51 protein-coding genes, 1 pseudogene and 1 riboswitch (2 of these 53 cut by a window edge) are annotated in these 56634 nt (G+C 71.6%); of the genes and pseudogenes, 24 read left to right on the forward strand and 28 right to left on the reverse strand.

What is annotated here, in order from left to right; translation table 11 throughout:
- On the reverse strand, positions 1-716 hold the 5' portion of the coding sequence (locus Pen02_RS32915; RefSeq protein WP_203870144.1) for a DegT/DnrJ/EryC1/StrS family aminotransferase. The gene continues 406 nt to the left of window position 1, outside the view; 716 of the gene's 1122 nt are visible here — the first part of the coding sequence; the start codon lies at positions 714-716; the stop codon falls past the left edge of the window.
- 345 nt (positions 717-1061) lie between these two features.
- Here Pen02_RS32915 and Pen02_RS32920 point away from each other — a divergent pair, with 345 nt between their 5' ends.
- The 4 genes from Pen02_RS32920 to wecB are packed head-to-tail and all read left to right on the forward strand — an operon-like array spanning position 1062 to position 5659.
- Entirely contained in the window at positions 1062-2102 is a 1041-nt protein-coding gene (locus Pen02_RS32920) for a polysaccharide biosynthesis protein (RefSeq protein ID WP_275413635.1), read from the forward strand.
- On the forward strand, positions 2099-3247 hold the full coding sequence (locus tag Pen02_RS32925; protein WP_203870040.1) for a polysaccharide biosynthesis C-terminal domain-containing protein: 1149 nt from the start codon (positions 2099-2101) through the stop codon (positions 3245-3247). Before Pen02_RS32920 ends, Pen02_RS32925 begins: the two co-directional genes overlap by 4 nt.
- Complete coding sequence (locus Pen02_RS32930; protein ID WP_203870041.1) at positions 3244-4500, forward strand: glycosyltransferase family 4 protein; 1257 nt, start codon at positions 3244-3246, stop codon at positions 4498-4500. The genes Pen02_RS32925 and Pen02_RS32930 overlap by 4 nt, the downstream gene beginning before the upstream one ends.
- A 34-nt stretch (positions 4501-4534) precedes the next feature.
- Positions 4535-5659: a non-hydrolyzing UDP-N-acetylglucosamine 2-epimerase gene (gene wecB / locus Pen02_RS32935; protein WP_203870042.1), complete on the forward strand. Its 1125-nt coding sequence runs from the start codon at positions 4535-4537 to the stop codon at positions 5657-5659.
- 30 nt (positions 5660-5689) lie between these two features.
- Here wecB and Pen02_RS32940 read toward each other — a convergent pair whose 3' ends face one another.
- The gene (locus tag Pen02_RS32940) at positions 5690-7342 is read right to left on the reverse strand and encodes a sensor histidine kinase (RefSeq protein WP_239141686.1); all 1653 of its coding nucleotides are present in this window, start codon (positions 7340-7342) and stop codon (positions 5690-5692) included.
- Positions 7339-8079: a response regulator transcription factor gene (locus Pen02_RS32945; protein WP_203870043.1), complete on the reverse strand. Its 741-nt coding sequence runs from the start codon at positions 8077-8079 to the stop codon at positions 7339-7341. The genes Pen02_RS32940 and Pen02_RS32945 overlap by 4 nt, the downstream gene beginning before the upstream one ends.
- A 599-nt stretch (positions 8080-8678) precedes the next feature.
- Here Pen02_RS32945 and Pen02_RS32950 point away from each other — a divergent pair.
- The 3 genes and pseudogenes from Pen02_RS32950 (at position 8679) to Pen02_RS32960 (ending at position 10694) form a co-directional block, all read left to right on the forward strand.
- On the forward strand, positions 8679-9755 hold the full coding sequence (locus tag Pen02_RS32950) for a DUF389 domain-containing protein (protein ID WP_239141688.1): 1077 nt from the start codon (positions 8679-8681) through the stop codon (positions 9753-9755).
- A gap of 371 nt (positions 9756-10126) precedes the next feature.
- Positions 10127-10498 (forward strand): annotated as a pseudogene (locus Pen02_RS32955) (DUF5753 domain-containing protein); the annotation flags it as partial.
- Complete coding sequence (locus tag Pen02_RS32960; RefSeq protein WP_203870044.1) at positions 10491-10694, forward strand: DUF397 domain-containing protein; 204 nt, start codon at positions 10491-10493, stop codon at positions 10692-10694. The pseudogene Pen02_RS32955 and the gene Pen02_RS32960, both read left to right, overlap by 8 nt.
- Positions 10695-10738: 44 nt before the next feature.
- On the opposite strand, the gene Pen02_RS32965 is transcribed toward Pen02_RS32960, so the two are convergent.
- The 4 genes from Pen02_RS32965 to Pen02_RS32980 form a co-directional block, all read right to left on the reverse strand.
- Positions 10739-11185, reverse strand: a complete 447-nt coding sequence (locus Pen02_RS32965) for an SRPBCC domain-containing protein (protein ID WP_203870045.1) — start codon at positions 11183-11185, stop codon at positions 10739-10741.
- Positions 11182-11592, reverse strand: a complete 411-nt coding sequence (locus Pen02_RS32970) for an ArsR/SmtB family transcription factor (protein WP_203870046.1) — start codon at positions 11590-11592, stop codon at positions 11182-11184. Before Pen02_RS32970 ends, Pen02_RS32965 begins: the two co-directional genes overlap by 4 nt.
- Complete coding sequence (locus tag Pen02_RS32975; RefSeq protein ID WP_203870047.1) at positions 11589-12017, reverse strand: SRPBCC domain-containing protein; 429 nt, start codon at positions 12015-12017, stop codon at positions 11589-11591. Before Pen02_RS32975 ends, Pen02_RS32970 begins: the two co-directional genes overlap by 4 nt.
- A gap of 148 nt (positions 12018-12165) precedes the next feature.
- The gene (locus Pen02_RS32980; RefSeq protein WP_275413636.1) at positions 12166-14577 is read right to left on the reverse strand and encodes a Tex family protein; all 2412 of its coding nucleotides are present in this window, start codon (positions 14575-14577) and stop codon (positions 12166-12168) included.
- Between the two features lie 226 nt (positions 14578-14803).
- Between Pen02_RS32980 and Pen02_RS32985 the strand changes: the two genes are divergently transcribed.
- The gene (locus tag Pen02_RS32985; RefSeq protein WP_203870049.1) at positions 14804-16783 is read left to right on the forward strand and encodes a primary-amine oxidase; all 1980 of its coding nucleotides are present in this window, start codon (positions 14804-14806) and stop codon (positions 16781-16783) included.
- Positions 16784-16982: 199 nt separating this feature from the next.
- On the opposite strand, the gene Pen02_RS32990 is transcribed toward Pen02_RS32985, so the two are convergent.
- Positions 16983-17642 (reverse strand): GOLPH3/VPS74 family protein, encoded by a 660-nt coding sequence (locus Pen02_RS32990; protein WP_203870050.1) that lies wholly within the window; start codon positions 17640-17642, stop codon positions 16983-16985.
- A gap of 222 nt (positions 17643-17864) precedes the next feature.
- Here Pen02_RS32990 and Pen02_RS32995 point away from each other — a divergent pair, with 222 nt between their 5' ends.
- Positions 17865-19352, forward strand: coding sequence for an APC family permease (locus Pen02_RS32995; RefSeq protein ID WP_203870051.1), 1488 nt, complete (start codon positions 17865-17867; stop codon positions 19350-19352).
- A 102-nt stretch (positions 19353-19454) separates the two neighbouring features.
- Here the strand turns inward: Pen02_RS32995 and Pen02_RS33000 are convergent, their stop codons facing one another.
- From Pen02_RS33000 to Pen02_RS33020, 5 genes are all read right to left on the reverse strand, one after another.
- On the reverse strand, positions 19455-20600 hold the full coding sequence (locus tag Pen02_RS33000) for an MBL fold metallo-hydrolase (RefSeq protein ID WP_203870052.1): 1146 nt from the start codon (positions 20598-20600) through the stop codon (positions 19455-19457).
- A gap of 101 nt (positions 20601-20701) precedes the next feature.
- A complete protein-coding gene (locus Pen02_RS33005) occupies positions 20702-21709 on the reverse strand; it encodes a serine hydrolase (protein WP_239141692.1) in 1008 nt (335 codons plus the stop codon).
- Between the two features lie 194 nt (positions 21710-21903).
- Positions 21904-22665: a succinate dehydrogenase/fumarate reductase iron-sulfur subunit gene (locus tag Pen02_RS33010; protein WP_203870053.1), complete on the reverse strand. Its 762-nt coding sequence runs from the start codon at positions 22663-22665 to the stop codon at positions 21904-21906.
- Positions 22662-24599 (reverse strand): fumarate reductase/succinate dehydrogenase flavoprotein subunit, encoded by a 1938-nt coding sequence (locus Pen02_RS33015; RefSeq protein WP_203870149.1) that lies wholly within the window; start codon positions 24597-24599, stop codon positions 22662-22664. The genes Pen02_RS33010 and Pen02_RS33015 overlap by 4 nt, the downstream gene beginning before the upstream one ends.
- A gap of 110 nt (positions 24600-24709) precedes the next feature.
- Complete coding sequence (locus Pen02_RS33020) at positions 24710-25399, reverse strand: succinate dehydrogenase cytochrome b subunit (RefSeq protein ID WP_275413637.1); 690 nt, start codon at positions 25397-25399, stop codon at positions 24710-24712.
- Positions 25400-25470: 71 nt separating this feature from the next.
- Here Pen02_RS33020 and Pen02_RS33025 point away from each other — a divergent pair, with 71 nt between their 5' ends.
- Entirely contained in the window at positions 25471-26406 is a 936-nt protein-coding gene (locus tag Pen02_RS33025; protein ID WP_203870055.1) for a LysR family transcriptional regulator, read from the forward strand.
- A 6-nt stretch (positions 26407-26412) separates the two neighbouring features.
- Here the strand turns inward: Pen02_RS33025 and Pen02_RS33030 are convergent, their stop codons facing one another.
- From Pen02_RS33030 to Pen02_RS33060, 7 genes are all read right to left on the reverse strand, one after another.
- Positions 26413-26937 (reverse strand): tetratricopeptide repeat protein, encoded by a 525-nt coding sequence (locus tag Pen02_RS33030; RefSeq protein WP_203870056.1) that lies wholly within the window; start codon positions 26935-26937, stop codon positions 26413-26415.
- 174 nt (positions 26938-27111) lie between these two features.
- Positions 27112-27909 (reverse strand): hypothetical protein, encoded by a 798-nt coding sequence (locus Pen02_RS33035; protein ID WP_203870057.1) that lies wholly within the window; start codon positions 27907-27909, stop codon positions 27112-27114.
- Entirely contained in the window at positions 27906-28418 is a 513-nt protein-coding gene (locus Pen02_RS33040) for a SigE family RNA polymerase sigma factor (protein WP_203870058.1), read from the reverse strand. Before Pen02_RS33040 ends, Pen02_RS33035 begins: the two co-directional genes overlap by 4 nt.
- 230 nt (positions 28419-28648) lie before the next feature.
- Positions 28649-29233 carry a DUF1707 SHOCT-like domain-containing protein gene (locus tag Pen02_RS33045; RefSeq protein ID WP_203870059.1) on the reverse strand — a complete coding sequence of 195 codons (585 nt, stop codon included), beginning with the start codon at positions 29231-29233 and terminating at the stop codon, positions 28649-28651.
- Positions 29234-29314: 81 nt separating this feature from the next.
- Positions 29315-29866, reverse strand: a complete 552-nt coding sequence (locus tag Pen02_RS33050) for a DUF6585 family protein (protein ID WP_203870060.1) — start codon at positions 29864-29866, stop codon at positions 29315-29317.
- A gap of 75 nt (positions 29867-29941) precedes the next feature.
- Positions 29942-30127 (reverse strand): hypothetical protein, encoded by a 186-nt coding sequence (locus Pen02_RS33055; protein ID WP_203870061.1) that lies wholly within the window; start codon positions 30125-30127, stop codon positions 29942-29944.
- A gap of 52 nt (positions 30128-30179) precedes the next feature.
- Positions 30180-30323: a hypothetical protein gene (locus Pen02_RS33060; RefSeq protein ID WP_203870062.1), complete on the reverse strand. Its 144-nt coding sequence runs from the start codon at positions 30321-30323 to the stop codon at positions 30180-30182.
- Between the two features lie 307 nt (positions 30324-30630).
- Here Pen02_RS33060 and Pen02_RS33065 point away from each other — a divergent pair, with 307 nt between their 5' ends.
- The 3 genes from Pen02_RS33065 to Pen02_RS33075 all read left to right on the forward strand — a co-directional run bounded on the left by Pen02_RS33065 (position 30631) and on the right by Pen02_RS33075 (position 32005).
- On the forward strand, positions 30631-31497 hold the full coding sequence (locus tag Pen02_RS33065; protein WP_203870063.1) for a helix-turn-helix domain-containing protein: 867 nt from the start codon (positions 30631-30633) through the stop codon (positions 31495-31497).
- A gap of 19 nt (positions 31498-31516) precedes the next feature.
- Entirely contained in the window at positions 31517-31723 is a 207-nt protein-coding gene (locus tag Pen02_RS33070) for a DUF397 domain-containing protein (RefSeq protein ID WP_203870064.1), read from the forward strand.
- 75 nt (positions 31724-31798) lie between these two features.
- Positions 31799-32005 carry a DUF397 domain-containing protein gene (locus Pen02_RS33075; protein WP_203870065.1) on the forward strand — a complete coding sequence of 69 codons (207 nt, stop codon included), beginning with the start codon at positions 31799-31801 and terminating at the stop codon, positions 32003-32005.
- A 190-nt stretch (positions 32006-32195) separates the two neighbouring features.
- On the opposite strand, the gene Pen02_RS33080 is transcribed toward Pen02_RS33075, so the two are convergent.
- Positions 32196-32549, reverse strand: a complete 354-nt coding sequence (locus Pen02_RS33080) for a winged helix-turn-helix transcriptional regulator (protein ID WP_203870066.1) — start codon at positions 32547-32549, stop codon at positions 32196-32198.
- Between the two features lie 47 nt (positions 32550-32596).
- Between Pen02_RS33080 and Pen02_RS33085 the strand changes: the two genes are divergently transcribed.
- From Pen02_RS33085 to Pen02_RS33110, 6 genes are all read left to right on the forward strand, one after another.
- Positions 32597-33484: an NAD(P)-dependent oxidoreductase gene (locus Pen02_RS33085; protein ID WP_203870067.1), complete on the forward strand. Its 888-nt coding sequence runs from the start codon at positions 32597-32599 to the stop codon at positions 33482-33484.
- 102 nt (positions 33485-33586) lie between these two features.
- Positions 33587-34000 carry a nuclear transport factor 2 family protein gene (locus Pen02_RS33090; protein ID WP_203870068.1) on the forward strand — a complete coding sequence of 138 codons (414 nt, stop codon included), beginning with the start codon at positions 33587-33589 and terminating at the stop codon, positions 33998-34000.
- A complete protein-coding gene (locus Pen02_RS33095) occupies positions 33997-34542 on the forward strand; it encodes an SRPBCC family protein (RefSeq protein ID WP_203870069.1) in 546 nt (181 codons plus the stop codon). The genes Pen02_RS33090 and Pen02_RS33095 overlap by 4 nt, the downstream gene beginning before the upstream one ends.
- A 152-nt stretch (positions 34543-34694) precedes the next feature.
- Entirely contained in the window at positions 34695-38060 is a 3366-nt protein-coding gene (locus tag Pen02_RS33100) for a M48 family metalloprotease (protein ID WP_203870070.1), read from the forward strand.
- A gap of 4 nt (positions 38061-38064) precedes the next feature.
- The gene (locus Pen02_RS33105; RefSeq protein ID WP_203870071.1) at positions 38065-38703 is read left to right on the forward strand and encodes a hypothetical protein; all 639 of its coding nucleotides are present in this window, start codon (positions 38065-38067) and stop codon (positions 38701-38703) included.
- Complete coding sequence (locus tag Pen02_RS33110) at positions 38700-39608, forward strand: hypothetical protein (protein WP_203870072.1); 909 nt, start codon at positions 38700-38702, stop codon at positions 39606-39608. The genes Pen02_RS33105 and Pen02_RS33110 overlap by 4 nt, the downstream gene beginning before the upstream one ends.
- Positions 39609-39627: 19 nt before the next feature.
- Here Pen02_RS33110 and Pen02_RS33115 read toward each other — a convergent pair whose 3' ends face one another.
- On the reverse strand, positions 39628-40278 hold the full coding sequence (locus Pen02_RS33115) for a CG0192-related protein (protein ID WP_203870073.1): 651 nt from the start codon (positions 40276-40278) through the stop codon (positions 39628-39630).
- A 140-nt stretch (positions 40279-40418) separates the two neighbouring features.
- Between Pen02_RS33115 and Pen02_RS33120 the strand changes: the two genes are divergently transcribed.
- Entirely contained in the window at positions 40419-41612 is a 1194-nt protein-coding gene (locus tag Pen02_RS33120; RefSeq protein WP_203870074.1) for a cytochrome P450 family protein, read from the forward strand.
- A 141-nt stretch (positions 41613-41753) separates the two neighbouring features.
- On the opposite strand, the gene Pen02_RS33125 is transcribed toward Pen02_RS33120, so the two are convergent.
- The 6 genes from Pen02_RS33125 to Pen02_RS33150 form a co-directional block, all read right to left on the reverse strand.
- Positions 41754-42539: an amino acid ABC transporter ATP-binding protein gene (locus tag Pen02_RS33125; RefSeq protein WP_203870075.1), complete on the reverse strand. Its 786-nt coding sequence runs from the start codon at positions 42537-42539 to the stop codon at positions 41754-41756.
- Positions 42532-43329: an amino acid ABC transporter permease gene (locus Pen02_RS33130; RefSeq protein ID WP_203870076.1), complete on the reverse strand. Its 798-nt coding sequence runs from the start codon at positions 43327-43329 to the stop codon at positions 42532-42534. The genes Pen02_RS33125 and Pen02_RS33130 overlap by 8 nt, the downstream gene beginning before the upstream one ends.
- Positions 43330-43410: 81 nt before the next feature.
- On the reverse strand, positions 43411-44292 hold the full coding sequence (locus Pen02_RS33135) for an ABC transporter substrate-binding protein (protein ID WP_203870077.1): 882 nt from the start codon (positions 44290-44292) through the stop codon (positions 43411-43413).
- Positions 44293-44619: 327 nt separating this feature from the next.
- A riboswitch (SAM riboswitch) is annotated at positions 44620-44710 on the reverse strand.
- A 166-nt stretch (positions 44711-44876) separates the two neighbouring features.
- The gene (locus Pen02_RS33140; protein ID WP_203870078.1) at positions 44877-48323 is read right to left on the reverse strand and encodes a ThuA domain-containing protein; all 3447 of its coding nucleotides are present in this window, start codon (positions 48321-48323) and stop codon (positions 44877-44879) included.
- A 149-nt stretch (positions 48324-48472) separates the two neighbouring features.
- On the reverse strand, positions 48473-52552 hold the full coding sequence (gene hrpA, locus Pen02_RS33145; protein ID WP_203870079.1) for an ATP-dependent RNA helicase HrpA: 4080 nt from the start codon (positions 52550-52552) through the stop codon (positions 48473-48475).
- 45 nt (positions 52553-52597) lie between these two features.
- A complete protein-coding gene (locus Pen02_RS33150) occupies positions 52598-53203 on the reverse strand; it encodes a histidine phosphatase family protein (RefSeq protein WP_203870080.1) in 606 nt (201 codons plus the stop codon).
- Between the two features lie 256 nt (positions 53204-53459).
- Between Pen02_RS33150 and Pen02_RS33155 the strand changes: the two genes are divergently transcribed.
- The 4 genes in view from Pen02_RS33155 to Pen02_RS33170 are tightly spaced (at most 60 nt apart) and all read left to right on the forward strand, a layout consistent with a single transcriptional unit that may run on beyond the window.
- Positions 53460-53726 (forward strand): acyl carrier protein, encoded by a 267-nt coding sequence (locus Pen02_RS33155; protein WP_203870081.1) that lies wholly within the window; start codon positions 53460-53462, stop codon positions 53724-53726.
- A 60-nt stretch (positions 53727-53786) separates the two neighbouring features.
- Positions 53787-55034, forward strand: a complete 1248-nt coding sequence (locus Pen02_RS33160; protein ID WP_203870082.1) for a beta-ketoacyl-[acyl-carrier-protein] synthase family protein — start codon at positions 53787-53789, stop codon at positions 55032-55034.
- Positions 55031-56173, forward strand: a complete 1143-nt coding sequence (locus Pen02_RS33165; RefSeq protein WP_203870083.1) for a beta-ketoacyl synthase N-terminal-like domain-containing protein — start codon at positions 55031-55033, stop codon at positions 56171-56173. The genes Pen02_RS33160 and Pen02_RS33165 overlap by 4 nt, the downstream gene beginning before the upstream one ends.
- Positions 56173-56634, forward strand: the beginning of a protein-coding gene (locus tag Pen02_RS33170) for a beta-ketoacyl synthase N-terminal-like domain-containing protein (RefSeq protein WP_203870084.1). The gene runs 531 nt beyond the window's last position; 462 of the gene's 993 nt are visible here — the first part of the coding sequence; its start codon is at positions 56173-56175; its stop codon lies beyond the right edge, outside the window. The genes Pen02_RS33165 and Pen02_RS33170 overlap by 1 nt, the downstream gene beginning before the upstream one ends.

A 56634-nucleotide genomic window follows, 5' to 3' on the forward strand; every position in this document is an offset into this window, starting at 1 on the left:
ACGGCCGCCAGCAGGTTGCTGAGCCGGTAGTTGTAGCCGACCTCGGTGTGCTCGTAGTGCGGCACCGGCTGCCGCGCCTGGGTGGACAGGTAGCGGCACCGGTCGGCGAGGTCGCCGTCGTCGGTGACCAGCATCCCGCCGCCGGAGGTGGTAATGATCTTGTTTCCGTTGAACGAGAAGACGCCGGCCCGGCCGAACGAGCCGGCCGGCCGGCCGTCGTGGGTCGCCCCGAGCGCCTCGGCGGCGTCCTCCAGCACCGGCACCCCGGCGCCCGCGCAGACCGGCGCCAGCCGGGTGTAGTCGACGCAGGCGCCGAACATGTCCACCGGAACCACCGCCGCGACGTCGCGGCCGGCGGCGCGCAACTCGTCCAGCAGCGCGGCCAGCAGCGGCACGTCGACGTTCCCGGTGCCCGGCTCACAGTCGACGAAGACCGGCTCGGCCCCGGTGTAGACGACCGCGTTCACCGTGGCCACGAAGGTCAGCGTGGGTACCACCACCGTCCGGCCGGGACCGGCGCCCAGGCCGAGCAGCCCGAGGTGCAGCGCGGCGGTCCCCGAACTCAGCGCCACCGCGTGCGCGGTGCCGGCCCGGGTGGCGACCTCGCGTTCGAAGGCGTCGACCTCCGGCCCGAGCGGCGCGACCCAGCCCGAGCGCAGGGCCCGGATCAGGTACGACTCCTCCAGCGGCCCGACGTCCGGCGGGGAGAGCAGCACGGGCTCCGGGCGGGACGGCGCGGACGGGTTCGCGGATCCCGGCGACGGCACGCGTTCAGAAAGATCCACAGGTGGGGGCCTCCAGAGCCGGAACAGCAAGCTGACCGGAAGTGTTCTATCAGACTGATAGGACAGAAGTGCCCATCAACTGATATATGAATAAAAATTCAGCGATAGCGTAACCAGAGAACCCTTGTACTTCATGCGTGACTTGCCGGCCATCCTGTCGTTGACGCAGGTGGCACACCAGACAGAACGGTCCGGACCGGCGGAAGGGCACGGTCGACCAGCGGATCTCGGCGAGGCGCCGGGCCGGCCGAGCCGCATGCGCGAACGGGAGTACGAGTGTCTTCTCTGCCTGCTGGCCGCCGGGTACTCATCACCGGCGGCACGGGTTCCTTCGGCCAGACGATGGTGCGCCGGCTGCTCGACCAGGACGTCGGCGAGGTGCGGGTACTCAGCCGTGACGAGGCCAAACAGGACCTGATGCGGCACCGGCTCGGCGACGACCGGGTCCGCTACCACGTCGGCGACGTGCGGGACTTCGACAGCATGTTGCGGGCCACCCGGGGCGTCGACTTCGTCTTCCACGCCGCCGCCCTCAAACAGGTGCCGTCCTGCGAGTTCTTCCCGCTGGAGGCGGTCCGCACCAACGTGCTGGGCAGCGCCAACGTCGTCGAGACGGCCGAACGCAACGGCGTGGCCTCGGTGGTGGTGCTCAGCACCGACAAGGCGGTCTACCCGGTCAACGCGATGGGCATGAGCAAGGCGTTGATGGAGAAGGTCGTCCAGTCGCACGCCCGGCACAACCCGGGCAGCCGGACCACGGTCTCCTGCGTCCGCTACGGCAACGTGATGTACTCCCGGGGCTCGGTCATCCCGCTCTTCGTCGAGCAGATCAGGGCCGGCCGGGCGCCGACGGTGACCAACCCGGTGATGACCCGGTTCCTGATGTCGCTTGCCGAGTCGGTCGAGCTGGTCGAGCACGCGTTCGTGCACGCCCGGGCCGGGGACGTCTTCGTGCGCAAGGCCAGCGCCTGCACCATCGGCGACCTGGCGATCGCGCTCTGCCAGCTCTTCGACGTACCGGCCAAACTCGACCTGATCGGGGTCCGGCACGGCGAGAAGCTGGACGAGACGCTGGCCACCCGGGAGGAGGTGGCCCAGGCCGAGGACTTCGGCGAGTTCTTCCGGGTACCGCTCGACGCCCGTGACCTGAACTACGCGCTCTACGTCTCCGAGGGCGACCCGACCGGCGCCGACGGCCAGGACTTCAACTCGGCCAACGCGCCCCGGCTAGGCGTACCCGAGATCGTGGAGATGTTGCGGGAGCTGCCGGAGATCCGGGCCGAGTTGGCCGCCCGAGACCTGGTGACGGCACCGTGAGACTGGTCCTGACCGGTGCCGACGGATTCCTCGGCTGGCACGTACGGGTGCTGGCCCGGGCTCTCGGCTGGCCCGACCCGGCCGGGCTGACCCGGGCCGACCTGGCCGATCCGGTCCGCGTCGCGGCCGTCGTCGGCGGGGCCGACCGGCTGCTGCACCTGGCCGGCGTCAACCGGGGCGACCCGGCCGACGTGGCGGCCGGCAACGTCGAGGTCGCCGCCGCACTGGCTCGGGGACTCCGACAGTGCCCGGTCCCGCCCGCGACGGTCGTCTTCGCCAACTCTACCCAGGCCGGCAACGGCACCCCGTACGGGGACTCGAAGCGGGCCGCCGCCGCCACCCTGGCCGGCGCGGTGCACGGCCGGTGCCGTTTCGAGGACGTACTCCTGCCGAACCTGTACGGCGAGCACGGCCGCCCGCACTACAACTCGGTGGTCGCCACCTTCTGCCGCCAGTTGGCCGACGGCGACCCACCCGGGGTACGCGACGACCGCGAACTGACCCTGGTGCACGCGCTCGACGCCGCCGCCGGGCTGCTCGGCCTCCCCGCCGATCCGGGTGCACCGTGGGACGCCGCGATGCCGGCACTGCAGATCGGGGTGCACGCCCTGGCCGACCGGCTGACCGGGTTCGCCCGCACCTACCGCGACGGGGAGTTTCCGGCGCTGGCCGACCGGCACGACGTACGGCTGTTCAACACGTACCGGTCGCACCGCTTCCCGGCCGACCAGCCCCGTCCGCTGGTCCGGCACGCCGACCGGCGGGGCGCACTGGTCGAGGTGGTCAAGGCGCACGGCGGTGCCGGCCAGACGTTCGCCTCGACCAGCGCGCCGGGCGTCACCCGGGGCGAGCACTTCCACCTGGCCAAGATCGAGCGGTTCGCGGTGCTGCGCGGCACCGCCGAGATCGCGTTGCGCCGGATCGGCCACCGCGAGGTGCTGCGGTTCCGGGTCGACGGCGACGAGCCGGTGGTGGTCGACATGCCGACGATGTGGGCGCACCGGATCACCAACCTCGGCGACGGCGAGCTGCTCACCCTCTTCTGGGCGAACGAACTCTTCGACCCGGACCGCCCGGACACCTATCCGGAGCCGGTCGGGGAGCCGGCCGTCGAGCCTGCGGCGTCGGCGGCGGTGGCCGGGTGAGGATCGGCCTGGTCACCCAGTGGTACCCGCCGGAGCCGGTCTTCGTCGCCGGCGAACTCGCCCGGGAGCTGGGCCAGCGCGGGCACCAGGTGCGGGTGCTGACCGGCTATCCGAACTATCCCGAGGGCCGGATCCATCCCGGTTACCGGCAGCGCTGGCGGTCGTCGGCCAGCGGCACCGACGCGGGCGTCCCGAACGTCACCGTACGCCGGGTGCCGGTCTATCCGAGCCACGACGCCTCCGCGCTCGGCCGGATCGCCAACTTCCTCAGCTTCGCCGCGACCAGCGCGCTGGCCGCCCCCGGCTACCTCGCCGGCGTCGACGCCCTGTACGTCTACCACCCACCGGCGACCGCGTTCACGGCGGCGGCGGTGGCCCGGCTGGCCGGACGGGTTCCGATCGTGCTGCACGTCCAGGACATGTGGCCGGAGTCGGTCACCGCGTCCTCGATGACGCCGACCGGCGGCGTCGGACGGCTGATCGAGCGCACCCTGGCCGGCACGATGCGCCGGCTCTACCGCTCCGCCACCGCGATCGCGGTCATCTCGCCGTCCATGGCCGAGCTGGTCGTCGCGCGGGGCGCCGATCCGGGCAAGGTCCGGGTGGTGCTGAACTGGACCGACGAGGAGCTGTTCCGGCCAGTGCCGGCGACCGCGGCGGCCCGGGCCACACTCGGGCACCGGGGCCGCTGCACCGTCATGTTCGCCGGCAACATGGGTCCGTTCCAGCGGATCGAGACCGCGATCCGGGCGGCGCACCTGGCGGCGGACCGGGTCGACCTGGTCCTGGTCGGCTCGGGTACGGGAGCGGAGAGTGCCCGCCGGCTCGCCGCCGACCTGGGTGCCACCAACGTACGCTTCCTCGGCCGGCGCCGGCCGGAGGAGATGACCGACCTCTACGCGGCGGCCGACTACCAGCTCGTCTGCCTGCGGGACCTGCCCGGGCTGCGCGGCACCGTGCCGTCCAAGCTCCAGGCCGCACTCGCCTGCGGTGCTCCGGTGATCGTCTCCGCCGCCGGGGACGCGGCCCGGCTGGTGGAGTCGACCGGGGTGGGCCTGGTCTGCCCGCCCGAGGACCCGACCGCGCTGGCCGTCCGGTTCGCCGAGGCGGCGACGCTGTCTCCGGCGACCCGTACCGCGCTGGGCCGGCGGGCCCGGGAGGTCTACCAGGAGCGGATGTCGCTGCGGGTCGGCGCCGACCAGATCGAGGACCTGTTGACCAAGACCGCCGCCGGGCCGGGGACACCCGGATGAGGCGGTACGGCGGACGACGAGGAGTGCTGCCGCGATGACCCGGGTGATGACGGTGGTGGGTACCCGGCCGGAGATCATCCGGCTGTCCCGGGTGCTGGACCGGCTGGACCGTACGGTGGAGCACCTGCTGGTGCACACCGGACAGAACTGGGACCGGAACCTCTCCGAGGTCTTCTTCACCGAGCTGCGGCTGCGCGAACCGGACCGCTTCCTGCGGGTGGACACCAGCTCGCTGGGCCGGGTGCTCGGCGGAGTGCTGACCGGCGTCGAGCAGGCGATCACCGAACTCCGCCCGGACGCGCTGCTGGTGCTCGGCGACACCAACAGTTGCATCGCCGCGCTGATGGCCCGACGGATGCGGGTGCCGGTCTACCACATGGAGGCCGGCAACCGGTGCTTCGACCTCAACGTGCCGGAGGAGACCAACCGGCGGCTGGTCGACCACGTGGCCGACTTCAACCTCGTCTACACCGAGCACGCCCGGCGCAACCTGCTGGCCGAGGGACTGCACCCACGCCGCATCCTGCACACCGGCTCACCCATGCGGGAGGTACTGGAGCACTACCGGCCGGACGTCGCCGCCTCGACGATCCTGCGCCAGCTCGAACTGGAACCGGGCGGCTACTTCGTGGTCAGCGCGCACCGCGAGGAGAACGTCGACGACCCCGCCCGGCTGGGCCGGCTGCTCGACTGCCTGCGTACCGTCCGGGACACCTGGCGGCTGCCGGTGCTGGTCTCCACCCACCCGCGTACCCGCAAGCGGCTGGAGGCGCTCGCCGTCGACGCGTCCACACTGGACGGGATCGCCTTCCACGAGCCGTTCGGGCTCTTCGACTACGTACGCCTCCAGTCGCAGGCCCGGTGCACGCTCTCGGACAGCGGGACGATCAGCGAGGAGGCGGCGATCCTCGGCTTCCCGGCGGTGACGTTGCGGGAGTCGATCGAGCGGCCCGAGGCGCTGGACGCGGGCGGAATCGTGATGACCGGGCTCGACCCGGCCGGGGTACGGGAGGCGGTCGCGGTCACCGTCGACCAGGTCGGCACCGCTGGCGTACCCTGCCCGGCCGACTACCAGGTCACCGACACCTCGCGCCGGGTGGTCGACTTCATCCTCTCCACCGTCCGCCGGCACCACGACTGGGCCGGTATCCGCCGGTAGCCGCACCGTCCGCAGCCCGCCCGACGGCCGCTAGCGTTCCGGCTGGTCGGGCCGGACCGGCAGGGTGATGGTGAAGGTGGTGCCGACCCGCAGTTCGCTGGCGACCCGGATGCTGCCGCCGTGGTCGGTGAGGATCTGCCGGACGATGGCCAGACCCAGCCCGCTGCCGCCGGTCTCCCGGCCGCGCGCCGAGTCGGAGCGCCAGAACCGGTCGAAGACGTACGGCAGCGCGTCGGCCGCGATCCCCGAACCGGTGTCGGCGACCCGGACCACGGCCGAGTCGCCCTCCCGGCGGAGCGTGATCGTCACCTGGCCGCCCTGCCCGGTGGCCCGGAGCGCGTTGGTGATCAGGTTGCCGACCACCTGGCGCAGCCGGTCCGGGTCGGCGTACACCGGGACCGGTTCGGCGCTGACCGTCAGCGCCACCCCGGCCGCGTCGGCGCTGGCCCGGTGCGCGGTACGGCAGGTCTCCAGCAGTTCGGCCAGGTCCACGGTGGCCCGGTGGTACGCCAGGCTGCCGGCCTCGGCCAGCGCGAGGTCCTGGAGGTCGTCGACGATCCGCTGTTGCAGTACCGCCTCCTCGTGCAGCGAGGCGAACAGTTCCGGGTCGGGCTCGATCACGCCGTCGGAGAGCGCCTCCAGATAGCCGCGCAGGTTCGCCAGCGGCGTACGCAGCTCGTGCGCCACGTCGGCGACCAACCGGCGCTGCCGTTCCTCGCCGCGCTGCAACGAGTCGGCCATCCGGTTGAACGACCGGGCCAGTACGGCGATCTCGTCGTTGCCCCTCACCGGCACCCGGCTGGTCAGGTCGCCCCGGCCGAGCCGCTGGGAGGCGGCGGTCAGGATGCCGATCGGGCGGAGCACCCGGTGGCTGAGCAGCGCGGTCGCGATGAACGCCACCGCCGCCACCCCGGCCGCGGCGGCCAGCAACGGGCCGATCACCAGAGACCGGCCGCCCGGCTCACCGACGCCCAGGACCACCCGGGCCGGCTGGGGCGCCACCTCGTCGATCCGGGCGCTGAACGCCGCCGCGAGGCACTGGTTGCTCGGCTCGCCGGGGCCGGTCTGGGCGCAGGCGGTGGAGATGTCGTCCAGGTCGGCCCGGGTCGCCTGCTCGGACTCGCGCGCCTGGTCTGTGCAGTTCCGGACCACCATCGGTGCCCGCGGCACGGCCGGCGCCTCGTACTCCGGCACGCCGTACTGGCCCGGCTTCAGGATCGGCTCGATGCCGTGGCGGGTCAGGCAGGCGGCGAGCCGGACACCGGCGCGGTAGCCGTACAGCTCCTTAGCCGTGATGCCCGCCAGGTCGTCGCCGCCCCTGGGGAGGTCGAGCACGGGGCGGGGGTTGATGTAGCCATACACCGTGCCGAGTTCGCGTACCGCCTGGGCCGGGTCGTGCTCGCGGTCGGTGTCGACGAGTACCCAGCCGGACTCGGCGACGAGGTGGATGCGTTGACCGGTCTGCGCGTTGAGCCGCATCACCAGGTCGCGTACCCCCTCCCAGGTGCCGTGCCGGTGACCGTAGTCGGTGAGCGCGGTGGTGACCTGGTCGAGCGAGGCGGCGGCGGCGTCGGACTCGTCGATCTGTCGGGACGCCTGCCGGAACACCAGCCAGAGGGTCGCGGCGGTCGCGCTGACCGCGACGAGCATCACCAGGGCGAGTACCCGGAACCGGAAGCTCACGCCGACGGGTCCACGCCTGCGGCGGCCTCCTCCGGCGCCCGCCCGGCACCGGACGGCTCGGCCAGCCGGTAGCCCCGGCCGAAGACGGTCTGCACGTAGCGCGGCTCGGCCGGATCGGTTTCGATCTTGCGACGCAGGTTCATCACGTGTGCGTCCACGGTGCGTTCCAGCACGTAGTGGTCGAAGCCGAAGGCCCGGTCGATGATCTGGGCCCGGGTGAACGCCCGGCCCGGTTCGGCGGCCAGCACCTCCAGGATGCCGAACTCCTTGGCGGTGAGGGTGACCAGCCGCCCGCCGATCCGCACCTCGAACCGCCCCGGGTCGACCTCCAGATCACCGACCCGGAGCACCGCCTGGTTGCCCGCGCTGAGCACCCCGGAGCGGCGCAGCAGGGCGCGCACCCGCGCAACCAGCTCCCGTGGGCTGTACGGCTTGGTGAGGTAGTCGTCGGCGCCGATGTCCAGCCCGAGCAGTACGTCGTCCTCGGTGGTCCGGGCGGTCAGCAGCAGGATCGGCAGGTTGGACTCGGCCCGCAGGATCCGGCACACGTCGAGCCCGTCCACCACCGGCATCATCACGTCCAGCACCACCAGGTCGGGGCGGCGGGCCCGGACCTGGTCGAGCGCGGCCCGCCCGTCGCCGACGACCAGCACGCTGTGGCCCTCCCGTTCGAGGTAGACCCGGACCAGGTTGGCCTGCTTCGGGTCGTCCTCGGCGACCAGTATCCGCGCGCTCATGTTTCCCCATTCTGCCTGCTCCCGGCGGGATCGATTAGAGCGCCGGAGCGGTGAAGAAATGATGAAGCCGGGGTGCGGAAACGGTCAGACGGCGGTCCGCACCCGGTCGGCACACGTTCTTGACAGCTTCCGCACATCCACGCTCCTACCGTGCGGGCATGTCCAGACAGAGCACACTCCGGCGGTCGGCGGTCCGGCGCCGGATTCGGGAGACCCTGGCGCTGCGCCGGGCCGACGCGGCGGCCGGCCTGCGAACGGCGCGGTCGTCGTCCACGGGCGAGGAGATCCGTCCCGGAGCAGCCGCGCTCCCGGACCGGCACTGTCGGTTTGGTGGTGATGCCACAGCGGCATGAACATGCCTCTGTGGCATCACGGCGGCCGGACATATGGCAGCGAACGTCCGGATCGCCCGGCTCAGCGCGCCAGACCGAATCGACTGCCCGGCTCGGCTCGGCGTGCCAGACCGAATCGACTGCCCGGCCCCGCCCGGCGTACCGGACCGGATTGACCGGCCCGGCGCACCAGACCGGGTCGACCGGTCCGGCGCACTAGAGTCGTCGCCGACCGGCGCCCACTCGGGCCCGAAGCCGGAGTGGAGGATGACTGGTGTGCTGCACCTGAGGATCATCGTGCCGACCGACCGGTCCGCCGCCGTACTCGACCTGCTCTCCGCCGATCCCGCCGTGACGCACGTCATCGTGTTGCCCGGCGCCGCCCGGATGCCGGCCGGCGACGTGGTGCTCTGCGACGTCGTCCGGGAGGGCGCCGACGAGGTGCTGGACGCGTTGCGGACGCTCGGGGTGCACCGGTCCGGCGGCGTGGTCGGGGACGGGGTCGACGTCACCCTCTCCGCCGCCGCCGACCGGGCCGCCCGGGCGGCGCCGGGGCTGGGTACCGACGCGGTGGTCTGGGACGAGATCGCTCAGAAGACCGGCGAGGAGACCCGGCTCTCGGTGACGTACCTGCTGCTGATCACGCTGGCCACCGTGATCGCCGGCATAGCGGTGCTGCTCGACCAGCCGATCCTGATCATCGGGGCGATGGTGGTCGGCCCGGAGTTCGGGCCGCTGGCGGCGTTGAGCGTGGCGCTGCTGCGCTGGCGGGCTGCGGTGATCCGGCGTTCGCTGCTGGCACTGGGCGTCGGCTTCCTCACCGCGATGGCGGTGACCGTACTCAGCACCTGGGCGTTGACCGCCGCCGGCCTGATCGACCGGTCGATGCTGCTCGCCGAGCGGCCGATGACCGACTTCATCTGGCGGCCGGACGCGCTCTCCTGGGTGGTCGGCTTCCTGGCCGGGGCGGCCGGAATGCTCTCGGTCACCTCGAACCGGTCCGGCTCGCTGGTCGGGGTGCTGATCTCGGTCACCACGGTGCCGGCGGCGGCGAACGTCGCGGTCGCGCTCGGCTACGGCGTCGCCGACGAGGCGCTCGGCTCGCTCGTCCAGTTGCTGATCAACCTCTGCGCGATCGTCGTGGCCGGGGTGCTGACCCTGCTGGTCCAGCGGCTCTGGTGGCAGCGGGTGACGTCCCGCCGTCCCGCCGTATCGTCCCGTCGGCTGCCGGCCGTACTCGCGCCGGCTCCCCGGAGCGCCCGGCCCGGCCCGGTCTCGGCCGGGCCGCCGACGGAGACGCCCCGGGGTGAGCCGACGGGAACGGCGCGACCCGCCGACGAGTAGCACGCTGGAGATCGGGCAGATTCCGGAGTACGTCGAGATCGTCGTCCGATTCGCCCCGGCGTTTCTGCTCGGGTCGAAAGCATCCGCTGCGCCTCCCGGCCTTCATCGCCGAGTCCGATCCTGGCGCCACCGCCAGTCGTTGCGTCGACGCTCAGGCATGCGGCCGTTCCGCCCGCGTCGACGCAGCCAGGCGCAGAACCGGATCACCATCATGGGCCGACCCGCCCGTCGCGAGGACTCGGCGCGGATGTCACCGGCGGAATCCCGAAAGGCCGGCGGCTGCGGCAGTCCGGACAGTCGAGTCGGGCGCCGCATGACCGGCACCACCGGGATTTGACCTTGAAAGAGAAGAGACCGGCGGCGAAGGCGACATAATGAACGAGGCGGTGTTGCGCCGGCCGGTGGGTAGCATTTCGATCATGGCCGAGCAGCTTCGCCAGATCATCAAGGCAATGGAACTACCGAACGTAACCATCCAGCTGCTGCCTTTTTCTGCCGGGCTGCACGCCGGGGCGATGGCGGGTGACTTCTCGATCCTGGATTTCGATCAGGAGGGGAGAGGGAAGGAGGTCGAACCACCGGTGACCTACCTGGAGTCCGCCACCGGAGCCATCTATCTGGACAAGGCATACGAGACCAGCGCCTACAACACCATCTGGGCCGACCTCAGCAAGCGTGCCCGCACCGAACCCCAGTCGAAGACGATGATCGAAGAGATCGCAGAGGAGTACTCCCGTGCCTAGCCTGGCTGGCGCCACCTGGCGTAAGTCCACTCGCAGCAACAACGGCGGCGACTGTGTCGAGGTCGCCGACAACCTGGCAGGCCTCGTCGGGCTGCGTGACAGCAAGGACCCGAGCGGCCCGGTGCTGATCTTCGAGTCCTGTGACTGGTCCGCCTTCGTCGCCACCGTCAAGCGGGGCGTCCGTCCCGGCGCCTGAACAGCGGCGCTTGAACAGCGATCACGCTGGCGGGCTCGCGCCCTTCACGCCGTGGATCGGTTGACGGCTTCGACGAAGTGCGGGAGCAGACTGCTCCAGCCGGCCATGTTCGCGTCGCGCCAGTCGGGTCCGGCGGCGCCGAGGCGTTCCCAACCGCGATGCTCGATGTCGACCCTGGTCCTGCCATCGTCGTCGTGGAAGGTGATCTCCACGTCCGTGGCGTCGGCGCGGTCGCGGCGCAGGTGCCACCGGTAGCCGAGGCGGTGCGGCGGCTCCCAGCGGGTGATCTCGCCCCACTCGTGGGTCGTCCCGGTCGGGGTCTGTTCGTAGATCCGGCCGCCCAGGTGCGGTTCGAGGACGACCTCGACGTCCCTGTCGCCGGTGACCGTGTGGCTCTTTGGCCACCACTGGGAGAAGTTGGCTGTCCAGACCCGGAAGACATGCTCGGCGGGCCGGTCGACCACGAAGCTGGTACGGAGCGGTTCGATCATCCGGCACTGTCCCCGGCGGGCTCGTCCGTCGTGCCCTGGCGCGGGATCGACGCGTCCTGCTCCGTCGCACCAGTCGTCTCCGCGCTCTTCCCGGTGTCGTCCGAGGTGTTCTCCGCGAAGAGGCGCAGCCGGGCGGCCACGTCACCCCAGACCTGCTCCAGGTACGCCTGCACGGCCGCCACGCCGTCGTCGTGCAGCCGGTAGATGCGCTGCGTACCGCGAGGCTCCTCGATGACGAGGCCGGCCTCCTTCAACAGGCGCAGGTGGCGCGAGACGGCCGGGCGACTGATCGGGAGGGCGTCGGCGATGTCCTGGACCGCCTGCTCGCCGTTGCCGAGCAACTCGACGATCCGCCGTCGGTGCGGGTCGCCGAGCGCGTTGAACGGGTCGCCGTGCGGTGCGGTCACGAGGCCCGTTCCTCGGCGCGGTGCTTGAGACCGTCGGCGAAGGTACGGAACGACGGGTTCAGGTCGGGGACCGACTTGAAGATCAGACCGGCCAGCGGACCGGTGTACTCCTCCCGCATGTCGAAGCGGACCGTGCCGTCGGACTGTGGCGTGAGCTTGTAGCTGCGGGTACCGGTGAACAGGCCCAGCGGCATGCCGCCGCGCCAGGTCATCTCCCTGGCCGGCTGGAAGTCGACGACCTTGACCGGGAAGCCCCGGTTGGGGTTCACCTCGGGATAGACGGTGACCTTCCGCCCGGGTGCGATGGTGCCCTCGAAGCGGGCCACGGCGGAGTCCCAGGTCGGCCAGGCGGCGCCGTCGGTCAGCACCGACCAGATGGTGTCCGGGTCGGCCTTGATCAGGGTTGATGCTTCGAAGCCACGCACGGGATGCCTCCTTGGTAACAGGAGTTTTACCGTAACGGAAAGGTTACCGATGAGCAAGGACGTTTTCCCTGCTCCGGGCGTTGCCGAGCCGGAGAAACGACCCGGGTGCCGCCGGATCCGGCGGCACCCGTCAACCTCTCCGTGGTGATCAGGCGAGGCCGGCCCGACGCAGGGCGTCGGCCATCGCACCGCTCGCGGCCGAGCCGCCGGACCCACCCGAGCCGCCCCGGCCGCCCGATCGGGACTGCTGCTGGCCACCACGTCCCTGCCGTTGCTGCCCGCCGCCGCGTGGCGCACCCCGGTCGGGCCCGCCCCGGTCCGACCCGCCGGCACCGGGCGCCGGCCGTGACCCGGCGCCGACCTCGTCCTCCAGGCGCAGGGTGAGCGAGATCCGCTTCCGGGGTACGTCCACGTCCAGCACCTTCACCCGGACCACGTCACCGGACTTGACCACGTCGCGCGGGTCCTTGACGAAGGTCCGGGACATCGCCGAGACGTGTACCAGACCGTCCTGGTGCACCCCGACGTCCACGAACGCGCCGAACGCGGCCACGTTGGTCACCACGCCCTCCAGCAGCATCCCCGGGGTCAGGTCGCTGATCTTCTCCACCCCGTCGGCGAAGGTCGCGGTCCGGAACGCCGGCCGGGGGTCGCGCCCCGGCTTCTCCAACTCCTTGAGGATGTCGGTGACGGTCGGCAGCCCGAACGTGTCGTCGACGTACTCGGCGGGCCGCAGCTTGTGCAGCACGGCGGTCTTGCCGATCAGCGTGGAGAGGTCGCCGCCGGTGCTGGCCAGGATCCGCCGGACCACCGGGTACGCCTCCGGGTGCACGCTGGAGGCGTCCAGCGGGTCGTCGCCGCCGGGGATGCGCAGGAAGCCGGCGCACTGCTCGAACGCCTTCGGGCCGAGCCGGGCCACCTGCTTGAGCGCCTGCCGGGTCCGGAACGGCCCGTTGGCGTCCCGGTGCAGCACGATGTTCTCGGCCAGCCCGGCACCGATCCCGGAGACCCGGGTCAGCAGCGGCGCGGAGGCGGTGTTGACGTCGACGCCGACACCGTTCACGCAGTCCTCCACCACCGCGTCCAGCGAGCGGGAGAGCTTCACCTCGGAGAGGTCGTGCTGGTACTGCCCGACGCCGATCGACCGTGGATCGATCTTAACCAGCTCGGCCAGCGGGTCCTGGAGGCGGCGGGCGATCGACACCGCGCCGCGCAGCGAGACGTCCATCCCGGGCAGTTCCTGGGAGGCGTACTCGGAGGCGGAGTAGACCGAGGCGCCGGCCTCGGAGACGACGATCTTGGTCAGGTTCAGGTCGGCGTACCGCTTGATCAGGTCACCGGCCAGCTTGTCGGTCTCCCGGGAGGCGGTGCCGTTGCCGATCGCCACCAGCTCGACCCCATGCACCCGGGCCAGCTTCGCCAGCGTCTCGATCGAGGCGTCCCACTGCCGGCGCGGCTCGTGCGGATAGATCGTGTCGGTCGCCACCACCTTGCCGGTCGCGTCCACCACCGCCACCTTGACCCCGGTACGCAGCCCCGGGTCCAGCCCCATCGTCGGGCGGGTACCGGCCGGCGCGGCCAGCAGCAGGTCGCGCAGGTTGGTGGCGAAGACCCGGACCGCCTCGTCCTCGGCCGCCTGCCAGAGCCGCATCCGCAGGTCGGCCCCGAGGTGGATGAGGATCCGGGTACGCCACGCCCAGCGCACCGTGTCGACCAGCCAGCGGTCCGCCGGGCGCCCCCGGTCGGCGACGTCGAACCGGGCGGCGATCTCCTGCTCGTAGCGGCTCGGCCCGACCGGGGCGTCGTCGGGGGCGGGCGCCTCCTCCGGGTCCATGGTCAGGTCGAGCATGCCCTCCTTCTCGCCCCGGAACATCGCCAGGATCCGGTGCGAGGGCAGCCGGGTGTACGGCTCGGCGAAGTCGAAGTAGTCGGCGAACTTGCTGCCGGCCTCCTGCTGCCCGTCGCGTACCCGGGAAACCAGCCGGCCCCGCGACCACATCCGCTCGCGCAGCCCACCGATCAGGTCGGCGTCCTCGGCGAACCGCTCCACCAGGATCGCCCGGGCGCCGTCCAGTGCGCCGGTCGGGTCGGCCACCCCGGCGTCCGGGTTGACGAAGCCGGTCGCCACCGTGCGCGGGTCCTGGGTCGGGTCGGCCAGCAGCGTGTCGGCCAGCGGCTCCAGCCCGGCCTCGCGGGCGATCTGCGCCTTGGTCCGCCGCTTCGGCTTGTACGGCAGGTAGATGTCCTCCAGCCGGGCCTTCGAGTCGGCGGCCAGGATCTGCGCCTCCAGCGCGTCGTCCAGCTTGCCCTGGCTCCGGATCGACTCCAGTACCGCGGCCCGGCGCTCCTCCAGCTCCCGCAGGTAGCGCAGCCGTTCCTCCAGGGTGCGGAGCTGGGTGTCGTCGAGCGACTCGGTGGCCTCCTTGCGGTAGCGGGCGATGAACGGCACGGTCGACCCGCCGTCGAGCAGGTCCACCGCGGCCCGTACCTGCCGCTCGTGTACGCCGAGCTCCTCGGCGATCCGCTGGTGCACAGAGCGCGGCTGCGCAGAGGTTGTCACGTCCTGTTCCGCCTTTTCCACTCGGTTCCGCCGGTGCGCCGCCGCCGGGCTCGGCGACGGGCACACCGGGTGCCGGAAAGCATTGTGCCGCACCCGACGGCGGCCCTCATCCGGGCGGCGCCGGTGCCGCGACCGCCCGAACACTCACACGCCGTCGGCTATGGACAACCGAGAGTGATTCGGGTTAGGTCGGCTCGGAATGATCCGCGAATCGACGGGGGACGTTATGACTCTTCTGGCCGACGACCGGCCCGCCGGCTCCGGCGCGGGCGACACCGACGGACATCCACTCGCCCGGCTCACCGCCGACGAGATCCGGGCGGCCCGGGCCCTGCTCGACCGGCACGGGCTGCTCGGCCCGACCGTCCGGTTCGCACTGCTGGCCCTGGAGGAGCCGGCCAAGGACGTGGTGCTGGCGTACGCGCCGGGCGACCCGGTGGACCGCCGGGTCCGGGCGGTACTGCTCGACGTGGCCACCGGGGTCGCCCGGACCGTACTGGCCTCGCTGACCGCCGGCACCGTCGACCCGGTACGCGAGCACCACGCCGCCCGGGACGGCCAGCCGCCGATCATGCTGGAGGAGTTCGTCGCGGTCGACGAGATCGTCAAGGCCGACCCGGGCTGGCGGGCGGCGATGGCCCGCCGGGGCGTCACCGACTTCGACCTGGTCCGGTCCTGCCCGCTGTCGGCCGGCGACTTCGACCTGCCGGGGGAGCGGGGCCGGCGACTGCTCCGGGTGCTCTCCTTCCTGGCCCACCGGCCGGAGGACCACTGCTGGGCGCACCCGATCGACGGCGTGGTGGCGTACGTCGACCTGATCGAGCGCCGGGTCACCGAGCTGATCGACCACGAGCTGCTGCCGGTACCGGTCGAGGAGGGCAACTTCGACGACCCGGCGTACACCGGCCCGGCCCGGACCAGCCTGAAGCCGATCGAGATCACCCAGCCGGAGGGACCGAGCTTCTCGGTCGACGGTGACGTGGTGCGCTGGGAGAACTGGAGTTTCCGGGTCGGCTTCGATCCCCGGGAGGGGCTGGTACTGCACCAGCTCGGCATCACCGACGGCGACCGGGAACGGCCCGTGCTCCACCGCGCCTCGGTCGCCGAGATGGTGGTCCCGTACGCCGACCCGGGCCCGGTGCGGTTCTGGCAGAACTACTTCGACGCCGGGGAATACCTGCTCGGCCAGCAGGTGAACTCGCTGGTGCTGGGCTGCGACTGCCTCGGCGAGATCTACTACTTCGACGTGGTACTCGCCGACGGGGCGGGCGAGCCGCGCGAGGTGCCCAACGCGATCTGCCTGCACGAGGAGGACCACGGGGTGCTGTGGAAGCACTCCGACCTGTTCACCGACTCCGCCGAGACGCGCCGGCAGCGCCGCCTGGTCATCTCCTACTTCGCCACGGTCGGCAACTACGACTACGGCTTCTACTGGTACCTCTACCTCGACGGCACCGTCCAGTTGGAGGTGAAGGCGACCGGTGTGCTGTTCACCTCCGCCTACCAGGACGGCAGCGCGTACGCGACCGAGGTGGCGCCGGGGCTCGGTGCGCCGTACCACCAGCACCTGTTCAGCGCCCGGCTGGACATGACGGTGGACGGGGTTCGCAACGCCGTCGACGAGGTCGACGTACGGGCCCTGCCGGTCGGCCCGGACAACCCGTACGGCAACGCGTTCACCCGGGTCGCGACCCGGCTGTCGACGGAGTCGGACGGCGCCCGCAACGCCGACGCCTCGGTCGGCCGGACCTGGCGGATCTCCAACCCGGAGCGGCTGGGCCGGCTCGGTCGCCCGGTCGGCTACCAGCTCCGCCCGGAGGGGCAGACGGTGTTGCTGGCCGCGCCCACCTCCTCGGTAGCCCGCCGGGCCGCCTTCGCCACCCGGTCGCTCTGGGTCACCCGGTACGACCCGGAGCAGCGCTATCCCGCCGGTGAACTGGTCAACCAGCACCCGGGTCACGCCGGCCTGCCGGAGTACGTCGCGGCCGGCCGGCCGATCGACGGCGAGGACATCGTGCTCTGGCACACCTTCGGCACCACCCACTTCCCCCGCACCGAGGAGTGGCCGGTGATGCCGGTGGACCGGTGCGGCTTCACGCTGCGGCCGGACGGCTTCTTCGACCGCAACCCGACCCTGGACGTTCCGGCGAGCACGTCGACGCACTGCGCCGCACCCGCCGCCGACGGCCCCGCCGCCTGCCACTGAACCGACCGGCCGGCCGCCACAGCTCCGGACCTGACGGGCGGCGGGTGCTGCCGGTGGACCGGTCGGGCGACGGGCCACCGATCCGACCTGACACCGGGTGGCGCCGGCTGGGTCGGCGAATTGACCGCAGGCTCCCGGAACAGGGGCCACCGATCCGACCTGACACCGGGGCGCCGGCCGCACCGGACGGACGGAGGATTCAGCGACGCACGGTGAGCGCGGTGGCGGCGACCGTGGCGTCGACCGCGTTGAGCAGGTCGCCCAGTTCGGTCGGGAGCAGCCGTCGGCCGGCGGCTATCCGGTCCGCCACGATCGTCCGGTTGCTCGGGATCAACGCCCGGACCAGGCCGCCGGCCCGGACCAGCCCGGCCAGGGTCGCGGTCCGGGCGTCGAGCGGCTGGTCGGAGCGCTCCAGGATGGCGTTGAGCCGGACCCGGGGCCGGGCCACCCGGTTCGGGTCCAGCCCGGGAAACCGGACGGTCGTGCGCAGGTTCAGCCCCCGGGCGGTCATCCGGCGTACCGCGCCCGCGCTGACCAGCCGGTCGCCGACGTGGTCCCGGACCCGGGGAGCGAGGAACTCCAGCCAGGACCGGGCCGGATGGCCGTCGCCGCGCCGCACCATCTCGGCGAGTACCCGATCGGTGACCGGCTCGCGCCAGGCCCGGTCGTCGGCGACGTACACGGCGGACCGGATCAGGGTGATCCGCCCGTCGAAGAGCAGTTCGGCCAGGAGCGCTCCGCCGAGGGCGGCATCGACCAGGATCGCGGCGGCGAGGGCCTTGCCGCTGTAGTCGTCGTGCGCGATGAGGAACAGCTCGTCGGCCAGCCGCTCGGTGGGTGGGTCCGGGTAATTGGTCATCGGTCATCCTCGGCCGGCCGAACTGGCGTGTCGGGTCGGTCACTCTCCAATGTCGATGGAGGACGGTACGGCATGTGCACTGTCCGTTCAACCCGCCCTGGCCCTGCGTGTTCGATAATGTGACGTGTCGATCTCTTGTCGCAGCGCGTGATCACCCATACCCTCTCCGGTGTCGTTCGAGAGCCCCTTTCTCGTCACCCCCACACCGAGAGAGACCGACATATGTCATCCAGTTCCGCCCTGGAGACCGGCCTGCGCCGGGGACGTCTGGGCACCGTGCATCTCGTCTTCTTCACCGTCGCCGCATCCGCCCCGCTGACGGTGGTCGGCGGCGGCATCACCACGATGTACGCCGTCAGCGGCAACGTCGGCGCCGCACTGTCCTATGTGGTGCTCGCCGCGATCCTGGCGGTGTTCGCCGTCGGCTACGCCGCAATGAGCCGGTTCGTCAGCAACGCAGGTGCCTTCTATTCCTACATCGCGAACGGGCTGGGCCGGGCCGGCGGCGTTTCTGGCTCATTTCTGGCACTGGCCTCCTACAACGCCATCCAGATCGGACTGTACGGCCTGTTCGGCGCCATTTTCGGCGAGTTCATGGCGACGAAGTTCGGCGTCGACCAGCAGTGGTGGGTCTGGGCACTTGTCGGCCTGGCGGTGGTCGGGTTGCTCGGCGTGCTCCAGGTCGACCTCAACGCCACCGTCCTCGCGGTGCTGCTGATCCTCGAATGTCTCGCCGTGGTCGTCTTCGACGTCGTCTCGGTCGGCAACCCGGCCGGCGGCAGCGTCAGTTTCGCCGGGCTCGATCCCGGCAACCTGTTCGCGGCGGGTCTCGGTGCGGTACTCGCGCTGGGCATCGCGAGCTTCACCGGATTCGAGTCCGGGGCGATCTACAGCGAGGAGGTCCGGGACCCACGCCGGACCGTGGCCCGGGCGACCTACGTCGCGGTGGCCTTCACCGGCGCCTTCTACGCGTTCTCCGCCTGGGCGCTGACCGTGGTCACCGGACCGGAGAACGCCCAGGCCGCCGCGATCGAGGCCGGCCCGGGAGTCGTCTTCGGCACGCTCGCCGAATACTCCGGCAGCACGGTGGCGGACCTCGCGAACGTACTCTTCATCACCTCGGTGCTGGCCGCCCTGCTGTCGTTCCACAACGGTGTCGCCCGGTACCTCTTCGCGTTGGGCCGGGAGCGGGTCCTGCCCGCCTTCCTCAGCCAGACCGGGGTCCGGACCGGGGCGCCGGTCGCCGGCTCGCTGGCCCAGACGGTGCTGGCCCTCGGCGTGGTACTCGCCTTCGTGCTGGCCGACCGGCATCCGGTGCTCGACCTGTTCACCTGGCTCAGCGGTGTCTCGGCGGTCGGGGTGGTGCTGCTGATGACCCTCACCTCCGCCTCGGTGGTGGGATTCTTCCGCCGCAGCCCGGCGGCCGAGGTGAGCACCTGGCAGCGGCTGGTCGCCCCGGCGCTGGCCACCGTGCTGCTCTCCGCCGTGCTGGTGGTGCTGCTGGTCAACTTCGACGCGCTGCTCGCGCCGGGCAATCCGAGCTACCTGGCCTGGCTGCTGCCCTCGGTCACCCTGGTCGCCGCGCTGCTGGGACTCGGCTGGGGGCTGCTGCTCCGGGCCAACCGGCCGGCCGTCTACGAGGCCGTCGGCCGGGGCGCGGCCGATCCGGAGCCGGCGGTCGAGGACACCGAACTCACCCTGACCCGCTGACCCGCTGACCCGCTGACCCGCTGACCCGCTGACCCGCTGACCCGTTCGACCCGCTGACCCGTGAACCTTCGGACCGTTGCCGGTCCGGGTGCGTCGGGGCGATCAGCCGAGGGAGCGCCACCAACCGTCCACCGGGAGCGGGTGGTCGACGACCACCCGCTCGCCGGGGCGCGGCACCGCCAGGCGTACGCCCCGGCGGTCGGCCTCGCGGCAGAGCCGGTCCACCGGTTCGGCCCAGGCGTGCGGGGCGAGGTTGAACGTCCCCCAGTGCACCGGGACGAACAGCCCGCCCCGCAGGTCCAGGTGTGCGGTGACCGCCTCCTCCGGGTACATGTGGATGTTCGGCCAGGCGCTGGCGTACGCACCGATCTGGATGAGGGTGACGTCGAACGGGCCGTACTCGGCACCGATCTCGGCGTAGCCCTCGAAGTAGCCGGAGTCGCCGGAACAGAAGACCCGGCGGCTCCGGCCGGCGATCACCCAGGAGCCCCAGAGGGTCTGGTCCCGGGCGAGCCCGCGCCCGGAGAAGTGCCGGGCCGGGGTGGCGACGACGTCGAGCCCGGCGACCGTCGTCCGCTCGCCCCAGTCCAACTCCACGATCCGCTCCGGCGGCACGCCCCAGCGCTCCAGGTGGGCGCCGACCCCGAGCGGTACGAGGAACGGCGCGGACTGGGTGTCCCGCAGGGCGCGTACGGTCGGCATGTCCAGGTGGTCGTAGTGGTCGTGCGAGATGAGCACGGCGTCCAGCCGGGGCAACCGGTCCAACGGCACCGGCACCGGATGCAGCCGGCGTGGGCCGAGCCGGGCCGACGGGGAGCAGCGGTCGCTCCAGACCGGATCGAGCAACACCCGGCGACCCTCGATCTCGATCAGCGCCGACGCGTGGCCGTACCAGAGCACGTTCAGTTCACCGGGTGGGGCCGAGGCTGGCTCGACGGTCTCCGGTGCCAGTACCGGTACCGGGCCGGACGGGCGTCGGGGCTGGTTGCCGAAGAGGAGTTCGCGGAGGATGCCCCGGCCGGTGCCGGGTAACGCGATCCGGGTAGTGACCGGGTTGCGGAACGCCCCGGCCCGGAACTGCGGGGAGCGGTGTACCCGGTCGGCGCGGGCGCCGTCGGGCAGCCGGCCGAGTGCCGCCGGCACGTCCCGGACCGCCCAGGCGGCTGCCCCGATCGCGGCCACCGCCAGCGACCACCGGAGCCGGCGTCGACGAGCCGCGACCAGGTCCCGTGCTGCTCTTCCCCGCATCTGCCGGTGCCCCCTCGTCCCCACGAGCGAGGGTACGCCGACGCCCCGGCCACCCCGGGGCCGCCCGGAAAACCGGGGACCGGGCGGCCGGGGCGGGCGGGTCAGCCGCCGTTGGTCGGCTGGTACATCCTCGGCCGGCGGGCCGGCACGGAGAGGTTGCTCAGGCCGCTGACCGCGCTGAGGAACGCCGGGCCCATCGCCGCCCGGGCCTGCACGGCCGGGTGCGTCGAGCCGAAGTTGTCCGCCCCGGCCTGACCGTCGGCGAACAGCGCGTACGTCAGCACCGGCGTACCGGCCGGATCGAAGATCAGACCCGCCTCGTGCCGGGCGTCGGCGAACCAGCCCGCCTTGGTGGCGATCCGGGCCCGGTCGGTCGACGACATGGTGCGGCGGATCCCGTCGGTGAACGCGATCGGCGAGCGGAGCTGGTTGAGCAGGAAGGTGGTCGAGTTGGCGGAGAGCAGCGTGCCCCGGACCAGCGCCTGGAGCAGGTCGTGGGTCTCCCGGGGGGTGCTGGTGCCGAGGAAGAACCGGTTCGGGTTGGCGACCGGCTCGACCTGGGTCTTCGGGAAGCCCTTGGCGACCAGGATCTGGTTCAGCTCGGCGGCGGGGCAGACCAGGCCGCAGAGCCGGACGGCGGTGTCGTCTGAGACGGTCAGCAGCGCGGCGAGTACGTGCCCGAGGGTCACCGAGCTGGGGTAGGCGCCGTCCAGGCTGAAGATGCCGTCGCCGCCCGGGACCACGATCGCCGAGGTGACGTCGACCCGCTGGTCCAGGGTGAGCAGTCCCCGGTCGACCTTGTCCAGCACGGCGGTGGCCACCGCGATCTTGTTGACGCTGTACGCCTCGACCACGGTGTCCGGGTTCTCGCGTACCGCCACGAGCGGGGTCGGGCCGGTCCCGCCGGCCACGCTCAGGTACGCGTACCAGTTGCCGCCGGCCTTCGTCTTCTCCCGTCGGTAGATCGCGGCGACCTGGTCCGCCTGTGTCCGGTCGGGGCTCTGGATCCCCTGGCCGCTGTTGGGCGCGGCCATTGCCGGAGTGGCGGTGCCGAGCACGACCCCGGCGGTGGCCGCCGTGCCCATGCCCAGCGCGGTCCTGCGATTCACCTTGCTCACCACGTGGTCTCCCGTTCCGGAGGCGTCGATGTCGTCTACCGGCGGCAGCCCGCTGCCGGCTGGCCGCAGGGCGACTGCCGGATTTGCGGCTTGCCGCCCGGTAACAATAGGCGACTCCGGTCCGCACCGCCCAGCCGCACGAGCGGTGCGGGCTGCGGTGTATCGGCGGTGTATGTGCGTCGGGTTCAGGTGGCCGGGGCGCCGTCCCGGTCGCGGGTGGCCTTCAGGTAGTCGCGGTTCAGTCGGCCGATGCTGGTCAGCGGGATCCCCTTGGGACAGACGGCGGTGCACTCGCCGATGTTGGTGCAGCCGCCGAACCCCTCGGCGTCGTGCGCGTCGATCATCCCGACGACCCGGGTGGAGCGTTCCGGCTGGCCCTGCGGGAGCAGGCTCAGGTGGCTCACCTTGGCGGCGGTGAACAGCATCGCCGAGCCGTTCGGGCAGGCCGCGACGCAGGCGCCGCAGCCGATGCAGGCGGCCGACTCGAAGGCGGCATCGGCGTCGGACTTGCGGACCAGTTGGGCGTGCGCCTCCGGGGCGGCGCCGGTCGGCGCGGTGATGTACCCGCCGGCCGCGACGATCCGGTCGAACGCGCTCCGGTCCACCACCAGGTCCTTGATCACCGGGAACGCCTTGGCCCGCCACGGTTCGATGTCGATGGTCTGGCCGTCCCGGAAGTGTCGCATGTGGAGCTGGCAGGCGGTGGTGGCCCGCTCCGGCCCGTGCGCCACACCGTTGATCACCATGCCGCAGGCGCCGCAGATGCCCTCCCGGCAGTCGTGGTCGAAGGCGACGGGTGCCTCGCCGTCGAGGGTCAGCCGGTCGTTGAGCACGTCCAGCATCTCCAGGAACGACATGTCGGGGGAGACGTCCGGGACCTGGTAGCTGACCATCCGTCCGGGGTCGTCCGGTCCGGTCTGGCGCCAGATCCGCAGGGTCAGGTTCACTTGTAACTCCGCTGGGTGGGGTGGACGTACTCGAAGTGCAGGTCTTCCCTGTGCAGCACCGGCGGCTGGTCGGCACCGGTGAACTCCCAGGCGGCCACGTAGCTGAAGTGGTCGTCGTCGCGCTGCGCCTCGCCCTCCGGGGTCTGGCTCTCGGCCCGGAAGTGCCCGCCGGCCGACTCGGTCCGGTGCAGCGCGTCGACGCACATCAGCTCGGCCAGCTCGAAGAAGTCGGCGACCCGGCCGGCCTTCTCCAGCGCCTGGTTGAGCCCCTCGCCGTCGCCGGGCACCTTCACCCGCTGCCAGAACTGGTCGCGCAGGGCGCGGATCTCGGCGAGCGCCTTGCGCAGCCCGGCGTCGGTCCGCTCCATGCCGCAGTGGTCCCACATGATCTGGCCCAACTCGCGGTGGAACGAGTCGACGGTCCGGTCGCCCTGGCAGGCGAGCAGCCGGGACAGCCGGTCGGTGACGTCGTCCCGGGCCGCCACCACCTCGGGGTGCTCGTCGGTCAGCGCCTCGAACGGTCCGGCCGCCAGGTAGTCGGCGATGGTGCTGGGCAGTACGAAGTAGCCGTCGGCCAGCCCCTGCATCAGCGCCGACGCGCCGAGCCGGTTGGCGCCGTGGTCGGAGAAGTTGGCCTCGCCGATCACGAACAGGCCCGGGATGGTCGCCTGGAGGTCGTAGTCGACCCAGAGCCCGCCCATCGTGTAGTGCACCGCCGGATAGATCCGCATCGGCACCTCGTACGGGTCCTCGCCGGTGATCCGCTGGTACATCTCGAAGAGGTTGCCGTACCGGTCGGCGATGGTGGACCGGCCGAGCCGGTCGATCGCGTCGGCGAAGTCGAGATAGACGCCGAGCCCGGTCTGTCCGACGCCCCGGCCGGAGTCGCAGACGTTCTTGGCCGCCCGGGAGGCGATGTCCCGGGGGACCAGGTTGCCGAAGGACGGGTACATCCGTTCCAGGAAGTAGTCGCGCTCGTCCTCGGGGATCTGCCGGGGCGGGCGGTCGTCTCCGGCCGCCTTCGGCACCCAGACCCGGCCGTCGTTGCGCAGCGACTCGCTCATCAGGGTCAACTTCGACTGGTGGTCGCCGGAGACCGGAATGCAGGTCGGGTGGATCTGCGTGTAGCAGGGGTTGGCGAAGAGCGCGCCCTTGCGGTGCGCCCGCCAGGTGGCGGTGACGTTGCAGCCCTTGGCGTTGGTGGAGAGGTAGAAGACGTTGCCGTACCCGCCGGAGGCGAGCACCACGGCGTCGGCGAAGTCGCATCCGATCTCGCCGGTGACCAGGTCCCGGACCACGATGCCCCGGGCCCGGCCGTCGACCACGATCAGCTCCAGCATCTCGTGCCGGCTGTGCATCTCGACCCGGCCCTGCCCGATCTGCCGCTCCAACGCCTGGTACGCCCCGAGCAGCAACTGCTGACCCGTCTGGCCCCGGGCGTAGAAGGTGCGCTGCACCTGGGCGCCGCCGAACGACCGGGTGTCGAGCAGCCCGCCGTACTCCCGGGCGAACGGGACGCCCTGGGCCACCGCCTGGTCGATGATCTCCACCGACACCTCGGCCAGCCGGCGCACGTTCGACTCCCGGGACCGGAAGTCGCCGCCCTTCACGGTGTCGTAGAAGAGCCGCTGGATGGAGTCGCCGTCGTTGCGGTAGTTCTTCGCGGCGTTGATGCCGCCCTGGGCGGCGATCGAGTGCGCCCGGCGCGGGCTGTCCTGGTAGCAGTAGGACCTGACCCGGTAGCCCTGTTCGCCGAGCGTCGCGGCGGCCGAGCCGCCGGCCAGGCCGGTGCCGACCACGATCACGGTCAGCTTGCGCCGGTTGGCCGGGTTGACCAGCTTGGCGTCGAAGCGGCGGCGCTGCCACCGGGTTTCGATCGGCCCGTCCGGGGCCTTCGTGTCGGCGATCGGCTCGCCGAGGGTGAAGAGGTCCAGACCGCCGCTGGAGTTCGGCGGCGCGGTCTCGACCTCCCCCTGCGGTCCGTGGTGCCCGGAGGTGGACGTCGGGGCGAACTCGCCGCGCTGCCCAGGTCGAGGAGAGTTCATCAGCGCACCAATCCCGCGATGACGGCGAAGGGGACGAGTAGGTAGCCGGCGCAGAGCGCGACGGAGAAGCCGAGCGCGAGCGCCCGGGCCCGGGCCTCGCCCCGGGGAGTCTGCTGACCGAGGCTGCGGAACGCGCTGAACAGCCCGTGCCGCAGGTGGAAGCCGAGGGTCACGATCGCGACGGTGTAGAGCAGGGTCACGTACCAGCGTTCCGGCGCGAAGTCGGCGGCCACGTTCGCGTACGGCCGGCGCGGGTCGCCGACCGGGTTCAGGTCGCCGGTGGTCAGGTCCAGCAGGTGGTAGACCACGAAGAGGGCGATGATCACGCCACCCCAGCGCATCGTCCGGGCCGCGTAGCTGCCCTGCACCTTGGGACGGTGCGCGTACCGGACGGGGCGGGCGGCGCGGGCCCGCCGGGCCAGCACGGTGGCCGACCAGATGTGCGCGACCAGGGCGATCCCGAGCACGGCGCGCTGGATCCAGAGGTACCAGGTGTCCGGCAGTACCGGGGAGCCGATCGTCCGCAGCCAGTGCGCGTAGTGGTCGAACGACGCGGGTCCGACGAAGATCTTGAGGTTGCCGAGCATGTGTGCGAGAAGGAAGAGCACCAGCAGGATGCCCGTCACCGCCATCACGATCTTCAGGCCGATGCTGGACCGGATCGGCGACCGCGTCGAGAGAGCTGTCACCCTCCAAACGCTAGGAGACCTCTCATTAGTCGTCCAATGCATCAAAGCCTCAGCGTCGATAGCTGTAGGCTATGCAGGTGCAGCTCCACCAGTTGAGATACTTCGTGGCAGTGGCGGAAACCCGGCATTTCACTCATGCCGCCGACAATGTCGGCATCACCCAGCCTTCGTTGAGTAAGCAGATTCACGCCCTGGAGTCGGATCTCGGTGCCCCCCTCTTCGAACGGGTACGCGGCAACATCGGCCTGACAGCGGCCGGCGAGGTGCTGCTGCCGCTCGCCGAGCGCATCCTGGCCGACGTCGACACCGCCCGCCGGGAGGTCCAGGAACTCGTCGGAGTCCGGCGCGGCCGGGTACGCCTCGGCGCCACCCCCAGCCTGGCCACCTCCCTCGCCCCGGCGGTGCTGCGCCGGTTCCGGGACGCCCACCCCGGCGTCGACCTTCGGGTCGAGGAGAGCGGCTCGCAGGACCTGGTCCGCGACCTGCTCCGGGGCGAACTCGACCTGGCCCTGATCATCCTGCCGGCGACCGGCGCCGACCCGGCCCTGACCGCCGAGCCGATCCTCCGGGACAACCTGGTGGTCGCCTCGCTCAACCCGCTGCCGATGACCGACTCGGCCGGCACGCTGCACCTCACCGACCTGCGGCATCAGCCGCTGGTGATGTTCCGGCAGGGCTACGACCTGCGGGACGCCACCCTGCGGGCCTGCCGGGAGGCCGGCTTCGAGCCGTCGCTGGCGGTGGACGGCGGCGAGATGGACGCGGTGCTGTCCTTCGTGGAGGCGGGACTCGGCGTCGCGCTGGTGCCGGGCATCGTGGTGGCCCGGCGGCCCAGGCTCTGGGTCACCCGGCTGGCCCCACCCGGGGTGCACCGGACGATCGCGCTGGCCCGGCGGCGGGAGCCGGAACCGACCCACGCGGCGCGGGCGTTCCGGCGGATCCTGCTCGAATACATCGGTACGGCCGCCGCGAACGCGACCCTGCCGGCAGAGGTCACGCCGTACTGAGCGCTGCTAGTGCTGACCGTCGTCGGGGGCGACCAGCAGCCTCGCGTAGTTCGCCATCGAGCGCTGGTAGCGGGGCAGGTGCGGGGCGAGCGCGGCGACCGCGACCGAGACCGCTTCCCGCTCGCGGCCGGCGTCAACCAGGCAGAGCGCCAACACCGCGCTGATTGCGTCACCGAGGCCACGGGTCTGCTCGTCCAGCGTCGCCGGGTCGATGGCGCGCTCGGCCTCCAGCAGCGTGACCGCCAGCTCGGCCTGCCCGACGTTCCGCAGCGAACTCGACAGTTGGATCACCGCCCGGCGGCGCCGGTAACCGGAGAGGCCGTCGTCCAGCGCCCGCCGGTAGAGCGGGACGGCGCGGTCGGAGTGCCCGGTCGAGTCCCAGGCGCAGGCCCGCTCGAACGCGGCGACCGGGTCACCGTCGGGCAGTTCGGCCGCCAAGCCGTCGATCAGGGCTCGGAACTCCTCGTCCCGGCCCTCGTACTCGTCGATCGATGCCCACGCCTCGGCGACCCGCCGCTCCCAGTCCCGCATCCGTGCATGATCGCAAATCCGCCGGTCACGCCTCCGTCAGCCCTCGGGCCGGCGCAACCCGAGCCACCCCGGCAGGTGTCGGAGCCGGGTCGGAGCACGGCGGCCGGTGACGCCCCTCCTCCAGGCGCGTCGCCGGCCGCCGCACCTGGTCGGGGCCGACCCTCGTGCGGGTGGCTACGGTGTGGTCACGGTGGGGTCGAGGGCGATCGCGGTCAACTGTTCGATGGTCAACGGCGGGTCCTCGCCGTCCCCCCGGACGGTCACGATCAGGTACGTCCCGTCCGGACGCTGCACCTGGACCCAGCGGGTGGTGGCGTAGGCAACGGAAGGGTCGGAGGTCGGGACAGGCCGCAGGGTTTCGCCGGGCGGATACGTCTGCCTCGGAACGCGCACGATCGGGCCCCGGACGGATTCGGACCGGATCTGCTCGCCGGCGGGTCCGGTGCTGTCGATGCAGTTGCGGTCCCGGACCGCATCCGGGGTGCACGGCCGGATCGTCTGGGTGCGGTCGATCTGTACGAGCAGACGACCGACCCGGTCACCCGAGCGAACTCCGCCCTGCCCCATGTGGCCGTGCGGGATGTCGCCACGAAGCATCGGACCGGAGAGCCAGATCGGCGGCTCGTCCGGTCCCACGGCCACGTGCGGTGCCCATTCGAGGTCCGGTGCCACCCGTGCCACCACGGCGAAGATCGCCCAGTCCACCGGCTGGAAGGGATTGCCCGCCGACGGAACGGGCGTGCGTACCGGCGCCGCCGTCGGGCCCGGCTGTGCGGGAAGATCGGCCGGCGGCCGTCCTACCACGGCCACCGCGCCGACGGTGACGGTTGCCACGGCGGCCACCGCCGCTGCCGTCGTACCGACCCGCTGGAGCCGCACCCGGCGGCGCTGCCCGGCGATCAGCCGGTCGATGTCGATGGTGGTCGGTGGAATCTCTCCGACCGCCTCTTCGAGGATGGTTCGATGGCTCATGCGCCCTCTCCGTTCACTCCCACACCCGTTGCCGCCAGCCGCAGGTGCTCCAGCCCACGCGCCGCCTGGCTCTTCACCGTGCCGGTGCTGATCCCCAACACCTGAGCGGTCTCCTCCACCGAGAGGTCGCAGTAGAAGCGCAGCACGACCACCGCCCGCCGACGCGGCGGAAGCTGTCTCAGCAGGTCGAGCAGCATCTCCCGGTCGGACAGCGCGTACTCGTGCACCGTCTGGTCCGCCGAGTCCGGCGGATCGTCGGTGGCCTTCTCCCGGCGCCACGGTCGACGGCACTCGTCCAGCCACGCGTTGGTGAGCATCCCGCGCACGTACCCGTCGACGCTCTCCATCGCGCGTACCCGCCGCCAGTGCCGGTACAGCTTGCCGAGGGTGATGGAGACCAGATCGTCGGCGGTGTGCCAGTCCCGACAGAGCAGGTAAGCCGTGACGCGCAGCGGTTCGAGCCGGGTGACGACGAACTGCCGGTACTCGTCCTCGTCGGCCCGTTTCACCGCGCCGCGCCCTTCGTTGACCTCATGCCCGGGGAACGGAACGAGGGGTCGGAAAGGTTGCCCGGGTTCGTGCGGCGGGTCGACGCGGACAAGGCCGGGTCTGCGACTGAGGCCGGGTCTGCGACTGAGGAGGGTTCGACCCGGCGGGCTTCGGTGCCGGCAGTGTCCGTCGGAGCAGGCTCAGGACGGCGGCGACGCGGCAGCCGGCCGGGCGGGGAGGATTGGTCGTGCTACCAGCGCCAGCGCCAGAAGCGGCGCTCGTAGCGCACCACCAGCGTGCCGGCGGCGGTGCTGCCGGTGACGACGACGTGCGGGGCGGTCGAGCCGGGTTCCGGCGTGGACGGCACCTTGGCCTTCGCCGTGCCGGCGCTCGTGTTGACCCCGTCGATGTTGGCGGTCGCGCCGGTCGGCAGCACGATGTACGTCGAGCCGGCCTGGGTGGCGAGGTTGATCTCGACCACCCGGGAACTGATCACGGCGTGCCGCAGGTCGAGCTTGACCGTGCCGGCCTTGCTGCGGATCACCAGTTTCCGGGGTACGGTCCATCGACCGGAGCGCTTGATCTCCCCGGCGAAGCTGTTCAGCTCGACTACCTCGTCGGGTGTGACGGTCGGGGCGACGTCCGGCAGATCGGCGACGTACGGCTGTACCTCGCTGTCGGTCCGGGCCCGCAGCACGCCGTCGACGCGCTCCTCGAACTCGGGCAGCGTCAGCCGGCCCTCCGCGACCGCAGCGCTCAACCGGGCGACGACGCCCTCCCGCTCGGCGTCGGACAACCGCACCTCCCGCCTCGGCGGGACCACGTCACCACTCACCTGAGCAACACTACGGTTCGGTCGACACGTGCAGAAGCCCGGTCGGCTCAACTCGGGTTGCTTAGCGAGCGACGGTGTCCGTCAGCCTGACGAACCGGGTCGGCTGGCGCGCTCGATGTGGGTGCCGAGCACGTCACCGCTCTCGATCTGGGTGTTGAACCGGATCGTACGGCCGCTTCGGCGCTGCACGACGTAACGGCAGTCGATGCCGAGGGTGTGCCGCCAACCGTCCCGCGCCTCACCGAGCCGCCGGACCCTGCTCACCTCCGACCAGGGGACGGGATCGGCGACTCCGCGTCGAGTGTGGACGAAACCGCCCTCGTACTCGTCGAACCGCTCGCCCCGGTTGGCGATGGCGTGCCCGAGCCGCCAACAGGCGAACGCGACCAGCAGCAGGCCGCCGAAGAGCGGAAAGCCGGTGATGGCGTTGGCGAACGGGCTGCCAGGGTTGCCGCCCTGCGACGAGATCTGCTCCTGCCGGGCCTGGAAGATGGGGAGGCCGATCAGGGCGCTCAGCGCGCCGACGATCAGCATCCCGATCGCGGTGCTGAACCTGCGACGGTCGTCTGCACGGTACGTCCGGACGAACTCGCCGAGTTGGGGACTGGCCGCTGGCGTCACCGGGTCGGTCACACCACGCATGCTATCGACGCCATCGCCCACGGTGAATACCGATCTGGCGGCATGTGTCGTCGCGCTGTTCCGAGGCTAGGGCGAGCTGGGCCGCTCCGTTCGGCGTACCGGATCGTCGGTGTCGGGGTTGTTGAGCGGGTCGAGAAGGTCGGTCAACGTCAGCAGGGTCTCGACGGTCATGCCCCGCCGCCAGGCGGTCTCGGCCAGCAGGCGTATCGCGGCGTAGAAGGGCTCCTCGTGGGTCAACTCCTCCAGGCTCATCAACTGTTCCTTCCTGACGCGTCGGGCAGGACGTGGGTCGGCACGATCAGAGCTACGTCCGGTGTTGCCCGCCCAGTTCGGACGTGGTGGTACCGCAGCGGGGACACCAGCGGGACTTGACCCTGAAGGCGAAAAGCCCGGCGAGGAAACCGAGCAGGGTGCAGCCGACGACCGTGAAGAACAGGCGCAGCAGCATGGCGACCTCCTGGTTCGCGGGATGCCGGGCGGCGGCCGGTTGCCGCCAGCGACCTGCCCGGCATCCCGGTTACGGGACGTCCGCCCGAGGGCGGAGTGGCCACGGCGCATTCCGGCGGGGGAAGTGCGCGGCGCGCCGTGGCCGGTACGGGTCAGCCGGAGCGTGACTGAGGCCGTACCGTGGGTCATATTGCTGGGGTTTGATGCGCGAACGCAAGGCTTGCGAGGGGGCGTTCTGCTCATATCGCGCGGCTTTTCCATTGCCTTGCAAACGCAAGCCATCTGAGACTGGAGAGGAGCGAAGGAGCATGAACGTGGCGGCACGAAAGCAACCGCCGACCGTCAGACTGCGCCGACTGGCGGCGGAAATCCGCGCACTGCGGCACGGCGCCGGTTTCACCCGCGAGGACGTCGCCGAGCGCACCCACATGAACCCGGCCACCCTCTGGCGCCTCGAAACCGCGCGGGCCCGTCCGCAGCGCCGGACTCTGCTCGGCCTGCTCGACGTCTACGGCGTCACCGATCCGGAGCGCCGGCTCGAACTGGTCGGCCTGGCCAAGGACGCGGGGCAACTGGGCTGGTTGCAGGCGTACGAGGACCAGTTGCCCGACGAGTACAGCACCTACATCTCGTTCGAGTCGGAAGCCCAGACGGTCCGCAACTACGAGTCACTCTTCGTCCCGGGCCTGCTCCAGACCGAGGCGTACGCCCGAGCCTTGATCGCCGGTGTACTGCCGGAGATCACGGAGGACGAGGTGGAACGTCGGGTGGAGGCGCGACTCAAGCGTCAGGAAGTACTCGCCCGAGCCGAGCCGCTGCGGGTGTGGGCCATCATCGACCAGAGCGTGTTGCACCGGCGCGTGGGCTCGGCGGACGTGATCCGCGATCAGCTACAGCACCTCGCCAAGCTGACGAAGTCGCCCAACCTCACGGTGCAGGTGCTGCCCTACGATGTCGGCGCGCATCCGGGGATGCACGGGGCGTTCGCAATCATGGGCTTTCCGGACGCGGCCGATCCGGAACTGGTGTATCTCGAAAACCGCGTCAATGGCCTCTTCCTGGAGCGCGACACTGACGTCGCCAGCTACACCGATCTCTTCGAGCACCTACGCGCGGCGGCGCTGAATCCGGCGGCCTCGATCCGCATGATCCTCGGCGTCGCCGACCAGCATTGACGGAAGGGAGGTGAAGTAGATGTACGAGATCAACATGGCCGACGCCACTTGGCGTACGAGCAGTCGTTCGGGTGGCAACGGAAACTGCGTCGAGGTTGCCGACAACCTTGGGGCTGTGGTCGCGGTGCGGGACAGCAAGGACCGGTCCGGTGCGGTGCTGGCGTTCCGCCACGCCGCCTGGGCGACCTTCACGGCGTCGCTGAAGAACGGAACGCCCCCGGCGTAGCCGTTTTGCGGCAGTTCGGTGGCCCCCTCCGCAGCCGTGGGCGGGGCCGCCGGCTGTACAAGGGAGGTGAGGAGAATGTACGACTTCGATCCGAGCGATGCCAGGTGGCGCACGAGCAGTCGTTCGGGGGCCAACGGAAACTGCGTCGAGGTTGCCGACAATCTCGGGGCTGTGGTCGCGGTGCGGGACAGCAAGGACCGGTCCGGTGCGGTGCTGGCGTTCCGCCACGCCGCCTGGGCGACCTTCACGGCGTCGCTGAAGAACGGGACGCCTTCGGCGTAACCGTTCTGCGGTGCGGTTCGGCGGCCCCCTCCGCAACCGTGGGCGGGGCCGCCGTCCGTACCCCGGAATGGCCACTTTTTTGTGCGTACTTGTCGGTCCGGGCGGGCTGGACGAACCTGGTTGTGGGCGGTCGGACGGCCGCCGGGATCAGGATCGACGGATTCGGGATCGACGGGAGGTCGACGGTATGTCAGGAGGCCGACGGCTGGGCGGCGGCGAGCTTGTCCAGGCGACGGTGTCCCCAGTCAGAGAGCGGGGCCACCGCCTCGGCGAGGTCGCGCCCGAACGGGGTCAGCGAATAGACCGTCTTCAGCGGCAGTACGTCGTGCACCTCCCGGTGCACCAGCCCGTCGTTCTCCATCTCGCGTAGCGCCTGGGTCAGCACCTTCTCGGTGAGGCCCGGCAGCCGCCGACGCAGTTCGGCGGGGCGGTGCGGGCCGGACTCCAACAGCCAGAGCAGCGACGTCTTCCACTTGCCGTCGATCACGGCGATCGCGGCGGTAACCCCGCAGACGTTCAGGTCCCGGGCTCGGCTGCGCGTCATCTCCGCCCTTTTCATCCCAGTTTCGCACACGTATCAGGAGTTCAAGTATGTCCTCGCACCCCGAACAGTCCGCTGTCACCGTACTCGGTCTGGGACCGATGGGCCGGGCGCTGGCCGGCGCGTTCCTCGACGCCGGCCTGACCGTCACGGTCTGGAACCGCACTCCCGGCCGGGACGCCGCGCTGGTCGACCGGGGCGCGGTCGGCGCCGGCTCGGCGGCGGAGGCGGTCGCCGCCAGCGACCTGACCGTGGTCTGCGTGGTCAACTACGACGCGGTGGACGCCATCCTCCGGACCGACGCCGTCGCCGCCGCGCTCAAGGGACGAACCGTGGTCAACCTCACCGCCGACACCCCGGAGCGGGCCAGGGACCTCGACCGTTGGGCGGCCGAGCACGGGATCGGCTACCTGGACGGTGCGATCATGACGCCGACCACCACCATCGGTACCCCGGACGGTGTCTTTATCCACAGTGGTCCGAGCGACCTGCACCAGCAGTACCGGCCCGTGCTGGAGCGGCTGGGCGGCACCCACACCCACCTCGGGGAGGAGATCGGCCGGGCGGCGGCGTACGACATCGCCCTGCTCGACATCTTCTGGACCTCGATGGCGGGGTGGGCGCACGCGCTGGCAGTAGCGAAGGCGGAGGGGATCGGCGCGCGGGAGTTGGCACCGTTCGCCGTGGGCATCGGCGCGATCCTGCCGCCCCTCTTCGAACAGACGGCGGCCGAGGTGGCGGACGGCAGCTACTCCGGCGAGGGCAACCCGATCACCTCGGCGGCGTCGACCATGGCACACGTCGTACACGCCTCAGAGGCGCACGGGATCGACGCTGGCGTGATGCGGGCGGTCGAGGGCTGGGCCCGGCGGACGATCGGACTCGGCCACGGTACGGACGGATTCCTCCGGGTCGCCGAACTCCTCGGCCGCCGCTGAGCCGGGCCGGCCGGTCCCGGAGCGCCGCGACCGCCGCCCGGCGGCCACGGCCTCGGCGTTCCGGGACGGTCGGCGCGACCTGCGGCCGGTAGGCTGGAGAAAGTGACCCTTACGCACCGGGAAGTCTTCGAGCGGTACGTCCACGCCGGCCCGATCAGCCGGGATCCCGACGCGGTCGCCGCCCTCTTCACCGACGACGGGATCTTCGAGGCACCGCTGGTCCCGGACGGGCATCCGCTACCGCGCCGACTGGTCGGCCGGGAGGCGATCCGGTCCGGGATCGGCGCCTACCAGCAGGCGCCGGCCTACCAGGGCGCGGTCGACGTGGCGGAGTCCGGATACGTGCTGCGCGACACCACCGACCCCGAGGTCTTCGTCGTCGAGATCGACACGGTCCTCGTCCTGCCCTCCGGACACCGGACGACCATGTCCCTGGTGCAGATCTTCCAGGTCAGGGACGGCCGGATCGTGAAACTACGCGACTACTTCCCGGTGCCGCCGCAGGCTGACTCGTGACGGCGATCAGTTCGGTGCTGGACCGGGCGGCGCTGACCCTCACCTTCGTCGCCGAGTACGCCGCCGACGCCGATGCCGTTGACGGCGTTGACGGCGGCGAGGGCGCTGATGCCGTCGACGCGGAGCGGGTGTGGCGAGTGTGGACGGACCCCGCGCAGTTGGCCCGCTGGTGGGCCCCGCCCGGCTGGTCGACCGTGGTCGAGCCGCACGAGGTGCTGGTTGGCGGCAGGTCCGAGTGGCGGGTCACCGGTCCGGAGGGCGAGGAAGGGCTGGGCTGGTGGGCGACGACCGTGGTGGACCCGCCGTACCGGCTGGAGTTCGACGAGACCTTCGCCGGTGAGGATCTCGAACCGATCGAGTACCTCGACCCGACGCACACCGCAGTGACGATCGAGCCGCTCGGGACCGGTACCCGGATGACCGTCACCGTCACGTTTCCCGATCGCGGGCAGCTCGACCAGATGCTCGGGACGGGCATGGAGGAGGGCCTGCGCACCTGCCTGGAACAGATCGACGCCGTGCTCGCCGACCCGGCCCGGTGAACCGCCGGTCGCCCGGAGCCTCCGACCACCAGGCTCCGCCGGCCGGCCGACTCTAGCGCCCGTCGATCGGTCGAATGTGGTCGGTCGAGTGCCGTCCGATCGGCGATCCGACAGTACGACCCCGGTCCGCTGCCTACGATCGGCCTCCTCGGATGAGCCGAAGCGGGAGATGCAGCGTGCTGGAACCGCCGACCCACCACCGACCGCAACAGCCACCACCCGAGGAGCCCGCCGAACCCGTCGAGCCTGTCCGGTCCACCGAGTCCACCGAGCCCACCGAGCCCGCCGAACCCGCCGAGCCTGTCCGGTCCACCGAGTCCACCAGGTCCACCGAGCCTGCCGACCCGGTCGAGTCCGGCGCCGAACCCGTCGATCCTGCCGATCCGCCGGTTGCCGATGCTGCGGCGGAGGCCAGGGGACTGCGCTGGCTCCACCTGCTGGTGCTGCTCGCCCTCGCGGCCGTCGGGGTGGGGGCCGGTGACGCGGTGTTCGTGGTGCACGACCTCGGCCGCTGGGGCGAGGTGCAGGCCTGCGCCGCCCTGCACGACCTGCCGCCGGACGGCGGGCAGATCGCCCGGCTGCTCGGGCGCGGTGACGTCTACGAGACCTGCGAGGCCGGATTCGAGGCCAACCGCTACGCCGCCAGACTCGGCGGTGCGGTGGCGATGCTGCTGCTCGCCGGGCTTTGCGTGATCCTTGGCGGCCTGTGGTTGCGACTGCGGCTGGGCGGTCGGGTCCGGCGCCAGCCGCCGGACGGGGAGGCGACGGCGACGATCACCGGCCGGTTCGAGTACTGGTGCGGGGCGCTGGGACTGACCGGCCGGCGCCGCCCCGGGCTGGTCGTCGCGCCGTGGGGGCGTATCGACGGGGAGGCGTACACCACCTCGGTACCGTTCGGCCGGCCGGTGGTGGTGGTGCCGGTCGCGCACGCGTACGGCCGGGAGGACGTACTCGACCTGGTGCTGCTGCACGAGCTGGCGCACGTACGGGCCCGGGACGTCTCCTGGGCCTCGGCGACGTGGTGGGCCGGGTGGCTAGCCGTACCGGTGCTGCTGCTGGCGATGGCACCGGTACTCGTCGAGCCGGCCGCCGTGACCGGGTCGTACGTCCGCTCGCTGCCGATCGCCGTCGCGCTGGCGGTCGCCGCCCTCGTGCTGCGTGCGGCGGTACTGCGGCGCCGTGAGCACGCCGCCGACCGGTTCGCCGTCGCCCGGGGCGACCTGGGAAACGCGTTGAAGGCCGCCACCGGAGTCGACGACGACACGCCGACCCGTCCTCCGGCGCGGCGCTGGGCGCCCCGGTCGGGCCTGCGCCGGCTGCTCGCCACGCATCCGCCGAAGCCGGAACGGGCTTCGGCGGTGAACCGGTCGGCGGGCTGGGAGGGCGGCTTCGGGGTCGCGGCGGCGATCGGCCTGCTGGCCATGTTCACCTTCCAGACGATCGAACGCCTGCTGCTCGGCGTCGCGGACTCGCTGCCGTCGGCCGGATCCGTCGACGTCGAGCCGGCCGTCCTCGGCGCCGCCCTGGTCTGGGCGGCGGCGGTCCTGCCGATCTGGGCCCGGCATCCCGCACCGAACCGACGCAACTGGTGGGCCCGGGTGGCCGGCTCCACCAGCGGTCTCGTCGCCGGATACCTGCTACCCGGGTACGGCGAGGAAGCTCCGTTGCACGGGGTCTTCATGGTCGGCTTCGTGCCCGGTGTACTCGGCTGGGCGGTGCTGTTGCTGGCCGGGGTCAGCGCGATCGGTGCCGGGCTGGCCGAGGCGCTGGCCGCCGTGCCCCGGGGCGTCCGGCGGGCGGTGGCCGGCACGTGCGCCGTACTCGGCATGACGATGCTGCTGGGCACGGTCCTGGACACCGCGACCCTGGTGCTCTTCGGACACTGGGCCTGGCGCAGCGTACCCATCGACCGGGCACTGTGGAATACCCCGAACGGCCTCTTCCGGACCTGGACGCCCGGGGTGATGCTGCTGGTCACCGCCGTGCTGTTGGCCCTGCGCGGCGGCGCGCCCAGGTCTCCGACGGGAGCCGCCCCCTCGCCGCCGGCCGGCGCCACTTCCCCGGCTCCGGCCGGCCCCACTCCCACCACCCCGGCCGGCCCCACTACCGCAACTCCGGCCGGCCTCGCTCCCACCACCCCGGCCGGCCTCGTTCCTGCGACCCCGGCCGGTGGCACCGGCCTGGCAGCGACCGGGACGAACACGGGAGCGGCCGACCGCGCATGGTCGGTCCGGCGGCTCGTGGTGCTGGTGCTGCTCGCGGTCTGCGTGGGAAGCGTTGCCGCCAGTGTCGCGAGCCCGGTCCTCGCCGACCGGGTCGCGGCGGACGGCGCGTTCTTCCTGCTGTTCAACAGATGGTGGATGTGTGCGGCGACCGGCTGGCTGGTCGTGCTGGTCGTGCTGCTGACCACCGGGGCGCAGGTCCGAACCGGCGGGATCGCCGTGGCCTGGCTGGCCGGCGCGGTCACCACGGCACTGACCGGCGCCGGCCAGTACCTCCGGGACGTGCTCGTCGGGGTGCGCCACGACCTTGATCACCTGACCAGTTTCGTCCAGCGACCGTGGTGGCTGCTGACCGCGCTGATCGTGCTCTCGATGCCGGTGACGGTGCTGCTGTCCGACGTACTCGCGGTGATCCGTGCCCGCGTCAGGTACGCCGACCGGCCGGTACGCCGACGTTTCTGGCCGGTGGCGACCGCCAGCACGGTGGGCGTGGTGGCGGCGGTCTGCGTGATCGTGCTCGGCTCGGCAACCGCGTTGACCGGCGAGGCGGGCGACTGGGACCGGTTACAGGCGGCCCGGATCGAGCCAGGCGCTCCGGACGGCAACCGTGTCCGGCCGATCGGCGCGGACCCCGGGCGGCTGCTCAGCCAGGCGTCCGTGGACGCTCTGCTCGCCGAGGCGCGCCGGGGACTGCCGCCCGAGTGGCAGGTCAGCTCGATTCCCACCGAGACCGGCGCCGAGGAACTCGCCGGAATGCGACCACAGTCCTGCGCCGATCGGCTCGTCGCCCGCCGGCAGGTCCAGCGGGACCTGGGACCGGTCGCCGACGGCACGATCGTGCTCACCGTGCCGCCCGACACGCTGCCGCCGCTCGGGGCCACGCTGGGATTCGCGCTCACGTCGTACCGGTCGAGGGACGCCGGTCGACAGCTCCTGGCCGAGGCCGATGCCGAACTCGCGAACTGTCCACGGTGGTCGGTGCCGGCGCCGCTCTCCGACGATCAGCGGTCGCATCTGTCCGCGGTCGCCATCGCGCCGCCGGACCTGCCGCACCAGAGCCTCCAGACCCGGCTCACCAACTCGTCGTCGGTCGGTGGGCTGCCGGCCGTCGTCGGTGGTGCCCGCGTCGTCCTCGGAGTCGGGCACAACGTGCTGACGGTCGAGATCGCGCGCGGAATCCCGTTCCGCGACCAGCTCGACCCGAAGGAGCAGATTCTGCTGGACGATCTGGCGGTGCGTACCGCCCGGTTGATCGCCCATGCCCTGGACACTGCTCGGGCTCGCACAGACAGGTGAAGTGATGGAGGAGATGGTGGAGTCGATCGCCCAGCCGCAGCCGGAGCCGCAGTTGCGGTCGCAATCGGAGCCGGGGCCGGAGTCGCAGTCGGAGCCGGAGCCGGAGTCGGAGCTGCTGCGGCTGAGTGACCTCGCGCGCGAGGTGGTCGAGGCCGTCGCGCCGAAGGAGTTGCCACTGCTGCCCGAGGTCACCGCCGCCTGGCTGGCCGGCGACCTGGAGCCGGTGCCCGATCCGGCGACCGGTGCACCGGTCCGCTGGCGGGGCGGCGCGATCGGCGCCGGCCTGACCGCGGACCTGCTCGTCCTGGTCGTCTATCCGGTACTGACCGCCACGCTCGTGCACGTGCTCGGCCCGGCTGCCGAGCGGGGCCGGCAGCGGCTGGTCGACCGACTGCGCCGCCGACGGGTACGGCGAACCGACGAGGTGGTCCCGCGCGAGGTCATCGAGCAGGCGGAGACGGTACGCGAGCTGATCCTCGGTGTCGCGCCGGCCGTCGGCGTCTCCCGGCGGCGGGCCACGCTGATCGCCGACGCCGTCTACGCCGCCCTGGTACGCCGCCGGACCGCCGTCGAGCAGGAGCCGACAGGTTCACAGGCCGGTGCCGGACGCGGCCCGACCGGTGCCGAAAGCGGCGCCGAGTGACGACCGGCCGCCTCCCGGAGCGGGCGTTACGCCGTCGCGGCCTGCTGGGTCTGTTCGGGGCGGTGGCCACGGCTGGACTGGCCGGCGGCTGCACCGACGGTGGGGGAGCGGCCCGGGTGGGCGAGGGCGCGACGGTGCCGACCAGCGCGGGATCGGCGCCGGCTGCCGTCGGTGACCTCGTCGACCGGCTCGCCGACTATCCGAGCCGCTTCCGGTTCGTTCCGACCAACAGCCTGCGCTACGACGACGCCCTTGGACGGGCGCGGGCCACCGTCGAGATGCGTACCGAGATGTTGGCCTTCCTCGCCTGGGCCAGGACCCACGGCCACCCGGCGATCCGGCCGGCGCTGCCCGGGGACGTCACCGGCGAGGAGTTCCGGCTGGACCCGTTGATGGGCAACGCGGAGAGTCTGGACAGCCAGCCCCTGCCCGGCGCCGAGCGGCCGTTCGGCCGGCTGATCCCGGACAACGAGACCGTCAAGCACTACCTCGCGCTGCGGCAGTCCGGCTTCCTGCTGATCATGTTGAAGACCATGCTCGCCCCGGCGGAGTACGCCCGCCTGGTCACCGACTCGCCGCTGGTGAAGGCGGCGGCCGGAAAGAACGTCATCCAGATCTATCCGTACTCGACCCAGGAGCTGGATCTCGAGACCGCCCGGTACCTGCTGCTGATGACCGGAATCCGGGTCGCCTTCGTCGGTGATCCGGAGCTGCGGTGGCTGATCGCCAACCCCGGTCAGGCGCTGTCCCCGGAGAACCAGCGTCGACTGGCCGAGGCCGGCGGGACGCTCTACACCTCGGACGGCTACCGGGCGGTGTACCTGGACAGCGAGCGGGCCGGCAACGTCCCCGCCACCCTGGCCCGGACCCTGTACGCCGCGCTCCGCGCCGCCGCGCCCCGCTAGGACCAGCCTCCGGCACGGGTCAGCGGGCGACGGCGTACGCCAGCGGCAGCGGGGTCGGCTGGCCCGGCCAGGTGCCGGTCAGCGTTGCGCCGGTCGGCGTGGCATCGGTCGGCCCGTCGTGCTCCGCACCGGGGCGGCGGACGATGGCGAGTTCCACGGTGTCGGTCACGATGGTCGTCAGGCTGTCCTCGACCACCCGACGGATCACCTGGACCGGTGCGACGGTGCTACCCGGTGCGCCGCTGCCGACCACCGTCATGCTCGGCTCGCGGACCTGGCGTACCCCGTCGACCTCGAAGAACTCCTCCGCCTGGCCGGCGGCGGTGACGATCGCAGCGGCCAGTGCGGCGGCGTAGACCGGGTCGCCGCAGGCGTCGTACACCCAGCGTCGGCCGAGCACCGAGTGCTCGGTGGTGCCGATCAACCAGTCCCCGCCACCGGGCAGCGGTGCGTCGCGGTAGCTGAGCGGCACCTGGTGCACCGGTCCGTCACCGGCCCGGACGAACATCGTCTCGATCCCGACCGCGCCGTGCGGGTCGTCGAACCGGAACGCGGCGACGCGTACCACGTCGGCCGGTGCGGGTCCCTGGTACCAGCGCCGGGTGGGCAGCCAGTCCACCAGGAGTTCGAGCTTGGTGGGGTGCAGTTCGGCGCGGTGCAGCAGGGCCATGCGTCAGATCGTATGGGCAGATGTGTCCGTGTCTGTACCCGGCCTGCCGGCGACCCGGCCGAGCGGGGCGGTGGCAGCATGGGAGGGGAGCCCGGATCCGCTCCGGCGGCCGGGACGTCCACTCGTCGAACGGGGAGACGATGTCGACCGTTGCCGCCAATCCCTTCGGGTCCCCCGCCGACCTGCACCGGGTACTCGCCGACCTGCGCCGGCAGAGCCCGGTCGTCGAGGTCGCACTGCCGACCGGTTCCACCGGCTGGGTCGTGACCCGTTACGAGGACGCCCAGCGGGCACTCGGTGACCCGCGCCTGGCCAAGATGACCTCGGCCGGCGGGTTCAGCTACCGGGACATGATCCCGGAGGACGTGGCCCGCGCGGTGGGCCGGCACATGTTGGCGTTGAACCCGCCCGACCACACCCGGCTGCGGCGGCTGGTCTCCGGCGCGTTCACCGCACGCAGGGTGGCCGCGCTGCGGCCCCGGATCGAGGAACTGGCCGAGGAACTGCTGGACGGCATCGCCGGTGCCGACGAGGTGGACCTGATCGACCGGTTCGCCTTTCCGTTGCCGATCCAGGTGATCTGCGAGCTGCTCGGGGTGCCGGCCGAGGACCAGGCGGACTTCCGCCGCTGGACGGACGCGATCGTCACCGGCCCGATGAACCCGGCCGGACTGCCGCCCGCGCTGATCGCGATCGTCGGCTACATCCGTACGCTGCTGGCCGCCAAGCGCGAGCAGCCGGCCGACGACCTGCTCTCCGCGTTGATCGCGGTGCACGAGCAGGGCGACCGGTTGACCGACGACGAACTCGTCTCGATGGTCTACCTGTTCCTGATCGCCGGGCACGAGACCACCGTCAACCTGATCGGCAACGGGATGCTGCTGCTGTTGGCCGAGCCTGCCCGCTGGGCCCGGGTGGTGGCCCAGCCGGAACTGCTGCCCGGAACGATCGAGGAGGTGCTCCGGTACGAGGGCCCGGTGCAGAACGCCTCGTTCCGGACCGCGACGGAACCGGTCGAGCTGGGGGGCCAGATCATCCCCGAGGGCGCGTTGGTGCTGGTCGCGTTGCTGTCGGCGAACCGCGACGCGGACCGGTTCGCCGAGCCGGACCGGCTGGACCTGGACCGGCCGGCCATCCCGAACCTCGCCTTCGGGCACGGCATCCACTACTGCCTCGGTGCACCGCTGGCCCGACTGGAGGGGCAGATCGCCTTCGGTGCCCTGGCCCGCCGCTTCCCCGACCTGCGGCTGGCCGTACCGCCCGAGGAGATCGGCTGGCGGTCCAGCCTGTTGCTGCGCGGCCTGTCGGCACTTCCGGTCAGGCCGCGCGGCTGACCGCCCCGACCCCGGACGGCCCGGGTCGGGACACCTCCGAAGAGGTAGGGATCAGAACACCACTGGTCACCGAGACCGGCGCGGCGATGGCACCGGCCCTCGGAGCGGAGAGGACTCAGAGCACCTGGGAGAAGCGACGGATCAGAGCACCTGGGAGAGGAACTGCGCGAGCCGAGCGCTCCGGGGGTCCTCGAAGATCTGCGCGGGCGGGCCGGCCTCGACCACCCGGCCCCGGTCGAGGAACACGACCTGGTCCGCGACCTGGCGGGCGAAGCCCATCTCGTGGGTGACGACCAGCATCGTCATGCCCTGACCGGCCAGGTCGGCCATCAGCGACAGCACGCCCTTGACGAGTTCGGGGTCGAGCGCCGAGGTCGCCTCGTCGAAGAGCATCACCCGGGGCGACATCGCCAGCGCCCGGGCGATGGCCACCCGCTGCTGCTGGCCGCCGGAGAGCCGGCCGGGCCGGGCGTCGGCCTTGTGCCGCAGGCCGACCAGGTCGAGTTGGCGCAGCGCCAGTTCGGTGGCCTCGTCCCGGGGAAGCTTCTTGAGCTGCCGCAGCGCCAGCGTGACGTTGCGCAGCACGGTCATGTGCGGGAACAGGTTGAACTGCTGGAAGACCATCCCGATCCGCTGGCGCAGCGCGTCCGGGTCCTGGTCGAGCACGCTGACGCCGTCCAACAGCACGTCGCCGTGGTTCGGTTCGAGCAGCCGGTTGACCACCCGCAGCAGGGTGGACTTCCCGGAGCCGGAAGGGCCGATCACGCAGGCGGTCTCGCCCCGGCCGACGTCCAGGTCGATGCCGCGCAGCACCTGGTGCCGCCCGAAGGCCAGGTGTACGTCCCGGGTCGCCACACTGACCGACTCGTACCCGGGCCCCACCTCGGCGGGTGACACGGCTACCGCCGGACGGACAGTCTCAGGCATGCTGCGTTCCCTTTCCACCCGCCGGCAGCGCGGTTTCGCCGGCCAGCGCCACCGGATCGTCGGAGTCGGACTCCGGTCCGCCGCCGGCCCGGCCCTCCCGTAGTCGCCGGTCGACCCAGTTCACCAGGTGGGTCAGCGGCACCGTGATGACCAGGTAGAACAGCCCGGCGAGCAGTAGTGCGGACTCGTTGCCGGTGTTCGCGGCATAGTCCTGGCCGATCCGGAACAGTTCCCGTTGGCTGGCCACCAGACCGAGGAAGTAGACCAGGCTGGAGTCCTTGATCAGCGCGATGAGCTGGTTTACCCAGGCCGGCAGGACCCGGCGTACGCCCTGCGGGATGATCACCAGGCGCATGGCGGCGCCGTGCGACAGGCCCAGTGCCCGGGTCGCCTCCAGCTGGCTGGCCTCCACGCTCTGGATGCCGGACCGGAAGATCTCCCCGATGTACGCCGCCGCGATCAGCGACAGCGCCAGGATGCCCAGCGGGTACGGGTTCGGGCCCCACCAGGCGAGCCCGAGCGGCGCCAGCCCGACTCCGATCAGCAGGATGGTGACGGCGGCCGGCAGTCCCCGGAACACGTCGGTGTAGATCCGGGCCGGCCAGCGCAGCCACCGGGTCCGGGCCAGCCCGGCCATCGCGAGCAGCATGCCGAGCAGCGTCCCCAGGATGGCGGAGAGCAGCGCCAGCAGCAGCGTATTCGGCAGCCCGACGGTCAGCATCTCGGGCAGCGCCTCGCGCATCGACTGCCAGTCGAAGAACGTCTCCCAGAGCGTCGCCAGGGTCTCCATCGCCTCACCTGTCTCGGGTCGGTCGCCGTCGGCCGGCCGCGCGGGGCGGCCGGCCGACGACTACTTGAGGTGCGCGCCGGCTCAGCTCGCCGGGGTGGCGGCCGGGCTCGTCGGACCGGCCTTGACCGGCGGGTACGTCACCGTGCCGCTGCCCGGCTTGAACGTCTCCGGTACCGGCCGACCCGGGTAGTACTGCTCCTGGAGGCGGGTCCAGGTGCCGTCCTCGATCACCTGGTCGAGTGCGGAGTCCAGCGCTTCGCGCAGCGGGTCGGCACCCTTGGCCACGGCGAACGCGGTCGGCGCCGAGCTGAGCTGCTTCTCGGCGAGTACGATTTTGCCGCCACTGTCCTGTGCGGACTTCTCGCCGATCTCGGCGGGCGAGATCCAGGCGTCCGCCGTCTTCGCCTTGAGCTGGTTGATCGCGCCGTTGTAGTCGGGTACCCGGACCGGGTCGAGGCCCTCCTTGGTGGCGTAGTCGTCCTGCACGGTGCCCTGCACCACGACCACCCGCTTGCCCTTCAGCTCACTGAAACTCCTGATCGGCGATCCGGCCGGTACGTCGAGTCCGAAGTAGCCGAAGTCGTACCCGTTGGTGAAGTCGACGGTCTTCTTCCGCGCCTCGGTGATGGTGATCGACGACGAGCCGGCGTCGAACTTGTGGTTGTTGACCTGGGCGAGCAGCGCGGAGAACTCGGTGCCGACGAACTCGACCTTCAGCCCGAGCTTGCCGGCGACGGCGGTCATCAGGTCGTTGTCGAACCCGGTGAACTTTCCGTCCTTGAGGAAGACGTTCGGCGGCGCGTCGGTCAGGGTGCCGACCCGCAGCGTGCCCGGTTGCAGCAGGTCGTACGGGTTGTCGGCGGCGTCGCCGGACGACGACCCGCCGCAGGCGGCCACCGCGCCGAGCAGCGCGACGGCGGCGACCCCGGAGAGCAGGCGGGTTGCGAGAGAACTGATATGCATTGTGCTGAAACTCCATGAAATATCCGGCGCCGTCGGCGCCGACGGTGGCCCGCGACAGGAACTGCGACGGGTGCCCAGCGACGGTGACCCGGCGGCTGGCCCACGGCCGCGACCGGTCAGCGGTCGTGGCCGTGCCACAGTGCCGAGGTCAGCCGCCTCGAAGGGGATCGATCGGATGGTCGGAACTCCGCCGACCGGCGGTCGGGGTCAGGCGTGACCGCGACAGAGCATTGTGCTGGTCCGGCAGAGGTCGACGTGTCGACGCCACCGGTGCCAGGTGACATGGAGCCGGCTCGGCCGCTCGGCTCGGATGGTGCCCACTGCAAACCTCCATCGGTCCTGGCGGTAGCACCCGCACCCGGATGGGGGGTTGCTGCGACGTCGACGAGCCAGGTCTCTCGGTCGCTCTGGATGGCCAGCGCTCACTCTACTCAACCGGGGCCCCGACGTTCCAACTGGTCAGGCCCGTACGGCTGTGGTGCTCACCACGCACCGTCCGGCTCCGACCCCGCTGCGGCGTGGCAAGGGGCTCCCGTTACCGCTGTCGTCATCGGTAACGGGAGCCCCTTCAGGTACGCCGAGGGTTAACGCACCGTAATGGTCAGGTGACTCGACATCGTGGCTCCGGCGCTGTCGGTCACCGTCAGCCGGGCGGTGTAGGTGCCCGGCCGGGCGTACGCGTGGGTGGCCGACGCGGCGTGTACGACCGCAGTGTTGTCACCGAAGTCCCAGGCCCGGTCGGTGATCGTCCGCCCGGCCGCCGGAGTGACGGTGGCGGTGAACGCCACCGACAGCGGCGCGGTCCCGGTCCGGGGGTTGGCGGTGACCGAGACGGTGCCGCCGGTCTCCCGCTTCACCCCCGCGCCGTTGAACCGCAGCCAGTCCAGCGAGAGCAGGTCGGGCGTGCCGCCGACCTGCGCCGGGTTGACGAAGACCAGGTAGAGGTTGAAGGTCCCGCCCGGGTTGGCCAGGTTGACCGTCGGCGAGACGACGTTGTCCCAGCCGCCGGTGCTGCCGACCGGCATCGTGCCGAGCAGTTGCCCGGTCGGCGAACCGGCCCGGAACTCGATGGTGCCGCCGGTGCTGCCCGAACTGACCCCGGCGGTGACCGTGCTGATCCCGGTCAGGTTCACCGGGCCGAAGCTGATCCACTCACCGTGGTCGACGTCGCCGATCCGTCGGCCGGCCCGGGCGGTCGCCCGGTCCAGCACCTGGATCCCGTTCGAGGCGTCGAAGTGCTCCGCCTCCTTGCTCTTGGTCTGCAACTCGTGCCGGACCGAGCCGACCAGCGCCGGCACGCCGCCGGTGGCGCCGCCGTCGGTGTACTGGGCGGTCAGCACCGTGTAGAGGTTCTGCCCCGGGCCGTGCCCGTCGCCGCCGTTCGCCTCGGTGTCGGCGACGCCGGAGCAGCCGACGTAGTTGTCCATCGGATGGCTGTGACTGTCGTGCCCGAGCTGGGTCTGGGTGACCACCCGGGTGCAGGCCACCGTGCTCTCCTCCGGGTCGGTGACGGTGACGGCGTACGGGATCTGGTCGCCGAAGTCGAAGAACCCGCCGTTCGGCACGGTCAGCGTCACCGTCGGTCGGGTGTTGCCGACCGTGATCTGGGCGGTCGCCACCGAACTGAGCCCCCGGGCGGTGCTCACGGTCAACCGGGCGGTGAACTGTCCCCGGGTCGAGTACGTGTACGTCGGGTTCGCCGCCGTCGAGTCGGTGTCGCCGTCGCCGTCGAAGTCCCAGGCGTACGTGATCGGGGTGCCGTCACCGGAGGCCGAGCCGGCGCTGGAGAACCGGACCGCCAGCGGTCCCGGGCCGCTGTCCCGGTCCACGGTCAGCTTCGCCACCGGCGGCCGGCCGTTGGCCACGTAGTCGATCCGGTAGATCCCGGCGCCCTCGTTGCTGCCGCCCCGGCCGCTGCCGCTGCCCACCCCGAAGTCGATCACATACAGGGAACCGTCCGGGCCGAACTCGGCCTCGAAGGGCTGGATCCAGCTCATGTCGCCGAAGATCCCGTTGATCGACTGGAGGTCGCCGACCCGGGTCGGCCCGAACCTCGGGTCGGTGAAGGTCTGCGCGGTGTCGTGCGTGGAGAGCGTCTTCCACCACTGTCGGGTCAGCTCGTAGACGATCCACTTGCCCTCGTAGTACTCGGGGAACTTGGTCGGCCTCGGGTTGGCCGGGTCGTAGTCGTAGACCGGGCCGCTCATCGGGCCACCGCCGCCGGTGCCCAACTCGGGGAACTGGGTCGACGCCGAGTAGGCGTACCAGACCAGGGCCGAGCGGGCTGCCGGCAGGTTGGTCAGCCCGGTGTTGTTCGGAGAGTTGTTGACCAGGGCACCGCAGTTGAACTTCGGCCCCGGCGTCGAGGTCGCGAAGTTGTAGTCGTTGAACGGCACGTTGTTGCCGGAGCAGTACGGCCAGCCGTAGTTGCCGGCGCTGGTGATCCGGTTGAACTCCACCGTCCCCTCCGGACCCCGGTTCGGGTCGGCGGCCCGGGCGTCCGGCCCGTAGTCGGCGACCAGCAGCGCGTCGGTGACCGGGTCGACGGTGATCCGGAACGGGTTGCGCATCCCCATCGCGAAGATCTCCGACCGGGTCCGGGCGGTACCCGGGGCGAAGAGGTTCCCGCTCGGCACCGCGTACGTGCCGTCGGGGCGGGGCGTGATCCGCAGGATCTTGCCGCGCAGGTCGTTGGTGTTGCCGGCGGTCGCCTGCGCGTCCCAGGCCCGCCGGCCGGAGCGCTCGTCGATCGGGGTGTAGCCGCTGGACTCGAAGGGGTCGGTGTTGTCGCCGATTCCGGCGTAGAGGTTGCCGTGCCGGTCCATGGTCAGCGAGCCGCCCATGTGCGAGTTGGCCCGCCCCTCGCCCCGGTAGGTGGGGATGGTCAGCAGCCGCTTCTCACTGCTCAGCGCGATCGCGTCGTTCGCGACGGTGAACCGGGACAGGTTGAGCTGGTTGGCGGTCTTGTCCGACCAGAGCAGGTAGATCCAGTTGTTGGTGCCGAAGTCGTTGTCCAGGGTCATCCCGAGCAGCCCGTCGGACTGGCTGGTCTGGGCCGGGGTGTAGGCGAAGTCGATAAGCGTCCGGACGTTCAGCGTCTCCTGGTCGATCACCTTCACCGCGCCGGTCCGCTGGATGTAGAAGACCCGCCGGTCCGGCGCCACGGCCAGCTCGAACGGGTCGGCCAGGTCCTCGCTGACCAGCGGTACCCGTTGGAAGTTGCCGGTCCGGGTGGCGCCGCAGTCGCCGGGAGCCGCGCCGGCCGCCCACTCGATGCCGCCGCGCAGGTGGGCCAGGAACGCCGGCTCGGAGAAGGCGGAACCCGCGTGCCCACCGGCGGTGAACCAGGACCGGCCGCCGTCGTAGTTCTGGCACCACGAGTACGCGTGGTCGTGCCCCTCGTCCATCCCCGGAATGCCGTCCCGGACCTTGATCTGGGCCAGCGTGTGCACCTTGCCGGTCGGGTTGGTGCGCCAGTTGTACCACTCCTCGCCGCGCTCCCACAGCTCCGGCAGGCCCTTCGTGGACGGATGCGCCCCGTCCAGCACCTTGATCCGGCCCGGGTACGTGCCGCCGGTGGAGGAGAAGTCGGGATGGAAGTCGAAGATGGTGCCGATTAGGCCCTCGTACCAGGGCCAGTCGCGTTCACTGGCCGAGGCGGCGTGCAGGCCGACCCAGCCGCCGCCGGCCCGGACGAAGTTCTGCAACGCGACCCGCTGGGCGGCGTCGAGCAGGTCCCCGGACTCCGGGGTGGAGTTGGTGTTGTTGAAGACCAGCGCGTCGAAGCGGGCGAGGTTGGCGTCGGTGAACGCCCCGGCGTCGGTGGTCGCCTCGACCTCGAAGTCGTGTTCGGCGCCGAGCCGCTGGATCGCGGCGACCCCGGCCGGGATCGAGTCGTGGTAGTAGTTCGTGGTCTTGGAGAAGACCAGCACCCGGAACCGGGCCGCGGCCGAGGCGGGGATCGGGGCCGTGCCCAGTAACAGGGCCACGATGGCGAGCAGGGCGATGGTGGTCGTGCGGTGGCGTCTCACAGGCGCTCCCGGACTCAGAAAACGGGAAAAATGCCGCCGCCGACCTGGGTCAGCCTACGTGAGCCGATTCGGACGCGTCAATCTAGACATGTTCCTTACTGTTTCCGGTGCAGCCCGCGTCAAGCCGGCTCAGTCCACCTCGACCCGGCTCAGCCCGCCTCGGCCAGGTCCATCGCCCGGTAGATCCGCTGCTCCGAGATCGGGTACGGGGTGCCGAGGGCCTGGGCGAAGACGTTCACCCGAAGCTCCTCGATCATCCAGCGGATCTGCCGTACGGCGTCGTCGGCGCGACGGGCCGGCGGCAGCGCGTCGACCATCTCCCGGTACTCGTTCTGCACCTGGGTGATTCGGGCCTGCTGGTCCCGGTCCCGCTGCGGGTTCTGCGGCAGCCGGTCGAGGCGACGCTCGATCGCGGTCAGATAGCGCGGCAGGTCGGCCAGCCGGGCGTAGCCGGTCTCGGTGACGAAACCCCGGTGCACCAGGGCGGAGAGCTGGGCGCGGATGTCGGCCAGCGCCGCCACCATGGTCAGGTCGTTGGTCCGGGCCAGCCGCTGCTCGACCGCGTAGGCGGTGCCGAGCACCCGGCGTACCCGGTCGACGACCTCGAACGTGGTGTCGACCAGTTCCGCCCGGACCCGGTCCCGCAGCGCGGTGAAGCCGTCGGCGTCCCAGGCCGGCCCGCCGGCATCGGCCATCAACTTGTCCACCGCCGCGTCGGCGGCGTCGTCGAGCAGGTCCTGCACGTTGCGGTGCGGGTTGCGGCTCAACGCCAGCTTCGCCTCGTTGGACAGCCGCCCGGAGACGAACTTCTGCGGCGAGCCGAGGGTCAGCCGGAGCAGCCGTCGGGTGCCGGCCCACATCTGGCGGCGCTGCTCCGCCTCCGTCTCGAAGACGCGTACCCCGACCGTGTCGCCCTCGTCCACCACCGCCGGATAGGCGGTGACCAGGTAGCCGGCCCGGTCCTGCTCGATCGACCTCGGCAGCGTGCCGATGCTCCACTCCCGCAGCCCGGACCGTTCGACGTCGGGAGCGGCGGCGGCCACCATCCGGCGTACCTGGGTGGTGAGCTGGCGTTGCAGCGCCGGCAGGTCCTTGCCCTCGGCGACGGTCTGCCGCTCCTCGCCGACCACCCGGTAGGTGGGGCGCAGGTGCGCCGGCAGCTTCGCCAGGTCCCAGGCGTCCCGGGGCACGGTCACCCCGGTCATTCGGCGCAGCTCCCGGGTCAGCGCGTCCAGCAGCGGCTCCCGGCCCGGCGTGATCGTGGCCAGCACCGCCCGCGCGTAGTCCGGCACCGGGACGAAGTTCCGGCGTACGGCCTTCGGCAGCGACCGGATCAGCGCCACCACCAGCTCCTCGCGCAGTCCCGGTACCTGCCAGTCGAAGCTCTCCGCGTCGACCTGGTTCAGCATCGGCAGCGGGATGTCCACCGTCACGCCGTCCGTCGCCGTCCCCGGCTCGAACCGGTACGTCAACGGCAGCGCCACCCCGTCCGAGTGCCACTCGTCCGGGTAGTCCGCCGCGTCGACGCCGCCCCGGCCCTCGTTTACCAGCATCTGCCGGTCGAAGGTCAGCAGGTCGGGGGAGTCCCGGCGGGTCTTCTTCCACCACGCGTCGAAGTGCCGCCCGGAGACCACGTCGGCGGGGATCCGCTGGTCGTAGAAGGCGTAGAGGGTTTCGTCGTCGACCAGGATGTCCCGGCGCCGGGCCCGGTGCTCCAGCTCCTCGACCTCGTCGAGCAGGGCCCGGTTGTCGGCGAAGAATTTGTGGTGGGTCTGCCAGTCGCCCTCCACCAGCGCGTGCCGGATGAACAGGTCCCGGCTCAGCACCGGGTCGATCCGGCCGAAGTTGACCTTCCGGCCGCTGACCAGCGGGATGCCGTAGAGGGTGACCTTCTCGAAGGCCATCACGGCGCCCTGCTTCTTCTCCCAGTGCGGCTCGCTGTAGCTGCGTTTGGCCAGGTGTGGGGCGAGCGCCTCGACCCACTCCGGCTCGATCCGGGCGTTGACCCGGCCCCAGAGCCGGGACGTCTCGACCAGTTCGGCGGCCATCACCCAGCGCGGCGGCTTGCGGAACAGCGCCGAGCCGGGGAAGAGCCCGAACTTGGCACCCCGGGCGCCCAGGTATTCGTTCTTCTGCGCCTCCTTCAGCCCGACGTGCGAGAGCAGCCCGGCCAGCAGGGACTGGTGGATCCGGTCGGTGTCGACGTCCTCCGGCGTCGCGTCGCCGCCCGTGCTGGTCGTAGCCGCTGTCGGCGTACCCGTGCCGGAGCCGTCGGTGGCGGGATCGCCGCCGCGTCGGCCACGGCCCGGACGGCCCTCGGACGCCGGGCCGCCGGTGCTGCGGAGCACCTGGCGGAGTTGGGAGTTGATGTCCTGCCACTCCCGGACCCGCAGGTAGTTGAGGTATTCGGCCTTGCACATCCGGCGGAACCCGCTGGACGAGAGGGCGCGCTGCTGCTCCTGGAGATAACGCCAGAGGTTGAGCAGGGCGGCGAAGTCCGACTCCTTGTCGGTGAACCGGGCGTGTGCCTGGTCGGCCTGGGCCTGCCTGTCGGCGGGCCGCTCCCGGGGGTCCTGGATGGAGAGCGCGGCGGCGATCACCGAGACCTCGGTGGCGCAGCCGTTCCGTTCGCCCTCCAGCACCATCCGGGCCAGTCGGGGGTCGACCGGAAGCTGCGCCAGCCGGCGGCCCAGCGGGGTCAGCCGGTGCCCGGCCTCGTCGCCGCCCTCCTCCAGCGCGCCCAACTCGCGCAGCAGGTTGACCCCGTCGGCGATGTTGCGCTTGTCCGGCGGGTCGATGAACGGGAACGCGGCGATGTCGCCCAGCCCGATCGCGGTCATCTGGAGGATGACCGAGGCGAGGTTGGTACGCAGGATCTCCGGGTCGGTGAACTCCGGCCGGCCGAGGAAGTCCGACTCGTCGTAGAGCCGGATGCAGATCCCGTCCGAGGTACGTCCGCAGCGTCCCTTGCGCTGGTTCGCCGACGCCTGGGAGACCGGCTCGATCGGCAACCGCTGCACCTTGAGCCGATGGCTGTAGCGGGAGATCCGGGCCGTGCCGGGGTCCACCACGTACTTGATGCCGGGCACCGTGAGCGAGGTCTCGGCGACGTTGGTGGCCAGCACCACCCGGCGGCGGCTCCGGTGCGGCTGGAAGACCCGGTGCTGCTCGGCGGTGGAGAGCCGGGCGAAGAGCGGCAGGATCTCGGTGTCGCGCAGCAGCGGGCGGTTCTGCACCAGTTTGCCCAGCGCGTCGGCGGTGTCCCGGATCTCCCGTTCGCCGCTGAGGAAGACCAGTACGTCGCCGGGGCCCTCGGCGGCCAACTCCTGCACCGCGTCGCCGATCGCCTGGATCTGGTCCCGGACGTTGTCCCCGTCGTCGTCCGGGTCCTCGCCGTCGGCCAGCTCGACCAGCGGCCGGTAGCGGGTCTCGACCGGATAGGTCCGACCGGAGACCTCCAGCACCGGCGCCGGCTCGTCGCCTGCGGCGAAGTGCCGGGCGAACCGCTCCGGGTCGATGGTCGCCGACGTGATGACCACCTTGAGGTCGGGCCGGCGGGAGAGGAGCTGCCGCAGGTACCCGAGGATGAAGTCGATGTTGAGGCTGCGCTCGTGCGCCTCGTCGATGATCAACGTGTCGTACTGCCGGAGCATCCGGTCCTGCTGTAGCTCGGCCAGCAGGATGCCGTCCGTCATCAACTTGACAAGCGTGCCGTCGCCGACCTGGTCGGTGAAGCGGACCTTGTAGCCCACCACCCCGCCCAGCTCGGTGCCGAGCTCCTCGGCGATCCGGTCCGCCACCGTACGCGCGGCCAGCCGGCGCGGCTGGGTGTGCCCGATCAGCCCCCGGACGCCCCGACCCAGCTCCAGACAGATCTTGGGCAACTGGGTGGTCTTGCCGGAGCCGGTCTCGCCGGCCACGATCACCACCTGGTTGTCCCGGATCGCGGCGAGCAGGTCGTCCTTGCGCTCGCTGACCGGTAACCCGGGCGGATAGGTGATCACCGGCACGCCGGCCCGGCGCCGGGCCAGCCGCTGTTCCGCGGTGTCGATCTCGGCGGCGACCTCGGCGGTGGCCGCCTGCCGCCGCTCCGGATCACGGATCTTGGCCACGCCGTCCACCCGGCGCTGGATCCGGCGCTGGTCACGGAACATCAACTCCGGCAGCCGGCGGCGGAGCGCGGACAGCTCGGCGGCGGGTACGGCAGGGGCGGGCGGTGGCGTCTGCATGTCGTCGCCAAGAATAGGCAGGCCCCGGCGGTGACCGCCCGCGAGTTACCGACCTTCCGGCATGGGCTGCCCCGGTTGCCGTCGCGCCGGCGGTGGACGGTCGCTGCCCCAGCCCGACGGCAGCCGGTACGACCACCCCGGTTGCCACTCGAACGGCGCCGCCACCAGGTCGGCCAGCGGTACCCCGTGCAGCAGGTGGTCCAGCGCCCACCGGTTCGCCGAGTGCGCCACCACCAGCACCCGGGACCCGTCCCAGGCGGCGGAAAGGTCCCGGAGGAAGTTCCTGGTCTGCGCCACCACCTGCCGATAGCTCTGCCCGCCCGGAAATGGCTCGTCCAGGTGCCGGACCCGCAGCGGGGCCAGCTCGGCCACGGGGTGGCCGGTCAGCTCGCCGTAGTCGCACTCGCGCAGCCGGCTGTCCTGGTGGACCGGCAACATCCGGACCGGAAACGCGATCTCCACGGTCTCCACCGCGCGGCTCAGGTCGGAGCAGAAGACGACGTGCAGCCCGTCGTCGCGGCGCCGCTGGCCCAGCTCGTGGGCACCCCGCCGGCCGTACTCGGAAAGGTGGCCGGGTTGCCAGCCGGTGGCCAGTCCGGCCTCGTTGTCGGTGGTCATCGCGTGCGTCTCGTAGACGATGTCGACCGCCATGCCTCCACCATGCCATCCGGGCCGGTCGGTGATCGCGCTACTGCCCGAAACCGGCGCCCGGGGCGGATATGGCGGACCGCCCGTCGCCATATAGGAGAAATATAGTCGCGGCTCACAGACTCGGGACAGTACCGCGATCCGATGGTGCCGCCAGACGGCCGAGCCGGCAAACGGTATCGGGTGATGAGGCGCACGGCGCCGCCAGTACGCGGCAGCCATCGAGACATTAACTCTTCCGATCCGTCCTGGAGGCGACATGACCAGCACGACCCCGACCACCAGCACCGACATCGACCGCGAGCAGGTCAAGGAGATCGTCTGCGAGATTCTGGAAATCGACGCCGACGAGGTCACCGAGACCAGTCTCTTCAAAGAGGACCACGGTGCGGACTCGCTGCTGGCGATCGAAATTCTCGCCGCGCTGGAGCGCAATCTGCACGTCACCATCGACCAGGCGGAACTGAGCCGAATGGTGAATCTCCAGGGCGTTTACGCCGTCGTCGGCGAGGCGTCGAACGCCTGAGCGCGCTTCGCGCGGACAGGCGAGTCGGGTCGGAGGACTACAGGTGAGTGAGGCGAGAAGATGAGCGTTCTGCCAGGCGATGCTCGATCGCCCCGCCGGGTGGTCGTCACCGGGCTCGGCGTGGTGACCAGCATCGGGATCGGGGTCGAGGAGTTCCTCGCCGGGCTGCGGGCGGGTCGGAGCGGGGTCAAGCCGATCACCGCGTTCGACACCACCGGGTTCGCGCACGCCAACGGGTGCGAGATCACCGACTTCGACCCGGCCCGCTGGCTGCACCACGTCGACCCGGCGCAGCTCGGCCGGGCGAGCCAGCTCTCGGCCGCCGCCGCCGGCATGGCGGTCGCGGACGCGGGCATGTCCGTCGAGGCGCTGCGGTCCCGCCGCGCGCTGGTGTCGGTGGGGACCACCGACGGCGAGTCGCACGACCTCGACCAACTGGTCGGGGTGCAGGTCGACCGGGGTGCCGAGCACTTCGACCCGGTCGTCGCCCGCCGGGTCCCCGCCGGCCGCCTCTCGTCGAGCATCGTCGCCGAACTCGGGCTGACCGACGTCGAGGCGGTGACGATCCCGACCGCCTGCGCGGCCGGCAACTACGCCGTCGGGTACGGCTTCGACGCGATCCGCTCCGGGGACGTGGAGGTGGCCCTCTGCGGCGGCGCCGACGCGCTGTGCCGGAAGACCTTCACCGGCTTCTACCGGCTCGGCACCATCGCCCCGGAGGCGTGCCAGCCGTTCGACCGCAACCGCAAGGGCATCCTCACCGGTGAGGGCGCCGGCATCCTGCTGATGGAGAGCCTGGACTCGGCGCGGGCCCGGGGCGCGCGGATCTACGCGGAGGTGCTCGGCTACGGGCTCAACTGCGACGCGTACCACCCGGTCGCGCCGGACCAGAACAGCATCGCCCGCTGCATCGAGCTGGCCCACCGCAACGCCGGGGTGAAGCCGGGCGACATCGACTTCATCTCCGCGCACGGCACCGGTACCAAGGCGAACGACGTGACCGAGGCCGGCGCGATCCGGCAGGTCTTCGGACAGTGTCCGCCGCGAACGGTCTCGATCAAGGGGATGATCGGGCACACCATGGGCGCGGCCAGCGCGCTCGCCTCGGCGGCCTGTGCGCTCGCCATCACCCACCGGTTCATCCCGCCGACGATCAACCACGTCGAGACCGACCCCGAGTGCGGGCTCGACTGCGTGCCGAACGAGGCGCAGGAAGCCGACCTGCGGGTGGTGCAGAACAACGCGCTCGCCTTCGGCGGCAACAACGCGGTGCTGATCCTCGGCAGGTACGACGAGGTGGCGCCGTGACCGCGCTGGTGGTGGGAATGGGTGCGGTGGCCAGCATCGGCGGCAGCACCGTCGAGTTCTTCGACTCGCTCTGCGCCGGCTACAGCGGACTGGCCGAACTGCGCGGCTTCGACCGCAGCCGCTATCGGGCGCAGCACGCGTACGAGATCGACGACCGGCCGGGGCCGGGCCGCGACGAGACCCTGCGGGCCAGCCGGTGGCTGGAGCAGGCGGTCGGGGCGGCACTGCGGGACGCCGGCCTGGACGACGACCTCGCCGACACGCCGGTACTGGTCGGCACGACCCTGCGCGAGCTGCGCTCGGTCGAGCTGAGCTGGCGCGACGGCGTACCGTTCGACGTGCGCGACCTGCACTTCGGCACCGCGCTGGCGAACCGGTTCGGGGCCACCGACACGCACACCGTGGCCAACGCCTGCTCGGCCTCGCTCTACACCCTCGGGCTCGGCATGGACCTGCTCGACGTCGGCGCCGCCGACACCGTGGTGGTCGCCGGGGTGGACACCATCACCGAGAGCACCTACGGGCTGCTCGACCGCTGCTACCCGGAGGCGCCCGAGCAGGTCCGGCCGTTCGACCGGGACCGCCGGGGCATGCTCCAGGGCGAGGGCGCGGTCGCGGTGGTGCTGCGCCGGGAGGCGGACGGGCCCGGAGCCGGGCACCGGCACGCCCGGGTACGCGGCGTGGCGATGAACTGCGACGCCTACCACCCGTCGGCGCCGGACGCCAAGAGCATCGCGCTGGTCACCCGGGAGGCGCACCGCCGGGCCGGGATCGAGCCGGCCGACGTCGACCTGTTGATGCTGCACGGCACCGGGACGGCGCTGAACGACGAGGCGGAGGCGCAGGCCGTCCGGGAGGTCTTCTCCGGGGTCACGCCGTCGCCGTGGATGACCGCGATCAAGTCGATGACCGGGCACACCGCCGGCGCCTCCGGGCTGCACAGCCTGGTGGTGGCGGTGGAGACGCTGCGGTCCGGGGTGGTGCCGCCGATCCTCGGCCTGGACAACCCGATCGACGAGGTCGAGGGCTTCCGACTGGTACGCGAGCACGCCGAGCTGGCCTCCCTGCGGGTCGCCCAGGTGGACTCGTTCGGCTTCGGCGGGCTGAACGCCGTCGCGATCGTGGAGAAGGTGTCCTGATGGCTGCGGTGGACGTGGTGGTCAGCGGGGTGGGTGTGGCGGTCTCCGGGATCGCCGGCCCCGACGACCTGCTCCGGCGTACCCCGGCCGGTGCCCAGGGGGACGACCCGGCCCGCCGGCTCACCGGCAAGGGACTGCGCTACAAGGACCGGGCCACCCGGCTCGCGCTCTGCGCCGGGCGGGACGCGCTGGCCGACGCCGGGCTGCTCAACGACCCCGGGCTGACCGTGCCGAGCGAGACCGTCGGCGTGGTGGTCAGCTCGAACTACGGCAACGTCGACACCATCTGCGACACCGTGTCGACGATCGCCGCCGAGACGTACGTCGGGTTGAGCCCGATGGCCCTGCCGGCCACCGCCAGCAACGTGATCGCGTCCTGGCTGGCGATCTGGTTCCGGCTGCGCGGCGCCAACCTGACCATGTGCAACGGGCCGACCTCCGGCCTCGACGCGGTCAACTGG

Source organism: Plantactinospora endophytica, from assembly GCF_016862915.1.
Taxonomy (GTDB): domain Bacteria; phylum Actinomycetota; class Actinomycetes; order Mycobacteriales; family Micromonosporaceae; genus Plantactinospora; species Plantactinospora endophytica.

Bases quoted from the DNA above. Each gene is read 5' to 3' on its own strand.
- Pen02_RS32950 (WP_239141688.1), top strand. From the start codon at position 8,679: ATGACTGGTGTGCTGCACCTGAGGATCATCGTGCCGACCGACCGGTCC.
- Pen02_RS33115 (WP_203870073.1), bottom strand. From the start codon at position 40,278: ATGGCCCTGCTGCACCGCGCCGAACTGCACCCCACCAAGCTCGAACTC.
- Pen02_RS33160 (WP_203870082.1), top strand. From the start codon at position 53,787: ATGAGCGTTCTGCCAGGCGATGCTCGATCGCCCCGCCGGGTGGTCGTC.
- Pen02_RS33105 (WP_203870071.1), top strand. From the start codon at position 38,065: ATGGAGGAGATGGTGGAGTCGATCGCCCAGCCGCAGCCGGAGCCGCAG.
- Pen02_RS33025 (WP_203870055.1), top strand. From the start codon at position 25,471: ATGCAGGTGCAGCTCCACCAGTTGAGATACTTCGTGGCAGTGGCGGAA.
- wecB (WP_203870042.1), top strand. From the start codon at position 4,535: ATGACCCGGGTGATGACGGTGGTGGGTACCCGGCCGGAGATCATCCGG.
- Pen02_RS33085 (WP_203870067.1), top strand. From the start codon at position 32,597: ATGTCCTCGCACCCCGAACAGTCCGCTGTCACCGTACTCGGTCTGGGA.
- Pen02_RS33100 (WP_203870070.1), top strand. From the start codon at position 34,695: ATGAGCCGAAGCGGGAGATGCAGCGTGCTGGAACCGCCGACCCACCAC.
- Pen02_RS33135 (WP_203870077.1), bottom strand. From the start codon at position 44,292: ATGCATATCAGTTCTCTCGCAACCCGCCTGCTCTCCGGGGTCGCCGCC.
- Pen02_RS33155 (WP_203870081.1), top strand. From the start codon at position 53,460: ATGACCAGCACGACCCCGACCACCAGCACCGACATCGACCGCGAGCAG.
- Pen02_RS33030 (WP_203870056.1), bottom strand. From the start codon at position 26,937: ATGCGGGACTGGGAGCGGCGGGTCGCCGAGGCGTGGGCATCGATCGAC.
- Pen02_RS33065 (WP_203870063.1), top strand. From the start codon at position 30,631: ATGAACGTGGCGGCACGAAAGCAACCGCCGACCGTCAGACTGCGCCGA.
- Pen02_RS33130 (WP_203870076.1), bottom strand. From the start codon at position 43,329: ATGGAGACCCTGGCGACGCTCTGGGAGACGTTCTTCGACTGGCAGTCG.
- hrpA (WP_203870079.1), bottom strand. From the start codon at position 52,552: ATGCAGACGCCACCGCCCGCCCCTGCCGTACCCGCCGCCGAGCTGTCC.
- Pen02_RS33055 (WP_203870061.1), bottom strand. From the start codon at position 30,127: ATGAGCCTGGAGGAGTTGACCCACGAGGAGCCCTTCTACGCCGCGATA.
- Pen02_RS32995 (WP_203870051.1), top strand. From the start codon at position 17,865: ATGTCATCCAGTTCCGCCCTGGAGACCGGCCTGCGCCGGGGACGTCTG.
- Pen02_RS33060 (WP_203870062.1), bottom strand. From the start codon at position 30,323: ATGCTGCTGCGCCTGTTCTTCACGGTCGTCGGCTGCACCCTGCTCGGT.
- Pen02_RS32945 (WP_203870043.1), bottom strand. From the start codon at position 8,079: ATGAGCGCGCGGATACTGGTCGCCGAGGACGACCCGAAGCAGGCCAAC.
- Pen02_RS32965 (WP_203870045.1), bottom strand. From the start codon at position 11,185: ATGATCGAACCGCTCCGTACCAGCTTCGTGGTCGACCGGCCCGCCGAG.
- Pen02_RS33150 (WP_203870080.1), bottom strand. From the start codon at position 53,203: ATGGCGGTCGACATCGTCTACGAGACGCACGCGATGACCACCGACAAC.
- Pen02_RS33080 (WP_203870066.1), bottom strand. From the start codon at position 32,549: ATGACGCGCAGCCGAGCCCGGGACCTGAACGTCTGCGGGGTTACCGCC.
- Pen02_RS32990 (WP_203870050.1), bottom strand. From the start codon at position 17,642: ATGACCAATTACCCGGACCCACCCACCGAGCGGCTGGCCGACGAGCTG.
- Pen02_RS33035 (WP_203870057.1), bottom strand. From the start codon at position 27,909: ATGAGCCATCGAACCATCCTCGAAGAGGCGGTCGGAGAGATTCCACCG.
- Pen02_RS33125 (WP_203870075.1), bottom strand. From the start codon at position 42,539: ATGCCTGAGACTGTCCGTCCGGCGGTAGCCGTGTCACCCGCCGAGGTG.
- Pen02_RS33000 (WP_203870052.1), bottom strand. From the start codon at position 20,600: ATGCGGGGAAGAGCAGCACGGGACCTGGTCGCGGCTCGTCGACGCCGG.
- Pen02_RS33070 (WP_203870064.1), top strand. From the start codon at position 31,517: ATGTACGAGATCAACATGGCCGACGCCACTTGGCGTACGAGCAGTCGT.
- Pen02_RS32985 (WP_203870049.1), top strand. From the start codon at position 14,804: ATGACTCTTCTGGCCGACGACCGGCCCGCCGGCTCCGGCGCGGGCGAC.
- Pen02_RS33120 (WP_203870074.1), top strand. From the start codon at position 40,419: ATGTCGACCGTTGCCGCCAATCCCTTCGGGTCCCCCGCCGACCTGCAC.
- Pen02_RS33075 (WP_203870065.1), top strand. From the start codon at position 31,799: ATGTACGACTTCGATCCGAGCGATGCCAGGTGGCGCACGAGCAGTCGT.